Below are 57,321 nucleotides of genomic sequence, written 5' to 3' on the forward strand. Positions count from 1 at the left end.
GCAGTTCCACCCGCCCTGGAGGATCAAGATGGTTGGTCGGCTCATCCAGCAGCACCAGTTTTGGCGTCTGGGCAAGCACCCGCGCCAGCGCCGCGCGCTGGCGTTCACCGCCCGAAAGCGCAAACAGCGATCGTTCACGCAGCCGCTGCAGCCCGGTTTCGCGGATGGCATCGTCGATGATGGCGTCGTGGATATGTCGCGGGGCATCGCCCGCATGCGGTATACGTCCAAGGGCGACGTAATCCTCAACCGAGAGCCTCAAATCCGGCGCGTCGTGCTGGGAGAGCACGGCAACCTGTTTTGCCCGCTGCTGGCGAGTCAACGCAGTCACGGTGCGCCCCATCAGGCGGATGTCACCTTTCAGGTGCGTCAGCTCGCTTCCAATCGCCCGTAGCAGCGAGGTTTTTCCGCTGCCGTTAGGGCCGATGACGGCCAGGCACTCTCCGGCTCTGGCTTCAAAACAGACGTCTGACAGCAGCGTCGTGCCGCCAGGGCTGGATAACGCCTGGATAGTGACGTCGAGCACGTTATCAACACTGCCTGATGACAGGCGATGCACGGAAACGGACATGGGGTGATCCTTTTACTTCAACGAAAAGCCAGTTTAAAACGCGTCGAGAAATATATGTTATAACATAACAATTAACAACCCTCATGTGCTTGCCTCGCTTCTCGTTAAATGATGTTTTTTTGTTGTCATTAGGTTAATAAACGAGGTGTAGAATTGAATGACATACCGCACCGCAGGAGTCCTGATGAACAACAAATACCGCCCGGTTCCCGGCATTCGCCACTACAACGGTCCTGCCGGCGGCTGGGGCGCGCTGAAAGCGACGGCGATTGCCGTGCGCACGCAAATGGACACCCTGGAGGCGCCTGCCACCCTGCTTCGCACTAACCAGCCCGACGGCTTTGACTGCCCCGGCTGCGCGTGGCCGGATAAAGAGCACAAGTCCACCTTCCAGTTCTGTGAAAACGGCGCTAAAGCCGTCACCTGGGAAGCGACAAACAAACGCGTGACGCCCGAATTCTTTGCCGCCAATACCGTCAGCTCGCTGCTGGCGAAAAGCGATTACGAACTGGAAGGCTACGGTCGTCTGACGCATCCGCTGGTTTACGACCGGGGGAGTGATACGTTCCGCCCCGTAGAGTGGCAGCAGGCCTTTGCGCAGATTGGTGAGAAACTGCGCGCGCTCGATCCAGACGCCGTGGAGTTTTATACCTCCGGGCGCGCGTCGAATGAGGCTGCTTATTTACTTCAGCTTTTTGCCCGTGAACTGGGAACCAATAATTTCCCGGATTGTTCCAACATGTGCCACGAAGCCACCAGCACCGGTCTGCCGCGTTCCATTGGGATTGGCAAAGGCACCGTTTCGCTCGACGATTTTGATAACACCGAACTGGTTATCTCGATGGGCCATAATCCGGGCACCAACCACCCGCGGATGATGGGCACTCTGCACGAACTCTCCCGCCGCGGCGTGCCGATTATTGTGTTTAACCCGCTTCGCGAGCGGGCGCTGGAGCGCTTTGCCGATCCGCAAAGCGTAATCGAGATGGCGACGTACGGTTCAACGGACATTGCATCAACCTACTTCCAGGTGAAAGCCGGAGGCGATGCAGCGGCGCTTAAGGGCATAGCAAAACATCTCCTGCACATTGAAGCAGAGCAAGGCGGCGTGCTCGACCAGGAATTTATCGACGCGCATACCCAGGGTTTTGAGGCATTCGCCGCCGATATTCAGGCGACAAGCTGGGAGGCCATTGAGCTGGAATCAGGCTTAGATCGTCAGGATCTGCTGGGCGTGGCGCAGGCCTACGCCAAATCCAACGCCACCATCATTACCTACGGCATGGGCATTACCCAGCACAACAAAGGCACCGCCAACGTGCGCCTCATTGCCGACCTGCTGCTGATGCGCGGCAATATCGGTAAGCCCGGCGCCGGTATTTGTCCCCTGCGCGGGCACTCCAACGTGCAGGGAAACCGTACCGTGGGCATTACCGAGAAGCCGACGGCCGCGTTTCTTTCACGTCTGGAGGCGGAATTTGGTTTTACGCCCCCCGCGAAACATGGGCACGACGCGGTAATGGCGACGCAGGCGATGATCGCCGGGGAAGCCAAAGCGCTGATCTGCCTTGGCGGCAATTTTGCCGTGGCCATGCCCGACCATCAGCAGGCCTTTCCCGCCATGCAGAAGCTGGAACTTAGCGTTCACGTTGGCACCAAGCTCAACCGCACGCACCTGCTGGTCGCGAAAGAGACCTGGATCCTGCCGTGCCTCGGGCGCACGGAGCTGGACATGCAGCGCACCGGGCGACAGTCGATCACCGTGGAAGATTCAATGTCGATGGTGCATGCGTCGTCCGGCAAGCTGAAACCCGCCTCGCCGCATCTGCTCTCCGAACCGGCAATTGTGGCAGGCATGGCCAGCGCCACGCTGCCTGACAGTCAGGTCGGGTGGGCGGAGCTGGTGGCTGACTACGACAGAATTCGGGATCTGATCGAACGGACCATCCCCGGCTTTGAACAGTACAACGCCCGTATCCGCATTCCGGGCGGTTTTCGTATGCCGCTGCCGCCCACCGAGCGCGTCTGGCCGACCGCAACCGGCAAGGCGATGTTCTCGGTGTTTGACGGCGTCGACGAGAATGCCAAAGGCGAAGGGGATAACATCCTGCGCCTGATTACGCTTCGCAGCCACGACCAGTACAACACCACCATCTATGCCCTCGACGACCGCTACCGGGGCGTGTTCGGACGCCGCGACGTGTTATTTATGAACGAAGAGGATATGGAAAAGCGGGGCCTTGAGCACGGCGACCGCGTGGATATCACCACCGCACTTCCCGGCAATCAGCAGCGCCTGGAGGATATCACCGTGGTGGCTTATAGCATCGCCAGCGGTTCCGTCGGGGCCTACTACCCGGAGGCCAACGTGCTGGTCCCGCTGGACTATCTCGATAAGGACAGCGGCACGCCGTCCTATAAGTCGGTGCCCATTCGCGTCACGCTGCGCTCAAAGGAGATTCGGCCTTTAACGCAAAATAACGCCTGATGCTGCCGCGTCCTCACGCCAGCCGAGTAGCGCGTGATACGGCTGGCGCGTAACGGCGCTAAAACCCTGGATGAGCGCCCCCGCGCAGAGCGCCCGATAGTGTTCGGCGCTCACCAGCGTATGCAGCGCATCGCGGATAGCGAGTAGCCTGTCGGCTGGGGTGTCGCGCCCCGTGATAAGGGGTAAACCCGGTGTCAACGGGGTGTAGTCGATAATGGACAGCCCCGCCAGCAGCTGCGGTTCATGACGTAGCAACAGCGCCCAGGTTACGCAGTCGATGGCGGCAATATCCCCTGCCCCTTGCTTTAGCCTGATAAGCGACTGGCGGTGGCTACCGCTGGCGGTCGCGTCTGAAAAAAAATGGCCGTTAACCGCAAGAGGGGCCACCCTTTTCATCAGCGCGTTGTAGCCAGACTGCGAGTCCGCAGAGTTATATACCGCCCGGCGATGGCGATAATCCGCAAGCTGGCAGTGTTTATCTTCGTCGCGTACCACCAGAAAGCTACGGTAGTGCAGGCCCTCGCAGCCCGGTGCCGCATAGTGAAAACAGCCGACGACCTGCACCTGCGGCAGCGCCGTCATCAGGGGATATCCGCAGGTCTGGCTCAGGAGCAGACCTGGCTGTTGCCAGTGGGCCAGCAGGTCATCAGGCGGCGGTTCTGGCGTGACATCGCCTGCCGCGACGCCGCGTTCCTGTAAAAGCGCAATAACCGCCCGCGTCAGGGCTTCGGTATTGTCCCGATCGATGTCATACATCGGAAACGCGACAGAACTACTCATAACGATCCTCTTTTTGGTTTCCCGGATGGACGGTGACATCCACCGGCGTGTTCCAGAACTGGCGCAACCACTGACCATAGCCCTTGACCACAAACCCCTGATTGCGCTGCTGGTACTCGTCACGACTGTGCGCGTAGATCGCCCTGAGGCCATACCAGGGCACGCCCGGCAAATCGTGATGTACTGAATGGTAGTTGAGATTGAGAAACAGCACCCGCCAGAACCCGCCGGCCTCGTTGATCACCGAACGTGCCAGAGGATCGTGCGCCGCGCGATGTTCAAAGAAAGAACGAACCTTCGTCAGGGCCAGCGCCGGATAGCTGACCGCCAGTACGAACCAGACGGGGGAGAAATCGCGCTGCGCCATCCAGGTAAAGAGCACAGCCAGCAGTACGCCGTGCACCAGCCACATCATGATGGAGCGCCAGTGGCGTTGACCAAACGCCCTCGCCGCACCGTTCAGCGTCAGGGTAATATCCAGCAGCGGCCCCAGCAGCAATCTGCCCGTGAAGGTATTGCGTACATGAATGATTTTTTTCTGCCACGGCAAAAGGCGCGCCCAGCTCCGGTCGGTGAAGTAGTATGACTCCGGATCGTCGACAGGCACGGTCAGGTAATCGTTACGATGGTGAGCAAGGTGGGAATCGCGATACAGGCCGTAGGGAAACCACACCGCCAGCGGCAGCGTGCCGAAAAGCTGGTTGAGCCGGGCAAAGCGCGTGGGATGTCCGTGGATCAGCTCATGCTGGAGCGACATATACCAGGCGGTAAAGCCAATCAGCAGCAGCGTGGCCGGTATTAAACCCAGCGTGCGCCAGAACGTCAGCGTCGCAAACCAGCCGCCGTAGATAATGATAATCAGTATCCAGGTCGGCAGCTCGCTTCGCCACAGCCAGCGACTGGCAAGATGGTCAATATGCTTTCGTTGCTGCGCGTGTAAGTAGTTTCCCATGGCTTCAGACGCTATCCCGACAGTGGCACACTGCGCTGACAATCCGGGATAGCGCCTGAAATAACAACGAACTTAAATCGCTTTGCTTTGCCAGAATCGCGCGGTGTTTATCGCGCCCCGGCGTCAGGCACGCTTATCTGCCACGTTGACGGCCATCAGCACAATCACCATCGCGCTCACCAGCAGCAGGCCGCTTCCGGCGAAGACGCCGCTGGCCCCGTTGAGATCGAAGATCGCCCCACCGCCCGCGGCACCTGCGCCAATGGCAAACTGAATGGATGCTACCAGCAGCCCCCCGGCGCTTTCGGCTTCGTCAGGCACCGTTGTGGCAAGCCAGGTTGACCAGCCAACCGGCACCAGACCGAAGGCAAAGCCCCACAGCGCAACCAGCAGCCCGTCCAGCATCGCCAGATGTCCAAATGCCACCATCGTGAGCGCCAGCACGCCCATGACGAACGGCACCAGCGCCAGTGTGAGCCGCAGGTTCCGCGCCAGCAGATGCCCGGCAATCGATGTCCCGACAAAATTGGCAAGCCCAAAGCCCAGCAGGATCAGGGAAACGCTCTCAACGCTCGCCTGGCCGACCGTTTCAAGGAACGGGCGCAGGTAGGTGAAGAAGGCAAAATGGCCGCTGAAAATAAGAATGGTCGCCAGCATCCCACCGACCATCCCCGGGCGGCGCAGCACGCGAAACAACGTCGCCAGACTGCCGCTGCTCTCCGGCTTCATTGATGGCAGAACCCAAAGCTGCCACAGCAGCGCCAGCATGCTCGGCAGAATGCAGAGGATAAACACGTTGCGCCAGCCAATCAGGCTGCCGAGATAGCTGCCGAGCGGCGCGGCAACCACCGTCGCCACCGAGACGCTGGAGAAAATCACCGCCAGCGCCTTCGGCACGTGCTCAGCAGGCACCAGCCGCATCGCCGTGGCGGTGGACATTGCCCAGAATCCGCCGATAGCAATGCCCAACAGCAGACGCCCCATCAGCATGACGTTCAGCGTGGGCGCAAAGGCCACCAGCAGGCTGGAGATAATTTGCAGCACCGAGAAGAACATCAGCACCCAACGCCGGTCGATATTTTTGGTGGCCGGGGTAATCAGCAGCCCTGTGACCAGCGCGACAATCGCCGTTGCGGTCACCGCTTGTCCGGCCATCCCCTCCGTTACACTCAGGCTCGCGGCCATGGGTGTCAGCAGGCTGGCCGGCAGGAACTCTGCCGTAATCAAGCCAAACACCCCTAACCCCAGTGACCAGACGGCTCGCCAGGCCGGTTTTGCGGGGGCCTGCGCCTCTCTCGCCGCGACACATGCACTCATCTGTTGTACTCCCGTTATAAAAATGTGACTAATGTCGCAAAAGCATAGAGCGTTCCCCTTGGACGATCTATGACATATAATCCCCACTTATTGATTATGCGTCCGGAGTTGTGCCGATGACCGTTCAGTCACCCGATTTGATCAGCGAGTTGTTGCGCGGTATGCGCCTGTCCGGGGTGAAGTACCGCCGCATTGAGGCCAGCGCGCCGTTTGGCGTGGCGTTTCATCAGGCATCTGGTAAAGCCCAGTTCCATTTCGTCAGCCACGGCAAAGCCCTGTTACGGATGGAAAGCGGCGCGAGCTTTGCGCTGAGCGGCGGCGATGCGCTGTTTATCCCCAACGGCAACGCACATGCCCTTCTCTCGGACGAGCAGGCAACCATTACGCCGGTGAGCGCTTTCCCAAGCGAGCCTATCTGCAATTCGGTGTGCGCCATCACCTGCCAACCCTGTCCGGAAAGTGAGCACACCATCATCTTCAGCGGATGCATGGATTTTGAGCTGGGCGGGATGCAGCCGCTGATCAAAGCGATGCCAGAGGTGATGATGGTGAGCCGGTTGATGTCCACCTGGCCGGAGATCCACCCGCTGCTGGCGGCCATGGAGCGTGAATCCATGACCCGGCAGGTCGGTTTCGCCGGGATCCTCGCGCGCCTTGCCGACGTGGTAGCGGCGCTGATCGTGCGCGGCTGGGTTGAAGCCGGATGCGGAAAGGCCACCGGCTGGGTGCAGGTCTTACGGGATCCGCGTCTGAGCCGGGCGATTTACGCCATGCATCAGCAGCCCGGCGTGAACTGGAGCGTGGCGGAGCTGGCAAAAGAGGCCGGAACGTCCCGCTCGGTATTTGCGGAACGTTTCCTGGCCGCCACGGGAACGACCCCGACGAAATACCTGAGCGAGCTGAGAATGCGGCTGGCGATTCAGTACATCCGCCACGAACATCAGCCCATTGAAACGGTGGCGCTGCGTCTTGGTTACGGCTCGCTGGCGGCATTTAGCCGGGCATTTAAGCGGATTGTCGGCCATGCGCCGGGCACGCTGCGGGAGAGCAATCAGGCCCCGGAAGAGGCCTGACCGCAGGCATTATCAGAAGTAGTATTTGAAGCGAACGCGACCGCCGTAGCGCTCATCATTATTGGCGTCGCCCTCTTTCGGACTGGCGTTCACCCATGACGCATAGGCCCCGAGGTAGATATTGAAGTTCTTCATCTTCATCACGTTAGGGATTAGATATGACGCATGGATGGTATGAATGTCATATTCTCCCGGATCGGTGATCCAGCAGTCGTTCTCGCACTCGGCGTCGAAGGTTGAGGTGTTGAATTCGTCGATCTCATTGTGCGCATAGATGTAGCCCAGCTCAACGTTACGCCACAGCCCGTTGATGGCACTGGTGAAATCTGTTTCGTCCGCAGCATCAAGGTAGGCTGTGTTGAGGTTGACCACAACGCCGTTTTCCGCATCCGTTTTGAGCCCATCCCAGGTCATTGTAAAACCGTAACCGGTACGATCGGATTGATCGACCCATTGACCGCTGCTGTCGCGATAGCCATAAGCGTTATTCACCAGATTAGATTCCATGGCTATCGCAGTTGAGAATGGACCGTTCTGCCAGGCGATAACCGGGCGGATGTAGGCCACGTTTTTATCGTTTTCAAGCTCGGCCCCGTGATAACGCTGGTCGACAAACAGATCGCTGCCGTCTTTCAGCAGCGTGTTGAGCTCGAAATACCAGTTATCCTGGGTCTTGCTCAGCATGAAATTACCGCCGCTGTCGGCACGCCCGCGCCCCTCTTTCAGCATGTAGATATAACCGTATCCGTCACTGTAGAGATCGTCTGCGGTGTTGCCTGAATATTCAACGAAGGTATCCTGATTGAGCGGGAACATATCGTAGGCTTCAAAACGCCCGACTTTTATCTCCCAGTCATTTTGATGACCAAAGTAAAACGCGGCGTCATCGAGGTACATTTGCCCCACTAAATCCCCGAGAGGCTGAACGGAAAAGCCCGCGTAATTTCCGTTATCCATTTTCCGGTAGCCGTCAAAGCCGAGTAAAATACGGCCATTAATATCCCAGCGTTCATTATCCCCGGGTGCCCAGTCACTATTCGCGCTACGTCTAATAGAGGTCAGACTGCCGGTTTTACTGGCGGCATCCATATTAAGTTCGACGTCACCGTAAAATTTAATATCGCCGTAGCCAGATAACGTCAGTTTTGGCGGTTCCGCCTTGTTTACGGGTTCTTCGGATTGCACGACAACGCGGTTGGCCTGGGATGCCGCCGCCTGCTGCTGTTGCTTAAGCTCCTGAATTTGCGCTTCCAGCTGCGCCAGTTTGTCTTCAATACTTGCTGTCGGCTGCGCCGCGAACAATGAGCCTGAATAAAGCGCGCCCATGAGGATAACCCGTTTTTTTAATCTCATAGAATCCATCCTGATAATAAAAGTGAATACCCAAAAGGTTGAGCCTTCACATTTCGGACAAATAACCCTGACCACGCTATTATGTTTTTTGGTTTTGTAATTATGATTTTTACTTTATGTGATCGTCACTGAACGTTTTTGATCTTATTAACGGTAAAAAAGCCCGTCAACTCACATTATTATCTGCATTAATGACTATAAGTCTTAATTATATTTCGTACTCTTTTGTATATGAGTAAATAAACCTATATATAATAATTATCTATTCACCAATTAAATATTTGAACGCCCGGGCCGGACTGAACGGTGCGGTAAATTGTCTGGTTGTGCGAAAAATGGGATATCCAACACGCGAAGCGGGCAATATTCGTCTAAGGTTTTCAAGTGATTGACGGCAGTGGACACGCTGCACAGCGAATACAGGAGATGCACCGATGATAAGACCTCGTACTTTACACCCTGCGCTTTTGCCCCTGACATTGGGCGCCGCGCTACTCGGTTTTACCGTGAGCGGCTATGCAGAGGAGCAAACCACAAATGAGAAAAGCTCCCCCGATGTCATGCTTGGCCCCCTTTTTAACGATGTGCAAAGCGCAAAATTGTTCCCCGATCAAAAGACCTTTGCCGATGCGGTGCCAAAAAGCGACCCGCTGATGATCCTGGCGGACTACCGGATGCAACACACCCAGTCCGGGTTCGATCTGCGACACTTTGTGGAGATGAACTTTACCCTGCCGACGGAAGGTGAAAAGTATGTTCCGCCTGCTGGTCAAAATTTACGTGAGCACATTGATGGCCTGTGGTCGGTGCTGACCCGCACCACCGATAAGGCCAGTCAATGGGATTCTCTTCTTCCGCTGCCAAAGCCCTACGTCGTGCCAGGCGGACGTTTCCGTGAGGTTTACTACTGGGACAGCTATTTCACCATGCTTGGCCTGGCGGAGAGCGGCCACTGGGACAAAATCAGCGACATGGTGGACAATTTCGCTTACGAAATCGACACATGGGGGCATATTCCGAACGGCAACCGCAGCTACTATCTGAGCCGCTCCCAGCCGCCGTTCTTCTCATTGATGGTTGAACTGCTGGCGACCCATGACAGCGACGCGCTGAAGAAGTATCGCCCACAGATGGAAAAAGAGTATGCCTACTGGATGGAGGGTGTTGATGCCCTGCAGCCGGGCAGCGCCAACAAGCGGGTGGTAAAACTGGATGACGGGGCGATCCTCAACCGTTACTGGGACGATAACGATACGCCACGCCCGGAATCCTGGCTGGATGACGTGACCACCGCCAAAAACAATCCTGACCGCCCGGCCACCGAGATTTACCGCGATCTGCGTTCTGCCGCCGCCTCAGGCTGGGATTTCAGCTCACGCTGGATGGACGATCCGAAAAAGCTTGGCACCATCCGCACCACCAGCATTGTGCCGGTTGACCTGAACGCACTGATGTACAAAATGGAAAAACTGCTGGCCCGGGCAAGCCAGGAGGACGGCGATACCGCCAGCGCCAGCAAATATGACGCCCTGGCTAACGCCCGGCAAAAAGCGATGGAAAGCCACCTCTGGAATGAAAAAGAGGGGTGGTACGCGGATTACGATCTGAAAACCAAAAAGGTCCGTAATCAGCTGACGGCGGCAGCGCTCTTCCCACTGTATGTTAAAGCCGCAGCACAGGATCGCGCCGACAAGGTTGCAGCAGCGGCCTCATCGCGCCTGCTGAAACCGGGCGGTATCTCCACCACCACCATCAACAGCGGCCAGCAGTGGGACGCGCCGAACGGCTGGGCTCCGCTCCAGTGGGTTGCCGTTGAAGGTTTACAGAACTACGGTCAGGATAAGGTGGCGATGGACGTGACCTGGCGCTTCCTGAAAAACGTGCAGCACACCTACGATCGTGAGCAGAAGCTGGTCGAGAAATATGATGTCTCCTCTACCGGCACGGGCGGCGGCGGCGGGGAATATCCGCTGCAGGATGGCTTTGGCTGGAGCAACGGCGTGACGCTGAAGATGCTGGATCTGGTGTGCCCGAAAGAGAAGCCTTGCGATAGCGTGCCGGAGAATCGCCCTGCGGCAAATGATGATGTGACGCCGGTGAAGGCGTCGGCACAATAAGTGAGCATTGCCGGGTGGCGGCTACGCCTGACCCGGCTTACGTTGAATCTGTTGGCCCGGGAAGCGCCCTCGCGCCACCGGGCTTTTTTCAGAAGCTGTAGCTAGCCCCTACCTGCCAGGTACGGTCACGACCAATCCAGCAGTTGGTCGCGTCGTAGCAGGTTAAGGTCTCTTTATTGGTAATGTTTTGCGCGCTGGCTTTCAGGGTTAACCCCGCCAGCGACGGGAACGCCTCACCCATGCGATACGACGCGGCAAGATCGTACTGCGTGGTGCCCCCCAGTTTGCCCGCATCGTTACTCTGGGAGATTTCCATCGGCCCGGTATAGCGTGCCCCGGCCCCCAGCGTCAGCCCTCTCAGCGGCGAACTGTCGAGGGTATAATCCCCCCACAGATTGAACGCATTCTCCGGAACCTGAGTCGGGCGTTTGCCCTGGAATTTATCATCTTTGGTATTGATGGCATGGGTGTAGGCATAGTTGGCAATCAGCGTCAGGTTATCCGTCGGACGGCTGATGGCGGACACCTCCGCCCCCTTCGATTCCACTTCACCGGTCTGGCGATAATTCAGGAAGCCCGGATCGCTGGTGACGACATTTTTCTGACGAATGTTAAACACCGAGGCAGTAAAGGTGGTGGCATACTCTGCCAGAAGGTATTTCACCCCGCCTTCCACCTGCTTACTGGTGGTCGGCTTAACGTCTTTGGCCAGGAGCGTGCCCTGCGGCGACACCGGCGCAAAGCCTTCCGAATAGCTGATGAACGGCGAGAGACCGTTTTCAAAGGCATAAAGCGCACCCAGACGTTTGGTGACGCGGTCCTGCGATACCCAGGCCTTGTCGCCGTTTTGCATGTAGTTGGTATTGACCGACCGGTAGTCGTCATAGCGCAGGCTGCCGAGCAGATTTAACCCGCCAAATTCCACCTGATCCTGCAGGTAATAGCCGTTCTGCTGATAACTCAGGCGGTTTTTCTGCGCGGTATACAGCCCCAGCGCATTCTGATCGATCTGCGCGTAGTCAGGGTTGCGCATGTCGATGCCCGGCGTTGCCGAGGCGTAACGATAGTGGAAATGTGAGTTCAGCTTCTGGTAGTCAAAGCCCGCCAGCAGGTGATGTTTCCACTCGCCAAGAGCAACGGTTTTGGTTACCTGGTTGTCGATGTTAAAACTTTGCAGATCTTCGTCCGTGGTATAGGCGAAGCGGTTGAGTTGATAAACTTCGCTGCCGGTGCCCGTGGCGTAAACGCTGCGCTGATGGGTGTCGACATCAAAGTAGCGGGCTTTCTGGTTGAACCCCCAGCCGCTGTCAAACTCATGTTCGAAACTGTAGCCCAGCATCCACTGGCGCTGTTTGAATCCCGCCCATTCATCACCCGCATATGCCCGGCGATCGGCGTATTTCGAGCGCAGGAACGACAGCGGCAGCGGGTTAGAAGGTGACAGGCTCGGGGTATTTTGCGCGATCGCATCCAGCGTAAGGCGCGTTTTGCTGTCGGGCTGCCAGGTGACGGAAGGGGCGACCAGATAGTTTTCATAGCGCGTGGTGTGCGGCTGGTCATCGTTTTCCGTGGCTTTGCCCAGCAGACGGTAGTTCCAGTCGCTGTCGGCGATTTGCCCGGTCGAGTCAAGGTAGCCCTCTTTCAGGTTGCGGTTTCCGGTGTTGAAACCCAGCTCGGTTTTCGCCGCTTTCTGCGGTTTTTTGCTCTGGATATTCACCAGCCCGCCCGGCGATCCGCCGCCGTAAAGCACGGATGAGGGGCCTTTGAGAATGTCGACGCTCTCAATCAACAGGGGGTCGATGCGTGCCTTGGTATTCCCGGTCACGTTGTACGGCAGCTGCAGGCCATTATAAAACTCCTGCTCAACCGTAAAGCCGCGGATCTTGTATTCGCTCATGTACGAGGTGTTACCGCGCACTTCAGTCGACACGCCCGGGGCATAGCGCAGGATTTCGTTCACCGAGTTGGCATGACGCTGCGCGATCTCCTCAGCGGAAAGGGTGTTAATCACCTGCGGCGTTTTGCTTTCAGCGACCGCAGATTTGGTCGCACTGTTGGTCCAGGCCGGAAGGGAACTTCCCTCTTCTGTCCCGGTCACGACTATCGTTGACTCTTCGGCGAATGCCGGTCCCTGCAATGCCAGCGCTACGGCTCCTGCCAACGCACAAAACGCGAAACGTGAGGTGTTCATATTGTGTTCATTATTATAAATGATATTAGGAACGACAATTATTATCATTTCAATTTGCAAATCAAGATAGCCGCAAAAAAAACGGCCCTCAGAAGAGAGCCGTCTTTAGCAGTATTATGCCCGTCTGAGCAATCTGAAGACCACGAGCACGACAATCGCGCCCACGACGGCCACCAGGAAACTGTGCAGGTTAAAACCGCTGATGCTGCCACCCAGGCCAAACATCGTCGCCAGCCAGCCACCCACCACTGCGCCGATGACCCCGAGCACGCAGGTCAAAATAAAGCCGCCACCATCGTTACCCGGCATGAGCAGCTTAGCGATTGCACCGGCAATAAGACCAAAAATAATCCAGGCGATGATACCCATAGCGATACCCTCTTTCAGGTTTAACGCACGCGCAGAAAACCCTCCGCGCAGCTATCCTGATTATAGGTCACCGTCATAAAACCGTTTTCATCTCACCGACTTAAATTGCCCTTGCAGTGAAAAAATCTCATCGGTTTGTATTAAGTTTCACCCCAGGCTGCCGATAACCCACAGACAGTCTGTCACACATCGAGGAGCCATCTGGCGTGAGTAATTACAGTGAGCAGTTCCTGAAACAAAATCCGCTGGCTGTGTTAGGGATATTACGCGACCTGCAAAAAGGAAAGGTACCGCTGCGCATCAGCTGGCCTTCCGGTCAGTTCATCAGCAATATTCTGGACGCGTCGGCAGAACGCCTGGTGGTCGATCTGGGCAGCCAGGAGTACGAGAACCGTGCCGCACTGCGCGCGGAAAAGGTCTCGGTGCTGGCTGAAACCCAGGGCGCGAAGGTGGAGTTTGTTTTACCGCGTCTTGAGCTGAGCGAGTATCAGGGCCTGCCCGCGTTTGTCTCTTCGATTCCGGATAACCTCTGGTTTGTGCAGCGCCGGGAATACTTTCGTATCCACGCCCCGCTCCATCCCGCCTATTTTTGCAAAGCCAAAATGCCGGACAAAAAAGAGTTCCGCTTTCGTTTGTTCGATCTGTCGCTGGGCGGCATGGGCGCGTTGATGGATACCCCTGCGCCTGACGGGCTGGTCGAAGGTATGCGTTTCTCGCAGATTGAGCTGGATATGGGCGGATGGGGCCGTTTCTGGTTTGATGCGCAGTTAATTGCGATCGGCGAGCGGACGGTGGTGGACAGTAAAAACGAAACCGTGAGCACGCCGCGTCTGAGCTTTCGCTTTCTCAACGTTGGCCCGGGGGCGGAACGTGAATTACAGCGCATTATCTTCTCCCTGGAGCGCGAAGCGCGGGAGCGGGCAAATAAAGTGTTGTAACACGCGTCGGGCAGCAGCGCCGCCCGACACTCGTCTTACATGGCATCCATCGCTTTCTGAACTTTCCAGATATAACGCGGCGCCTGTGGGGCCGGATGGTTTTTCACCACATGTTCAAAGAACTCGTCTTTGTCCATGTCGTTGATCTCTTCAATGGCTTCTTTGCGATCGGAGGAGAAGGTTCTGAGCAGCGCGCCCGCGCCGTTAACGTACGACACCACCAGCGCATACTGCATCACTTCCGGATCCTCAATACCTTTCAGTATGCCGTGTTCCAGAATGCTCAGATAAGCTGTCCCCATGGAGATATTACGCTCCGGGTTTTTCAGCTCGCTGGTCGATGGCTGACCGCTCCAGCCCATATAGCGATACACTTCTCGCCCGGCCGTAGACGCCTTCAGCTGCATCAGCCCAACCGCGTTCGATTTACTGACCAGCGTCGGATTCCCGCCGGATTCCACTGCAATAATCGCCGTGACCAGACGCGGGCTGACCCCCCATGCCTTACCGGCTTGTTCGCTGATCGGCATCCACTGCATCGCCCGTTTCACGGGCACTTCAGGGTTCCAGGGTGGATTTTGATAGTCATGTTTTGAACTACAGCCAGCAAGCAACACAATCAAAAAAGCAAACCATCTCAATTTCACGTCTTCTATCCTTATAGCCGGTCTTCGCGGTTACGCTGCCCCTTGAAGCGGGCAGCGGATAAGCGGCATCATATAGACAATTAGCGTCTCATTCAGCAAGGAATTGCCATGCCACAGTTTCATCTCATTGCCCCTTCCGGCTACTGCATCAACCAGGACGCGGCACAGCGCGGGGTTCAGCGCTTACTGGAATCCGGCTATCGGGTAGAAAATCAGACAATTATCCCCCGTCGGTCGCAGCGTTTCGCCGGCACCGAGGCGCAAAGGCTGAACGATATCAACGGCCTGGTGAACCTGCGTGGCAGCAATAACATCGTGCTGGCGGTGCGCGGCGGTTACGGTGCGAGCCGGTTGCTGGAGAGCATCGACTGGGCGGGGCTGGCCAAACGCCAGCAGCAGGATCCGCTGCTGATTTGCGGGCACAGCGATTTCACGGCGATCCAGCTTGGCCTGCTTGCCCTGCATAACGTCGTCACCTTTAGCGGCCCGATGCTGGCCGGTAATTTTGGCGCGCCGGAACTTGATGCTTACACCCAGGAGCACTTCTGGCGGGCGCTGGAAAACCCCACCTTCAGCGTGGAGTGGCAGGGTAACGGGCCGCACTGGTCGTGCGAGGGTCAGCTGTGGGGTGGCAACCTGGCCATGCTGGTGTCGCTGATTGGCACCCCATGGCTGCCGCAGATCGAAGATGGCATTCTGGTGCTGGAGGATATTAACGAGCATCCGTTCCGCGTCGAGCGCATGTTATTGCAGCTTTATCATGCCGGAATTCTTGCCCGCCAGTCCGCTATCGTGTTGGGCAGTTTTAGCGGCGCACAGCCCAATGATTACGATGCGGGCTATACGCTTGAAACCATGGTCGACTTTATCCGTTCGCGGCTGGATATTCCGGTGATCACCGGTCTTCCGTTTGGCCACGAACAGCAGACGGTCACCCTGCCGCTGGGGGCGCACGCGCAGTTGATTCATGAAGATTCGGGCAGTCAGTTAACAATGGGTGGCCATCCGGTTATAAAAGCATAAAAAAGCGGTGATACCGCCTTAATTAAACGTTGTCTCTGCCGTTAATATGTTAGGGTTTTAACAGAGACAACAACATTGAGGTGGGAGTAAGAGAACATTGGATGCCACAGCGATAATCAGCCTTTTCATTCTGGGTTCGGTCCTTGTAACCTGCAGTATTTTATTGAGTTCATTTTCATCGCGTCTTGGCATACCTATTCTTGTTATTTTTCTTGCCATCGGCATGCTGGCTGGCATCGATGGCATCGGCGGTATTCCATTCGATAACTACCCTTTCGCCTACATGGTGAGCAACCTGGCCCTGGCGGTGATCCTGCTTGACGGCGGGATGCGTACCCAGGCCAGTTCGTTTCGCGTTGCATTAGGCCCGGCGCTGTCGCTGGCGACCGTTGGCGTGCTGATCACCTCCGGCTTAACCGGGATGATGGCGGCATGGCTGTTTCACCTGAACATGATGGAAGGGCTGCTGATCGGCGCTATTGTCGGTTCCACCGATGCGGCAGCCGTATTTTCGCTGCTCGGCGGTAAGGGGCTTAACGAACGCGTCGGCTCCACGCTCGAGATTGAATCCGGCAGCAACGACCCGATGGCGGTGTTTCTCACCATCACGCTGATTGAGATGATCCAGCAGCATGAGAGCAGCCTGAGCTGGATGTTTGCCTGGCATATCATTCAGCAGTTCGGTCTTGGGATCATCCTCGGCCTGGCCGGGGGTTATCTCCTGCAGCAGATGATTAATCGCATTTCGCTCCCGGCGGGCCTTTACCCGCTGCTGGCGCTGAGCGGCGGCATTCTGATTTTTGCCGTGACGACGGCGCTGGACGGAAGCGGGATCCTCGCCGTGTACCTGTGCGGCTTTTTACTCGGCAACCGCCCCATCCGCAACCGCTATGCCATTTTGCAGAACTTTGATGGTCTGGCGTGGCTGGCGCAAATCGGCATGTTCCTGGTGCTTGGTCTGCTGGTGACGCCGTCGGACCTGCTGCCGATTGCCGTTCCGGCCCTGCTCCTGTCGGCCTGGATGATCTTCTTCGCGCGCCCGCTGTCGGTATTTGCCGGTCTGCTGCCGTTTCGCGGGTTTAACCTGCGCGAGCGGATCTTTATCAGTTGGGTCGGTCTGCGCGGCGCGGTGCCGATTATCCTCGCCGTGTTCCCGATGATGGCAGGCCTGGATAACGCGCGGCTGTTCTTCAACGTCGCCTTCTTCGTCGTGCTGGTGTCGCTGCTGTTCCAGGGTACCTCGCTGGGATGGGCGGCGAAAAGGGCCAAAGTGGTGGTGCCGCCGGTCGGCTGGCCGGTGTCCCGCGTCGGGCTGGATCTTCACCCGGAAAATCCGTGGGAGCAGTTTGTCTATCAGCTCAGCGCCGACAAATGGTGCGTCGGGGCATCGCTGCGCGATCTGCATATGCCCTCCGAAACGCGCATTGCCGCCATGTTCCGCGACAATGTCCTGCTCCACCCCACGGGCAGCACGCGCCTGCGTGAAGGCGATATTCTCTGCGTGATTGGTCGCGAGCGCGATCTCCCCGCTCTCGGCAAGCTGTTTAGCCAGTCGCCGCCCGTTGCGCTCGACCAGCGCTTCTTCGGCGATTTTATTCTTGAAGCCAGCGCCCGGTTTGCCGATGTTGCGCTGATTTACGGCCTGGAAGACGGGCTGGAAAATCGCGACAACCAGCAGACGCTCGGGGACATTATCCAGAAACTGCTGGGCGCAGCGCCGGTGGTCGGTGACCAGGTGGAGTTCGCTGGCATGATCTGGACGGTGGCAGAGAAAGAGGATAACGCGGTACGCAAGGTCGGCGTCAGGCCGATGGAAGAGGAGTCGGAGTAAGGATTTGCCGGGTGATGCCTTCGCCTCACCCGGCCTGTTACAGCGTGGAAGGTTACAGCGTCACAACCGGTACGCGCGGCGCTAACGCACACATCAGCTCATAACCCACGGTGCCTGCCGCAGAGGCGACATCGTCAATTTTCACCTCGTTACCCCACAGCTCAACCGGGGTCCCAATGCCTGCCTGCGGGCAAGGCGTTAAGTCAATCGCCATCATATCCATCGAGACCGTGCCAACGGTTCCGGTGCGCACACCATCTACCCACACGGGCGTACCGCTGGGGGCAATGCGCGGGTAACCGTCGGCATAGCCGCACGCGACAATCCCGATACGTTGCTCTCCCGCCGCACGGTAACGGCTGCCGTAACCCACGGTATCGCCCGCTTTCAGCGTCTGGACACCGATGATTTCACTGCGCAGCGTCATGACCGGCTTAAGCCCACTGTTGGCAATATCCTGCCACTGGCCGGACGGTGAAGCACCGTAGAGGATAATGCCCGGGCGAACCCAGTCGAAATGCGCTTCAGGATGCCAGAGCGTCGCCGCCGAGTTTGACAGGGAGCGCGGGCAATCCAGCCCTTCCGCCGCCTGCTCAACGCGCACCATCGCATCAGTAATGCCGTCCGGTTTTTCGGCGTCGGCAAAGTGCGCCATCAGCGTCATTTCGCCAACGTTTTTCAGATTACGCAGCTGCTGCCAGACCGTGTGTACGCGCTCAGGCTGGAAGCCCAGGCGGTTCATGCCGCTGTTTACCTTAAGATAGATATCCAGCGGAGCATGCAGCTTCGCATCCTGCAGGGCTTTGATCTGCCAGTTGCTGTGGAGGCTGGTCGTCAGGCGGTATTTATCCAGCAGGGGCAGATCGTCGGCGTGGAAAAAACCTTCCAGCAGTAAAATTGGCCCCTTCCAGCCGCGTTCGCGAAGAAGAATGGCCTCGTCAAGGTTCAGTAAGGCAAAGCCGTCGGTCGCGCCAAGCGCGCCCCAGATACGGTCGATACCGTGCCCGTAGGCGTTCGCTTTAACAACCGACCAGACGCGTGAACCCGGCGCAGCACGACGGACAATTTGCAGGTTATCCTTCAGGGCCTGCAAATCGAGCTGCGCCAGAACAGGACGTGACATGGCAACTCCTTATTGATGCGCGCCGTGAAGATGCTGTGGACGCGATGGGGTAAACCCTGATTGATAGCGTGCCACACTCAGGTCGTCAAACGGAATCGCCGGGGTGCGGCCAGAAAGCAGGTCGCTCAACAGCTGGCCCGATCCGCAGGCCATCGTCCAGCCCAGCGTTCCGTGCCCGGTGTTGGTCCACAGGTTTTTATAAGGCGTACGACCCACAATCGGCGTGCCGTCCGGCGTCATAGGGCGCAGACCGGTCCAGAAGGTCGCCTGTTCAATAAACCCACCGCGCGGGAAGAGATCGCCGACCACCATCTCCAGCGTTTCACGACGCGGTTTAAGCAGCTCGGTATTAAAGCCCACAATTTCCGCCATGCCGCCGACGCGGATCCGGTTATCAAAGCGGGTGATGGCGATTTTGTAGGTTTCATCAAGAATGGTAGAGACCGGCGCGCCGCTGTCCTCTTTCACCGGAATGGTCAGGGAGTAGCCTTTAAGCGGGTAAACAGGAATGTCGAGAATGCCCTTGAGCATCGCGGTGGAGTAGGAACCAAACGCCATGACGTAAGCATCCGCTTTAATCACCTCTTCGCCGCACTTCACGCCGTAAATTTTTTCGCCTTCTGACAACAGCTTATCGACCGGCGTATTAAAACGGAATGTCACCCCCGCCTGCTCGCACATCTGCGCCAGACGCTGGGTAAAGAGTTGGCAGTCGCCGGTTTCGTCGTTTGGCAGACGTAACCCGCCGGTAAGCTTGTGCGCCACTTCCGCCAGGGCAGGCTCGACCTGCCCCAGCTGGCTGGCCTCCAGCAGCTGATAAGGTACGCCCGCGTCTTCCAGCACGGCGATATCGCGGGTGGCGTTTTCATACTGCTGCGCGGTGCGGAACAGCTGCAGCGTGCCGCCTTGCCGCCCTTCGTACTCAATGCCGGTCGAGGCGCGTAAGGCTTTCAAGCAGTCGCGGCTGTATTCTGCCAGGCGCACCATGCGCCCTTTGTTTTCCATGTAGTGACGCGTGTCGCAGTTGCGCAGCATCTGCCACATCCACTTGAGCTGGAACGGCGTGCCGTCAAGGCCGATCGCCAGCGGCGCGTGGCGCTGGAACATCCATTTAATCGCCTTCAGCGGGACGCCGGGTGCTGCCCACGGTGCCGCATAGCCCGGGGAGATTTGGCCGGCGTTCGCCGCGCTGGTCTCCAGGGCCGGGCCGGATTCACGATCGATAACCGTAACCTCATGCCCTGCCTGATTTAAATACCAGGCGCTGGTTACGCCAACCACACCACTTCCCAGTATGACAACACGCATAGCCACTCCATTATGTGTAAAAGAACAATCATCTGATTACAGATTGATAACCTAGTTGAAAATATTATTCAACATACGACTTTTTTATGGTGACTTGCCTCACATCTTCCCCTGCCCGTGGGGATGGCGCTTATTTGGGATCTCCTGCTGCGCGCTATTTTTAACCAGCATAAAATGCTGCAAGAGTCGCTTTTTTTACCTTATTGAAAAGAAGAAATCGCAAAGAAAAAATATCTCCATCAGCACGCTTTTTAACACGGTGATCTATGCTTGAAAGGAGGCTCTCCAGCCAGAGAGAGCACCAACAATGAGGGCGCGCTAATGGCTACTATTGATTCCATGTCCAGGAACAGCACACGTCTCAGCGATGGTCCCGACTGGACCTTCGAGCTGCTGGATGTCTACCTCGCCGAGATAGACCGGGTAGCGAAACTCTATCGTCTGGACACCTATCCGCATCAGATTGAAGTCATTACGTCCGAACAGATGATGGATGCTTACTCCAGCGTCGGGATGCCAATCAATTATCCTCACTGGTCGTTCGGTAAAAAGTTCATTGAAACCGAGCGGCTCTATAAACACGGTCAGCAGGGGCTGGCGTATGAGATCGTCATTAACTCCAACCCGTGTATCGCCTATTTGATGGAAGAGAACACCATTACCATGCAGGCGCTGGTGATGGCGCATGCCTGCTACGGGCATAACTCCTTCTTCAAGAATAACTACCTGTTCCGCAGCTGGACGGATGCCAGTTCGATCGTCGATTACCTGATCTTTGCCCGCAAATACATTACCGACTGCGAGGAGCGTTACGGCGTGGATGAGGTAGAGAAGCTCCTCGATTCCTGCCATGCGCTGATGAACTACGGCGTCGACCGCTACAAGCGTCCTCAAAAAATCTCGTTGCAGGAGGAGAAAGCCCGGCAGAAAAGCCGCGAGGAGTATCTGCAAAGCCAGGTGAATATGCTGTGGCGCACGCTGCCGAAGCGTGAGGAGGAGAAAACCGTGGCCGAGGCGCGGCGCTACCCTTCTGAGCCGCAGGAAAACCTGCTGTACTTCATGGAGAAAAACGCCCCGCTGCTGGAGCCGTGGCAGCGTGAGATCCTGCGCATTGTGCGCAAGGTGAGCCAGTATTTCTATCCGCAAAAGCAGACGCAGGTGATGAACGAAGGCTGGGCGACGTTCTGGCACTACACCATCCTTAACCATCTGTATGACGAAGGCAAAGTCACCGAGCGGTTTATGATGGAGTTCCTGCACAGCCACACCAACGTGGTGTTCCAGCCTGCCTACAACAGCCCGTGGTACAGCGGGATCAACCCGTATGCGCTCGGTTTTGCGATGTTCCAGGATATTAAACGCATCTGCCAGTCGCCAACGGAAGAAGATAAATACTGGTTCCCGGATATCGCCGGGTCTGACTGGCTGGAGACGCTGCATTTTGCGATGCGCGACTTTAAGGACGAGAGCTTCATCAGCCAGTTCATGTCACCGAAGATTATGCGCGACTTCCGCTTCTTTACCGTGCTGGATGACGACAGAAATAACTACCTCGAGATTTCGGCGATCCACAACGAAGAGGGCTACCGCGAGATCCGCTCGCGCCTCTCCTCTCAGTACAACCTGAGCAACCTGGAGCCGAACATTCAGGTCTGGAACGTGGATCTTCGCGGTGATCGCTCCCTGACGCTGCGCTACATCCCGCATAACCGCGCGCCACTGGATAAAGGGCGTAAAGAGGTGCTGAAGCATGTGCATCGCCTGTGGGGATTCGACGTCATAATGGAGCAGCAGAATGAAGATGGCAGCGTGGAACTGCTGGAACGCTGCCCGACGCGGTTGAATACGCTCTGATGCAGCCTTTTTGCCGGTGGCGCTGCGCTTACCGGGCCTGCAAACCCCACAGGTCGGGTCAGGCGAAGCCGCCACCCGACGAAAAAAAACCTCTCATCTGAGAGGTTTTTCTTTTAGCGCGACTGAATCGCTAAATCACCCGGCAGGGTTTTCTGCATACGGTGCCAGATCTCCCCGGAATCCCGGCCATAACGACGCACCGTCTCATAGACCTGGTCGTGCTGCGCGGTAGAACACAACTCGCTCAGCTTGTGATAAAAACCGAGCGCCAGGCTGCGCGCTTCTGGGTTCGCAAAGTAGTGACGACCAATGCGGGTATACAGCCCTTTCATGCCGTTGAGGATCAACCCATAGATTGGGTTACCGGAGGCAAACGCCAGGCCGCGGAAGATGTTGTAGTCGAGCGTCGCAAAGGCATCGGCGTGGTCTTCCACCGCGTTAGCGCTGGCGAGTACCGCAAGCGCGTCTTCAGGATGCTGACGGAACGCGGTCCGAATAAAGATGGTGGCGATGTTGGTACGCACGGAAAGCAAATTATCAATCAGCTGCGGAACGCTTTCGTGGTCGAGACGCGCCAGCGTTTCAAGGATATTCAGCCCGGACGTTTCCCAGAAGTTATTCACTTTGGTGGGTTTACCGTGCTGAATTGTCAACCAGCCATCGCGCGCCAGGCGCTGAAGCACTTCTCGCAGCGTGGTGCGGGTGACGCCAATCAGTTCAGAGAGTTCGCGTTCAGCAGGTAGAATGGACCCCGCAGGGAAACGATTATTCCAGATGCTTTCAATGATGTACTCTTCCGCGAAACCCGCCGGGCTCTGCGCCTTAATGACCATAGTAAGATTTCCATTACACAGCTTTAGCAAATTGCACTCATCATACCAGAGGCGTACAGAGGCAGATAGCGCGTCAAAGTGAGAAAAGAGGGATCGCCGTTTCATTTTAATGAAATTTACATTCCCCTCTTTACGCCGCCTTTCAGACTAATTATGCGTATACTGGTCACTTATCTTAATTGACGGGGAAGGACGTCTGTCGTGGAAATCTCTTATGGCCGCGCGTTGTGGCGCAATTTTTTAGGCCAGTCGCCTGACTGGTACAAACTCACGCTGCTGGTATTTCTGATTGTTAATCCTGTCGTTTTTCTGGTAGACCCGTTCGCAGCCGGGTGGTTGCTGGTGGCCGAGTTCATTTTCACTCTGGCGATGGCGCTGAAATGCTATCCGCTTCTGCCGGGTGGCCTGCTGGCGTTTGAAGCCGTCATCATCGGCATGACCAGCGCTGAACACGTTAAAGAAGAGCTCGCATCAAACCTGGAGGTGCTCCTCCTGCTGATGTTTATGGTGGCCGGGATCTACTTTATGAAACAGCTTCTGCTGTTTATTTTCACCCGACTGCTGTTAAGCATCTCCTCCAAAACAATCCTTTCGCTGGCCTTTTGCTTCGCGGCGGCCTTCCTGTCCGCCTTCCTGGATGCACTGACGGTCGTCGCGGTGGTGATTAGCGTCGCCGTTGGCTTCTACGGTATTTATCACCGCGTGGCGTCTTCACAACCGGAAGGCGACCTGCACGATGACAGCGACGTCGATGCCCAGAAGCGCGAAGTGCTGGAGCAGTTCCGCGCGTTTCTGCGCAGCCTGATGATGCACGCGGGCGTCGGGACAGCATTAGGCGGCGTGATGACCATGGTGGGCGAACCGCAAAACCTGATTATCGCCAAGGCGGCGGGCTGGAATTTCAGCGAATTCTTCCTGCGAATGGCCCCGGTAAGCGTCCCGGTGCTGGTCTGCGGTTTTGTCACCTGCATACTGCTGGAGAAATTCCGCGTCTTTGGCTATGGCGCCCAGCTTCCTGAACCGGTACGCCGCGAGCTGCAAAAATTTGACCAGCAAAGCCGCAGCCAGCGCACGCGTCAGGATAAATTGCGCCTGGTAGCACAAGGGATTATCGGCCTTTGGCTTATCGCCGCGCTGGCGTTCCATCTCGCGGAAGTCGGCTTAATTGGTTTATCGGTGATTATTCTGGCGACCACCTTCACCGGCGTCACTGACGAGCATGCTATCGGCAAAGCCTTTACCGAGGCACTGCCGTTCACCGCCCTGCTGACCGTATTTTTTGCGGTCGTGGCGGTGATTATCGATCAGGAATTGTTCTCCCCGATTATCGCCTACGTTCTGAGGGCAGAAGCGGATGCGCAATTGACCTTGTTCTACCTGTTCAACGGGCTACTCTCGTCCATCTCCGATAACGTGTTTGTCGGGACGGTGTATATCAACGAGGCAAAAGCGGCGCTGCAACACGGGGCCATCAACGCTGAGCAGTTCGAGCTGCTGGCCGTAGCCATCAATACCGGCACCAACCTGCCGTCGGTAGCAACCCCTAACGGGCAGGCCGCTTTCCTGTTCCTGCTGACCTCCGCCCTCGCGCCACTCATACGACTTTCGTATGGCCGAATGGTGTGGATGGCGCTGCCTTACACGCTGGTGCTGACGCTTGTCGGGTTGCTGTGCGTCAAAATTACCCTCATTCCCTATACGCAGTGGTTAATACAAGCGGGTATACTGGCCGCGCACTAAGCAGGTTTTAACGGGCAGCGCGCTGCCCGTTTACCTTTTCGCATGATAAACATCCAATTACGTTTTATTTCGTCAGGTACAGGTGGCGCATGAAACGAATTCGTTTACACTGCGCTTTCTAAGCATGTCCCAGGGAAATGATTATGTTGAGATTTTTAAACCAGTGCTCTCGCGGTCGCGGAGCGTGGTTACTGATGGCCCTGACCGCCTTTGCGCTGGAAATGGTCGCGCTGTGGTTCCAGCACGTCATGGGGCTTAAACCCTGCGTGCTGTGCATCTACGAACGCTGCGCACTGTTCGGCATTATGGGCGCAGGCCTGGTGGGTGCGATTGCCCCGAAAACGCCGCTGCGCTATGTCGGGATCGCCATCTGGCTGTACAGTGCCTGGAAAGGGATTGAGCTTTCCTGGCAGCACACCGTGATGCAGCTGCACCCATCACCGTTTATGACCTGTGATTTTGCCGCCCGCTTCCCGAGCTGGCTGCCGCTGGATAAATGGCTGCCGCAGGTGTTTGTGGCATCCGGTGACTGCTCCGTTCGTCAGTGGGAGTTCCTGACGCTGGAGATGCCGCAGTGGCTGGTGGGTATTTTTGTCGCCTACTTCGTTGTTGCGCTGCTGGTGCTGATTGCACAGCCGTTCAAGCCTAAAAAACGTGATCTCTTTGGGCGCTAATTTGCCCGGCGGCGTTTCGCTTGCGCGGTCCTGCAGTTTTGTCGGTCGTGTAAGCGCAGCGCCACCCGACACACCCGCGCACATTAAAAAACCCGCCTCGGCGGGTTTTTTAATATCAACGGTTAGGGTGATTCATAATGTGGTCTTCCCAGTCGCGCACCTCAGACTCTTTCACCGCGATGTGCCGCACGGAGATACGCTCGCCGTGCATCGCCGCTTTCGACCCGGTCAGTAAAGGATGCCATTTGGGCAGGTCATGGCCTTCCGCCAGCAGGCGATACGCGCAGGTGTGCGGCAGCCACTCAAAGGTGGGCAGGTTTTCACGGGTTAACTTGATGCAGTCCGGCTCATACTCGAAGCGGCGCTCGTAGTTGCGGCACTGGCAGGTTTTGATGTTCAGCTGCTTACAGGCGACGTTGGTGAAGTAAATTTCGTCGGAATCCTCATCCATCAGCTTGTGCAGGCAGCACTGCCCGCAGCCGTCACACAGCGACTCCCACTCTGCGTCGGTCATGTCGTCGAGCGTTTTAGTTTGCCAGAAAGGGATGTCGTTCATCAGGATGTCCACACGTCAAAAGAAAGCGCACCTTATAACGAGTCTGGCACGTTGATGCAAGTTTTGCCGCCCTTTTGAGGCGGCAAGAGGCTTTTACAGTACGCGGGTTTTCAGTGACAGGCCGTTAAAACTGACCTCGAGTTCATCCCCACCGTTCAGCGGGCCAACGCCTTCCGGCGTGCCGGTGAGGATCACATCGCCCGGCTTCAGGGTGAAAAAGCGGCTCATGTAGGCGATCAGCGGAACGATCTTGTGGATCATATCTGCGGTGGTACCCTGCTGGCGGATTTCGCCGTTTACCTTCAGGCTAAGCGGCGTGTTCTGCGGATCGTCGGTGAATTCGCTTACCGGGACAAAACCGGATATCGGGCAGGCATTATCAAAGCCCTTGGCTTTTTCCCACGGCTGCCCCGCTTTCTTCATCTTGCCCTGCACGTCGCGCAAGGTCAGATCGAGCGCCACGCCGTAACCGGCAATCGCCTGCTCAACATGCGCTTCGGAAGCCTGACGCAGCGTTGCGCCAATCAGCACGGCCAGCTCCACTTCGTGATGCACCGACCCCAGCCCCTGCGGCAGCGCCAGCGGCTGACGAATGTCGCACAGCGCGGTTTCAGGCTTAATAAACAGCACCGGTTCTTCTGGCGTGGCGCTGCCCATCTCCTGAATGTGTTTTGCATAGTTGCTGCCCACGCAGACCACTTTGCTCACGGGATAATCCAGTAATGCACCTTGCCAGTTATGATGTTGATACATGGTCGCTCCCTAAACGGTTGATGTGTTGTTCCCGAATGCCTTCGGGATTATTTCTTTCCGTTCACCTCAAGATGCTGTTTTAATAAATTCTCGGGTGGGGGTGGAAGTTGTAAATAATAGCCCTGCTCGGTTAATGCCGTTTTCACTTTTTCCAGATCCGCATTAACCAGCGTCTTACGTCCATCCAGCGGCAGCAGCATAGCCAGCTGCGGGCGGCCAAAACTTTTCATTAATTCTTCCGGTACGCGGGAAAAATCGTCTTTCTTTTCGACATAAAGGTAAGTCTGGTCACGACTTGAACTTCTGTAGATCACACAAAACATGTTTTTACTCTGAATTAATGGGTGGTTGCTTGCCTCAATATACTCCTGACTATAACATGCCTGATACTCTTCGGAATATCGCAACGGCGGTGTTGCGGTTAATAGCAAATTGAGTAAGGCCAGGATGTCAAACACGCCCATCGAGCTTAAAGGCAGTAGCTTCACCTTATCAGTGGTTCATTTGCATGATGCAAAACCCGAGGTTATTCGTCAGGCGTTAGAAGACAAAATTGCGCAGGCTCCTGCGTTTCTGAAACATGCCCCCGTCGTCGTCAATGTGAGCGACCTTGCTGCTCCGGTGAACTGGAAATTGCTCCAGCAGGCCGTTGCATCAACCGGGCTGCGTATCGTGGGTATCAGCGGGTGTAAAGACGCGACGCTGAAAGCCGAAATTGATCGGGCCGGATTGCCGCTACTGAACGAAGGCAAAGAAAAAGCCCCTCGTCCAGCCCCGGAAGCCGTGCCAACGCCCCCGCCACCCGCACAGAACGATACGCCTGTCACAAAAACGCGATTGATTGATGTGCCGGTTCGTTCCGGTCAGCGCATTTATGCGCCAAACTGTGATCTGATTGTTACAAGTCACGTCAGCGCGGGCGCTGAACTGATTGCCGATGGCAACATTCACGTTTACGGTATGATGCGTGGACGCGCGCTCGCGGGCGCAAGTGGCGACAGGAACGCACAAATCTTTTGTACTCACCTGACGGCGGAACTGGTTTCCATCGCAGGAGAATATTGGCTGAGCGACAAGATCCCAGCCGAATTTTATGGCAAAGCGGCCCGCCTGCTCCTGGCAGAAGACGCTTTGACTGTTCAACCGTTGAATTGATCCCTTTTAACAAGGAATTTCTATGGCACGCATTATTGTTGTGACTTCGGGTAAAGGAGGCGTTGGCAAGACCACCTCCAGCGCGGCCATCGCTACAGGTTTGGCCCAGAAGGGAAAGAAAACCGTCGTTATCGACTTCGATATCGGCCTGCGTAACCTGGACCTGATCATGGGTTGTGAGCGTCGCGTCGTGTATGACTTCGTTAACGTCATTCAGGGCGATGCCACGCTTAACCAGGCGCTGATTAAAGACAAGCGCACCGAGAACCTTTACATTTTACCGGCGTCTCAGACCCGTGATAAAGATGCCCTGACCCGTGAAGGCGTTGAAAAGGTCCTCGACGAACTGAAAAAAATGGAGTTCGACTTTGTGGTCTGTGACTCCCCTGCCGGTATCGAAACCGGTGCCCTGATGGCGCTCTACTTTGCGGATGAAGCGATCATCACCACCAACCCTGAAGTCTCTTCCGTGCGAGATTCTGATCGCATTCTTGGCATTCTTGCTTCCAAATCCCGCCGCGCGGAAAATGGTCAGGAGCCGATTAAAGAACACCTGTTGCTGACCCGATACAATCCGGGCCGTGTGAACAAAGGTGATATGCTGAGCATGGAAGACGTACTGGAAATTCTGCGCATCAAGCTGGTTGGCGTTATTCCGGAAGATCAGTCCGTATTACGCGCGTCTAACCAGGGTGAGCCAGTCATTCTGGATGCAACGGCAGATGCAGGTAAAGCTTACGCCGATACCGTTGACCGTCTGCTGGGAGAAGAACGTCCTTTCCGCTTCATTGAAGAAGAGAAGAAAGGTTTCCTCAAACGCCTGTTCGGAGGATAAGTTATGGCATTACTGGACTTTTTTCTCTCGCGGAAAAAAAGCACCGCCAACATCGCTAAAGAGCGTCTGCAAATTATCGTTGCGGAGCGTCGTCGTAGCGACGCCGAGCCACACTACCTGCCGCAGCTGCGCAAGGACATTCTGGAAGTGATCTGTAAGTACGTGCAGATTGACCCGGAAATGGTCACGGTACAGCTGGAGCAGAAAGACGGGGATATTTCGATTCTGGAGCTGAACGTGACGCTACCGGAAGCGGAAGAGTCACGTTAATTCCTTTGTGGTTTTGTAGGCCGGGCACGCATCGCGCCGCCCGGCACGTTCCCCGGTGGCGCTGCGCTTACCGGGGCTACATTTCTTAGCGCGGATAACCTTCCAGCAGCGTCTTCAGACGTTCGGCCATCAGTTCCCCACGCCAGCCCGACACCATTTCGGGTAAACCATTCTGCTGTTTCAGCTTCCAGTGCCAGTTCAGCAACTGGTTAATCTGACGACGGGACGCCAGCAGTTCTGCACTCAGCTTGCTTTCGCTCGCCACCGTCTGCACCAGGGCTTTGATATCTTTGAACGCCTTACGATAGCCCGGCATGTCCATCAAATTGAGCAACGGCTCCGGCAGTGCGTCGTCCGGCATGTGCTGCGCTTTTTCCACCAGCGCCAGCAGCGTCTTGCCGTGGAAGCGAATTTCACTGCCCGAAAGCCCAATGCTGTCCAGCTCGCCCAGGCTACCCGGCATGTAGCGTGCTACCGCCCAGAGATGCTCTTCGCGCACCACAAAGTTAACGGCCAGATCGCGCTCACGCGCTTTACGCAGACGCCAGTCGGCGAGCAGCTGCAAACAGGCCAGCTGACGGGTGCGAAGCTGCCAGGCGTTGCTGATATCGCGCCAGGCTTCTTTCGGGTCGACCACTTCCTGACGACGCTGCTGTGCCATGCGGCACTCATCCAGCGCGGCTGAGAGCCAGCCTGAAGCTTCCGCCTCTTTCATCAGCTGTCCGGCAATCGGCAGCAGATAAAACACGTCGGCTGCCGCATACTCAAGCTGGCGAGCGGTCAATGGACGGGCCAGCCAGTCCGTGCGCGACTCGCTCTTGTCCAGTGCCAGGCCAGTGTACTCTTCGACCATCGCCGCAAATCCCCACGAAAGCGGGCGGTTGCTGAACGCGGCAAGGATCTGCGTGTCAATCAGCGGCTGCGGCATGATGCCAAAGGTGTTGAGAAACACTTCCAGATCTTCACTGCCCGCATGCAGGTATTTCGTGACGGCGGTATCAAGCAGCAGGTCGCGCATTGGCGTCCAGTCGGTAATGCCGAGCGGGTCAATCAGCGAGACGCGCTTGCCGTCGTACATCTGAATCAGCCCCAGCTGCGGGTAGTAGGTCCGCGTGCGGACAAACTCGGTATCCAGGGCGATAGCAGGGAAATCGCGCGTCACTTCGCACAGCGAAGCCAGCTCGTCGTTGGTCGTGATCATCTGGTAATTCAAAGCAGTTTCTCTTTTGTTTGCGCCCATAAAAAACGCCGGCTTAACCGGCGTCTGGGCGATTAGCGTGAAGCTCAGGCCTTATTGTCCACTTTGGCACGGGCTTCGTCACGTAATTCTCGTCGTAATATCTTCCCGACATTGGATTTTGGCAGTTCATCGCGGAATTCAACCAGCTTAGGCACTTTATAACCGGTGAGCTGGCGACGGCAGAAGGTAATAAGCTCTTCGTCAGTCAGCGACGCGTCTTTCTTAACCACAAATATCTTCACCGCTTCACCGCTGCTGCCGGAAGGCACGCCCACGGCCGCCACCTCCAGCACGCCGCTGTGCTGCATCACGACGTCTTCGATTTCATTCGGATAGACGTTAAAGCCGGAGACGAGGATCATGTCTTTTTTGCGATCAACAATCCGCAGGAAGCCTTCGTCATCCATCACCGCGATATCGCCGGTATGCAGCCAGCCGTCTTTGATGATTTCATCGGTGGCGTCCGGACGCTGCCAGTAGCCCAGCATCACCTGCGGCCCTTTCACACACAGCTCGCCCGGTTCGCCATGAGCCACTTCCTTATCCTCATCATCGACCAGTTTGGCTTCCGTCGACGGCACCGGCAGACCGATGCTTCCGCTGTGGTAGTCAATGTCGTGCGGGTTAACGCTCACCAGCGGCGCGCACTCCGTCAGGCCGTAGCCTTCCAGTAAATACTGGCCCGTCAGTTTTACCCAGCGCTCGGCGACCGCCTGCTGGACGGGCATGCCGCCGCCGGCCGAGAGGTGCAGCGTGGAAAAATCAAGCTGCTGAAACTCTTTGTTATTTAACAACGCATTAAACAGGGTGTTCACGCCCGTCATGGCGGTGAAGGGGTATTTCGCCAGCTCTTTCACCAGGCCCGGAATATCTCGCGGGTTGGTGATCAGCAGGTTTTGCCCGCCCAGCTCAATAAACAGCAGGCAGTTCATGGTCAGGGCAAAAATGTGGTACAGCGGCAGCGCCGTGACCACCAGCTCTTTACCCGGATGCAGCAGCGGCCCGTAGGTCGCGTTAACCTGCTCAAGGTTAGCCAGCATGTTGCGGTGCGTCAGCATCGCCCCTTTGGCCACGCCAGTGGTACCGCCGGTGTATTGCAGGAAAGCGAGATCGTCTGCCACCACTTCGGATTTGACATATTGCATGCGGTACCCCGCCTGCAGCGCACGACGGAAGGAGATAGCATCCGGCAGGTGATACTTCGGCACCAGGCGCTTTACGTACTTCACAACGAAGTTCACCAGCGTGCCTTTGGCTGTCGAAAGCTGATCGCCCATTCGCGTGAGAATGACGTGCTTGACCTGCGTACGCTCGACCACTTTTTCGAGCGTGTGGGCGAAGTTCGATACGATGACGATTGCCGCTGCACCGCTGTCGTTCAGCTGGTGCTCCAGCTCGCGCGGGGTATACAGCGGGTTGACATTCACCACGATCATCCCGGCGCGCAGAATACCGAACAGCGCCACAGGATATTGCAGCAGGTTCGGCATCATCAGCGCGACGCGGTCCCCTTTTTGCAGCCCTAACCCTTCCTGCAGATAAGCAGCAAACGCCCGGCTACGCTCTTCCAGCTTGCGGAAGGTCATGACTTCGCCCATGTTCACAAAAGCGGGCTGGTCGGCGTAGCGCCGTACCGAGTGTTCAAATAATTCAACCAGGGAATGATAACGGTCAGGATTGATCTCCGCAGGGACATCCGCGGGATAACGGTTTAGCCAAACCTTTTTCAATGCATCACCTCTGAAATGAGCGTTCGTCGTCATCACAACCCCGATAATAAACAGTTCGTTAACATTATATTAACTCAGCGTACCAGTTTATTAATTACCCAGATTTAAGGTTGCGAAGCGCGTCACTCTTTTTTTTCGTTTTATCCGTAAAAAAACAGAGACAGCGGCTGAGCCGCTGTCTCTTTCATAATTAAAACAGTAAGTTACTCAGTTACGATCGTTTGTACCTGTGCCGGACCTGGGTTGTACCAGCCCCAGCCGCCGTAGCCATAGCGGTATGGATGTGGACCCCACATCCACGGATCGATCGGCTGCGGAGGCATGACAACCTGTTGGACAATGCGCCAGCGTTTATAGCCGGTTACCTGCATGGTCATAAATTTGTACGGCGTGCTGCCGATTTTACCCTCAACCGTGCCGGTAATCGGCCCCACCACCGTCACCAGCTGCCCGCGGAAGTCGACCGGGTCGAGGAAGCCGCTGACGTCAGCGTAGATGCGCCCACGAGAAGGCTCACCTAAACTCGGACGCGCACCGCTGTCCAGTGGCACGGTGGCAATTTCCAGACGGGTTTTACCCTGCTGGTTCACCACCTCAACCACTTTGCCGCCAAAGCGCGCTTCCTGGCCCACGTACAGCTCAGGGGCATTCATTACGCGCACCAGATCCTGCTGAGGCACCGGGCTGCTGCCCTTGATCGCATCAGGAACGGTTACGCAACCGCTCAGTGCTATGGCAACCGCGCCTGCCAGTAAAAGGCGTACTACGTTACTCTGAACCGCCATGATGCGACTCCTTTTTCTCAGTTCCTGTTACTGAGATTCACTCGCGGCCAGGAAGTTTCTTCCACGCGACGGTGTTTCGTAAATAAACAGGTTCTGCATGCTCAACGGCCACGGTTTTTCCCGCCGCGAGAAGCTGACAGGCGATGGGCAGCATGTCTTCTGCAGCAGGCAGCAGCATGTTGCCCTCGACCAGCGTGATGCCCGTATTGCTTGCCATCTCCGGCCAGGCGGCCCAGCCCGTGCCGACCGTTGCCCACTCGCCGGAGAGCTGCGTCAGGCGCTCGGTCACGGCCTCGGGCTTAAGCACCGCCTCCGTCTCTTCGCCGTGCCACACGCCCTGCTCGTCGCGGGTGTATTCAGCCCAGTAGACTTCGCCCATGCGGGCATCAATGGCTGCCAGCACGCGCGTTGCGCCGGTCATACGGTATGCGCCCTGCGCCATGGTCATCAGCGTGGAAACGCCAATCATCGGCAGTTCTGCACCCAGCGCCAGGCCCTGAGCAATACCAATCCCGATACGCACGCCGGTAAAACTGCCCGGCCCACGGCCATAGGCCAGCGCATCAAGATCGGTTAAGGCGGTGTGTCCCTGGTTCAGGATCGTCTTAACCAGAGGAAGAATACGTTGGGTGTGCTCTCGCGGGCACTCTTCGAAATGGGCACCGATCGCGCCATCGTTCCACAGGGCAACAGAACAGGCTTCTGTTGCCGTATCAATAGCCAGAATTCGCATTAGTCGTCGCGCTCTCGCAAGGGTCAGTCACAAAATGGCGCGCATTTTACCATACTTCGGGGCGAATTACTCCGCCGTCGGGTTCGCCAGGAAGCGAACCGCGCGTTTAATATCCCGCGTTCGGGGTGCGGGCGGCAGGCTGGCGAGGAAGGTCGCGCCGTAAGGGCGCATAACAAGGCGATTGTCGCAAATCACGAGCACGCCGCGATCGGAGACGTCGCGGATCAAACGCCCTACCCCCTGCTTCAGCGTGATGACCGCATCCGGGAGCTGAACGTCATCGAACGGATCGCCCCCGCGAAGGCGGCAATCTTCCATTCGCGCCTTGAGCAGCGGATCGTCCGGCGAGGTAAACGGCAGCTTGTCGATAATGACCAGCGAAAGCGTATCACCGCGCACGTCCACCCCTTCCCAGAAGCTGCTGGTCGCCACCAGGAGAGCGTTACCCGCGCTGACAAACTGCTGCAAAAGCTGCCCTTTGCTGGTCTCGCCCTGCAACAGTACCGGCAATGTCATGGTGGCGCGGAACTGCTCCGCCAGATCGCGCATCATCGCGTGGGATGTGCAGAGCATAAAGCAGCGGCCATTATTGGCCTCGATCATCGGTTTTAACATCGCCGCCAGATGACGGGCCGCCCCCGGCTGGTTGGGGAGCGGCAGGTTACGCGGCACACAGAGCAGCGCCTGTTTTTGGTAATCAAACGGGCTGGGTAACAGCAGGGATTCAGCCTGCTCAATGCCTAAACGTTCGGTGAAGTGGTGCAGATCGTCATTCACCGACAAGGTTGCCGAGGTAAAAATCCAGCTGCCTGGCTTTTGCGCCATTACCTCCTTGAACTTGTCCGCCACGGTCAGCGGCGTCAGGGCCAGGGTGAAGTGACGCGAAGTGCATTCGTACCAGTAGCTGTATCCCGGCTGGTTGATCTCTTTGAGTCTTTTGAGCCTTGTACGATAGACCGTCGCGCGCTCAAAGGCGGCATCCAGCAGCGCAGAGCGGCCCAGCGACAGCTTCGCGACGTCGTAGCACAGCTCCAGCGCATCATCGAGCAGCAGCAGCGCACGCTGAATATTGCTGTCCGCCAGCAGTTCACGCAGGTTGCCGCGATAGCCCGGCTCACCCAGCTGCAGGCGGAAATCCTGGGCGCTTTGCGCCAGTCGATCGGCACACTTTTGCAGCTGCTGGGTATCTTTCAGTTCGGTGCGGTAGGCAATGGTGAAATCTTTCGCCAGATCCTGCAACTGGCGGCTGGAGAGCGACTGGCCGAAATACTGGCTGGCAATATCCGGCAACTGGTGGGCTTCATCGAAAATCATCACCTCGGCTTCAGGGATGAGCTCACCGAAGCCGCTGTCTTTCACCACCATATCGGCCAGAAACAGATGATGGTTGACCACCACCACGTCTGCGTCCATCGCGGTTTTACGCGCCTTGACCACAAAACACTCTTTATACAGCGGGCAATCGCTGCCAAGGCAGTTATCGTTGGTGCTGGTTACCAGCGGCCAGGCCGGGGAATCTTCCGGCACGCTCGCGCAGGTGCTGATATCCCCCTCCTTGGTCTGGTTCGCCCAGGCGCGGAGAATAATGACATCGCTCAGGGTCTGTACCGGCAGATCGCCCCCCGCCAGCGCCTGCTGCTCAAGCCGCTCGAGGCAGAGGTAGTTTGAGCGCCCTTTCAACAAGGCCAGCCGCCCTTTGTATTTCAGCGCTTTTGCCACCGTCGGCAAATCGCGGCTGTAGAGCTGGTCCTGCAGCGCTTTCGACCCGGTCGAGACGATCACCTTCTTCTTTGCACGCAGCGCAGGTGCGAGGTAAGCGTAGGTTTTCCCCGTGCCGGTACCGGCCTCAACCACCAGCGGCTGCGCCTGTTCAATTGCCTTTGCGACGGCGTGCGCCATCTGCCGCTGAGGTTCACGCGGGTTAAAGCCGGGAATGGCCTTTGCTAACTGGCCTTCTGGGGAAAAATCGTCTGCCACGGTGCTCTCTCACTGTATTTTTGCACAGGGATTATGTCAGCCCATCCCTTCCTGTGCCACCCCAAATAGTGACGAAGAGGGAACAATATGGCAGTCTTGCCGCCTGATATGAAAAATAACGAGGAAACGTTTATGTCAATTTTGCGCATTGATGCCGAAGCCCGCTGGTCTGACGTTGTGATCCATAACCAGACGCTCTACTACACCGGCGTGCCGGCCAACCTGGACGCAGATGCCTTTGAGCAGACGGCTAACACCCTGGCACAAATTGATGCCGTGCTGGAGAAACAGGGCAGCGACAAATCCCGCATTCTGGATGCCACTATTTTCCTGGCGAATAAAGAAGATTTTGCGGCGATGAACAAAGCCTGGGATGCGTGGGTTGTGGCGGGTCACGCGCCTGTACGTTGCACCGTACAGGCCACGCTGATGAAACCGGAATATAAGGTTGAGATTAAGATTATCGCGGCGGTTTAAGCCCGATTACTCTTCGTCTTCTTCATCCTCGAAACGCGCCACGATCCGCTCACCGGTATGGGTGGCGCGAAGTTCTTCTGCCACCTGAGAAATAGCCTGTCCGCTGCTCATCCCCTGGGACATCAGCTCCTGAATTCGCTCAACCGCTTTCTGCTGCTGGTCGTGGCTCAGAGAAGGTAAACCTGCAAACATCGTCAACTCCTGCTAAATTATTCGCGCTCATTATTTCACGCTGCCGGTAGTATGCCACACATGAACACGCGCTTGCCCACTGTTATTACCCTGCCCTGGCGTGCTGACGCCGCCGAATTCTGGTTTGCCCGCCTGAGTCACCGTCCGTACGCCATGCTGCTGCACTCCGGCCATGCTGACCATCCTTATAGCCGGTTTGATATCCTGGTCTCTGACCCGCTGGAAACCCTGGTCACGCGGGGAAACCTCACCACGGTGGGAGGGCTGGAATCCACCGACGATCCGCTCACTCTGCTCCAGCAGCGCCTTGATGCCCTTGGCTTATCTGCTTCGCCCCATCCTGACCTGCCCTTCCAGGGCGGCGCGCTCGGGCTGTTTGGCTACGATCTCGGGCGTCGGTATGAAACGTTGCCTGACATCGCGCAGCGGGATATTGCCATTCCGGATATGGCGGTAGGGTTGTACGACTGGGCGCTGATTGTCGATCACCACCGGCAGCGCGTCTCGCTCCTGAGCCATGCGGACGTCCACGCCCGGCTCGCCTGGCTTGAGGCGCAGACACCCGCGACACCACAGCCTTTCAGCCTGACCTCAGGCTGGCGGTCCAACATGACCGCCCCGGCGTATGCCGAGAAGTTCGCCCGCGTTCAGGCCTGGCTGCAAAGCGGCGATTGCTATCAGGTTAACCTTGCCCAGCGGTTCCAGGCGACCTATGAGGGCGACGAGTGGCAGGCGTTTTGCCATCTTAATGCCAGCAATAAAGCGCCCTTTAGCGCCTTTATCCGCCTGGACGAAGGGGCGATCCTGAGCCTTTCGCCGGAGCGTTTTATTCATCTGGCCGATCGGACTATTCAGACCCGCCCCATCAAAGGCACGCTGCCGCGCGTTGCCGACCCGGTTGCCGACCGCCAGCAGGCGGAGAAACTGGCGTCATCCCCGAAGGACCGCGCCGAAAATTTGATGATTGTCGATTTGATGCGCAACGACATTGGTCGCGTGGCCGAGCCGGGCAGCGTACGCGTGCCTGAGCTGTTTGTGGTTGAAGCGTTTCCGGCCGTTCACCATCTGGTGAGCACCATCACTGCACGACTGCCCGCCTCACGCACCGCCTGCGACCTGCTGCGCGCCGCATTCCCCGGCGGGTCGATTACCGGCGCACCAAAAGTCCGGGCGATGGAAATCATCGACGAACTGGAGCCGCACCGCCGCAACGCCTGGTGTGGCAGCATTGGCTACATCAGCCTGTGCGGCACCATGGACACCAGCATCACCATCCGCACCGTGACCGCCTGGGACGGCAGCCTATACTGCTCTGCGGGCGGCGGCATTGTTGCAGACAGTGAGGTACAGTCGGAATATCAGGAAACCTTTGATAAAGTTAACCGTATCCTGAAGCAACTGGAGAAGTAACGGGTGAAGAATGAGAACCTGACGCTCGATGCGTTTATGTCACGCTTTCAGCTTTTGCGCCCGCAGGTGAGCCGCGAAACCCTGAATCAACGTCAGGCCGCGGTGCTGATCCCGGTGGTACGTCGCGAACAACCCGGTCTTCTGCTGACCCAGCGCTCGCCGCATATGCGTAAGCATGCCGGTCAGGTCGCGTTCCCCGGCGGGGCCGTCGACAGTACCGACGCCTCGCTGATTGCCGCTGCGCTGCGCGAAGCGCACGAAGAGGTCGCCATCCCGCCTGAGGCCGTGGAAATCATCGGCGTGCTGCCGCCCGTTGACAGCGTCACCGGATTTCAGGTCACCCCCGTCGTCGGTATTATCCCGCCCGACCTTCAGTATCACGCCAGCGTCGACGAGGTAGCCGCGGTGTTCGAAATGCCGCTGGAAGAAGCGCTGCGTCTTAGCCGCTATCACCCTCTGGATATTCAGCGCCGTGGGCACGAACATCGGGTGTGGTTATCCTGGTACCAGCATTATTTTGTCTGGGGCATGACCGCAGGCATCATTCGTGAGCTGGCTCTGCAAATCGGCCTGAAGCCTTGACTATACTTTACATTCCTGGAAACGGTGACGGTTTGCGAGGCGCGTCTCAGCATTAGTAATTCAGAGGTTAAGCATTAGTTTAATTCATGTGAATAGTTAAGCCGACACCGACGTTCCCTCATACACTATGCGCAGTTATAACATCGTTACTGGAGACCCGGTAACCCTGTCAGGAGTGTAAACGTGATTAGTATATTCGACATGTTCAAAGTGGGAATTGGTCCTTCTTCTTCCCACACTGTAGGGCCGATGAAGGCCGGTAAACAGTTCGTCGATGATCTGGTCGAAAAAGGATTACTGGAAAGCGTTACCCGTGTCGCCGTGGATGTTTACGGTTCACTGTCATTAACGGGTAAAGGCCACCACACCGATATCGCCATTATTATGGGTCTGGCAGGTAACATGCCGGACACCGTAGATATTGATGCCATTCCGGCATTTATCCGCGACGTGGAAACGCGCGGTCGCCTGCTGCTGGCCAACGGTCAGCAGGAAGTGGATTTCCCGCAAAACGACGGCATGCGTTTTCGCAGCGACAACCTGCCGCTGCATGAAAATGGCATGACCATTCACGCCTGGAGCGGTGAAAAAGAGATTTACAGCAAAACCTATTACTCCATCGGCGGTGGTTTCATCGTGGATGAAGAGCATTTCGGTAAAGATACCGCAGGCGACGTGAACGTGCCGTATCCGTTCAAGTCAGCCACGGAGATGCTGGGCTTTTGCAAAGAGACCGGCCTGTCGCTCTCCGGCATGGTGATGCAGAACGAACTGGCGCTGCACAGCAAGAAAGAGATTGAAGACTATTTTGCTAACGTCTGGCAAACCATGCGCGCCTGTATCGATCGCGGGATGAATACCGAAGGGGTGCTTCCTGGCCCGCTGCGCGTTCCGCGTCGCGCCTCTGCCCTGCGCCGTATGCTGGTTACCACCGACAAGTTCTCCAATGACCCGATGAACGTCGTGGACTGGGTGAACATGTTTGCCCTCGCGGTAAACGAAGAGAACGCCGCCGGTGGTCGCGTGGTGACGGCGCCTACCAACGGTGCGTGCGGTATCGTGCCTGCCGTTCTGGCCTACTACGATCACTTCATCGAGCCGGTCACGCCGGATATTTACATCCGTTACTTCCTCGCCTCGGGTGCGATTGGCGCGCTGTATAAGATGAACGCCTCGATTTCCGGTGCTGAAGTGGGTTGTCAGGGTGAAGTGGGCGTGGCCTGCTCGATGGCCGCTGCCGGTCTTGCAGAGCTGCTGGGCGCAAGCCCTGAGCAGGTGTGCGTGGCGGCAGAAATCGGCATGGAGCACAACCTCGGTCTGACCTGCGATCCGGTTGCAGGCCAGGTTCAGGTACCGTGTATTGAGCGTAACGCGATTGCCTCGGTGAAAGCGATCAACGCCTCGCGCATGGCGATGCGCCGTACCAGTGAACCGCGCGTATCGCTGGATAAGGTTATCGAAACCATGTACGAGACCGGCAAAGATATGAACGCGAAGTACCGCGAGACCTCCCGCGGCGGCCTGGCCATCAAGGTTCAGTGCGACTAATACTCCCTATCGCCCATCTGCAACAGATGGGCGAATTTTTGTCTCCCGTCTCGTCTCCTCCCGCAATCCCCACTACACTTTCTCTGTTGCTTCCGGCTTTTGGGGCTGGCAGCGTATCGGGCGACCGTTCATGCAAACTGCACAGACGATCATTAAAGACTATCGCCGAAAACGCGTTATCGTCTGTGTAACGGTTGCGCTCCTTACGCTCATCCTGACGCTGGGCATCCGGTTTATTTCCCAGCGGAACGTCAATCAGGAACGCATCCTGGACTTTACCCGCCATACCGTCGTCTCTCTCGATAACATCCTGATAGCCCTGGACAATCACCGTGAGGTGCTGCATTCCCTGGTGGGTGAACCCTGTCCGCAGGCCCATCTGGTGCTGCGCAAGCAGGCTGCGATGCTTCAGACCGTTCGCTCCATCGCCCTTGTTCAGGACGGGGTGGTCTATTGCTCCAGTATTTTTGGCAGCCGAAACCTCCCCGTGCGCGAGGTTCAGCCGATGCTGCCGGCCAGCGAACCCAGGCTGATTTTGTCCACCGACCGCTGGCTGCTGCTCGGCAGCCCGATTCTGATCCAGTGGTACCCGGTTTCTGAAAACGGCGAAAACGGGCTGATGGAAGTCGTCAATATTGAACTGCTCACCCGAATGCTTCTGGAGCCCCAGCGCCCACTGATCACTGACGTGGTGCTGACCGTAGGCGACCAGTCATTGCGTTACGGCCAACAGGTGACCGATTCGCTGACATTTGATGATAGCGACGTGCTGCTGACACAAAATTCAGCTCGCTACCCTTTCAGCATCACCGTGAGCGGCCCCGGCCCCGGTGTCATGGCGTTGAAAAACCTCCCCACCCAGCTTCCGCTGGCGTTGATGTTGAGCCTGCTGGTGGGGTACATCGCCTGGCTTGCCACCGCCCGCCGGATGAGCTTTACCTGGGAGATCAATATGGGGCTGGCGGCGCGTGAATTTGAGCTGTTCTGCCAGCCGCTGGTCAATGCCAGAACGCAGGAGTGCGTGGGCGTTGAGATCCTGCTGCGCTGGAATAACCCGCGTCAGGGCTGGATTTCGCCCGACGTGTTTATTCCCCTGGCCGAGGAGCACAACCTGATTGCCCCCCTCACCCGCTACGTCATTTTTGAAACCGTGCGCCAGCTGGGTTATTTCCCGGCGACGCCCGGTTTTCACATCGGCATTAACGTGGCTGCCAGCCATTTCCGCCGGGGCATCCTGCTACAGGATCTCAACCGCTTGTGGTTCCATTCGCACCCCATTCAGCAGCTGGTGATCGAGCTAACGGAGCGCGACGCTCTGCTGGATGTTGATTACCGCATCGTGCGCGAGCTCCACCGCAAGGGCATTAAGCTGGCCATTGATGATTTTGGTACCGGCAGTAGCTCGCTGTCATGGCTGGAAAAACTTCACCCGGACGTGCTGAAAATTGATAAGTCGTTCACCACCGCCATCGGCACTGACGCCGTAAATTCGACGGTGACGGATATTATTATCGCGCTGGGCCAGCGGCTGAACATTGAACTGGTTGCGGAAGGGGTTGAGACAGAAGAACAGTCGCGATATTTGCGCCGTCACGGGGTGCATATTTTGCAGGGGTATTTATATGCGCGGCCAATGCCGCTGAGGGAGTTTCCGACGTGGCTGGCGGGGAGTAGCCCCCCGCCAGCGCAGCATAACGGGCACATTGTGCCCCTGATGCCGATGCGTTAAACAGCCTTACTCTTCTTCGTCATGCGCGGACTGCTCTTTAACAATACGCACCATATCCACACGATAGTCATTGGCTTCGACAATGGTGATATGCAGCGGCGGCAGCTCGATAACGTCACCGACGCGCGGGATTTGCCCGTTAACGGCAATCACCAGCCCGGCAACCGTCGCGGAATCTTCCTCGTCGTTGACCACGTTTTCAACGCCCAGCATGTGCGAGAGCGTATGCAGATCGGTGGTCCCTTTGACCAGCCAGCCTTCGCCATCGTTCACGATCTCCGGCGTTTCATCCGCATCCGGGAATTCACCGGCAATCGCTTCCAGCACGTCCAGCGGCGTGACCAGCCCCTGCACCACACCAAACTCGTTGGTGACGATGACAAAGCTGCCGCGTGCGCGACGCAGTACGCCCAGCAGGTTGATCGGATCCAGCGTTTCCGGCACCACGATCGCCGGGGAAGCGGCAGCTACCGCTTCAACGTTAACGCCATCTTCCAGCGCCACCAGCATCTCTTTTGCTCGCACAACGCCGATAATTTCATCCAGTTCACCACGGCACACCGGGAACAGACTGTGTGGCGAAGAGAGCAGCTGCTGGCGAATTTCGTCGACGCTCAGGTTGGCATCCACCCAGCTGATTTCACCGCGCGGCGTCATAATACCGCGCAGAGAGCGGGAGGCCAGCGAGAGCACGCCGTTGATCATGTAGCGCTCTTCTTCAACAAACGCCCCTTCCGGGACCGGCACCGGGTTACGGTTTTCGCTGTCAGACTGCACGTTCACCTGGCGACGACCGCCCATCAGACGCAGAATGGCGTCGGCGGTGCGGGCGCGCAGCGGCAGGTTCGACTGCTGCTTGATAAAGTTCCGGCGCGCAATCTGGTTAAACAGCTCGATAATGATCGAGAAACCAATCGCGGCGTACAGGTAACCTTTCGGAATATGGAAGCCAAAACCTTCTGCCACCAGGCTGAGACCAATCATCAGCAGGAAGCTCAGACACAGGACCACCACCGTCGGATGCTGGTTGACGAAACGCGTCAGCGGTTTAGACGCCAGCAGCATGACCGCCATAGCAATAACAACCGCCGCCATCATCACCGGCAGGTGGTTCACCATGCCGACCGCCGTGATCACCGCATCCAGGGAGAAGACCGCATCCAGCACCACAATCTGCAACACCACGACCCAGAAGCTGGCATAGCCTTTACCGTGACCATCGTCGTGCTGGCGATTCTCCAGCCGCTCGTGAAGCTCGGTAGTCGCTTTGAAGAGCAGGAAGATACCCCCGATGAGCATAATCAAATCACGCCCGGAGAAGGTGTAGTCCATCACCGAGAACAGCGGTTTGGTCAGCGTGACCATCCACGAGATCACGGACAGCAGGCCCAAACGCATGATCAGCGCCAGCGAGAGGCCTATCAGACGTGCCTTATCGCGCTGCTTAGGCGGCAGCTTGTCGGCAAGGATGGCGATAAACACCAGGTTATCAATACCAAGAACGATTTCGAGCACGACAAGCGTGAGTAATCCTACCCAGATTGACGGGTCCATTAAGAATTCCATGACAAGCTCCTGCTAAAGGAATGACGAAACGGTGCCCCACTCAAGGTGGGCAAATCAAAGGCAGACAGAGTCGGTGCGTGGCAAGGATTGCCGGTGAAACAGGCGCAATGTGGCCTGGAGGATGACTGACGTCGGTGACGGTCCATATAGTGGGCTGCTGCCCTATACTCCTGATCGATTAAACGGAGGCTAAACATATCAGAGACAATAAGATTTTGGCAAAGATTTACTTTCTTTTGCAAAAAGGTGTTACGACTAAATTTTCGACGCGTAATTTCTCTTTTTCGAAAGCTAAATTACGGATCTTCATCACATAAATTATTTTTTCACTGTCTAAAATAAATCGCGGAAGTCTTAGTTAATTTAACTCTAACCCTTATCTGAATCGATTCGGTACACGTAAGACGATTCTCAGTACGCCTGCACCGTGGGCGTATCAATGATAATAAAAGGAGGTAGCAAGTGACCATTGCTATTGTCATAGGCACACATGGTTGGGCTGCAGAGCAGCTACTCAAAACGGCAGAAATGCTGTTGGGTGAGCAGGAAAACGTAGGCTGGATCGATTTCGTTCCCGGTGAAAACGCCGAAACGCTGATCGAGAAATATACTGCTCAGCTTGAGAAGCTGGATACCAGCAAAGGCGTGCTGTTTCTCGTTGATACATGGGGCGGCAGCCCGTTTAATGCTGCCAGCCGCATTGTCGTCGATAAAGAGCATTATGAAGTTGTCGCCGGGGTAAATATCCCGATGCTGGTGGAAACCTTCATGGCGCGCGACGACAACCCTGATTTTGACGAACTGGTCGCGCTGGCGGTTGAAACCGGCCGCGAAGGTGTGAAAGCACTGAAAGCGCAGCCGGTTGAAAAACCCGCACCTGTTGCCGCAGCCCCTAAAGCTGCCGCACCGGTGAAACCGATGGGGGCTAACGATTACATGGTCATCGGCCTTGCGCGTATCGATGACCGCTTAATCCACGGCCAGGTCGCGACGCGCTGGACCAAAGAGACCAACGTTAAGCGCATTATCGTTGTCAGCGACGAAGTGGCCGCGGACACCGTTCGTAAAACCCTTCTCACCCAGGTAGCTCCGCCGGGCGTCACCGCCCACGTGGTGGATGTTGCCAAAATGATCCGTGTTTATAACAACCCGAAATACGCGGGCGAACGCGTGATGCTTCTGTTTACTAACCCGACAGACGTCGAGCGCATTGTTGAAGGCGGCGTGAAAATTACCTCCGTTAACATCGGTGGCATGGCTTTCCGCCAGGGCAAAACGCAGGTCAACAACGCGATTTCAGTCGATGAGAAAGATATCGAGGCGTTCAACAAACTGAATGCGCGCGGTATTGAGCTGGAAGCCCGTAAGGTTTCCACTGACCAGAAACTGAAGATGATGGATTTGATCGGCAAAGTCGGGAAATAACCCGCGCCGGTTTTTCACATAAAGCTTATGTAATAGGAGAAGTACAATGGAGATTACCACTCTTCAGATTGTGCTGGTGTTCGTCGTCGCATGTATTGCGGGTATGGAATCCGTACTTGATGAATTTCAGTTCCACCGCCCACTGGTGGCCTGTACGCTGATTGGTGCCGTTCTCGGTGATATGAAAACCGGTATCATCATCGGGGGTACCCTGGAGATGATCGCCCTCGGCTGGATGAACATCGGTGCCGCCGTTGCGCCTGATGCCGCGCTGGCCTCTATCATCTCAACCGTTCTGGTTATTGCCGGTCATCAGAGCATCGGTGCGGGTATTGCCCTGGCGATCCCACTGGCAGCAGCAGGCCAGGTGCTGACCATCATCGTTCGTACTATCACCGTGGCCTTCCAGCACGCGGCGGATAAGGCGGCGGATAATGGCAACCTGACGGCGCTCTCCTGGATCCACGTTTCGTCCCTGTTCCTGCAGGCGATGCGTATCGCGATCCCGGCGGTTATCGTTGCTATCTCCGTCGGTACCAGCGAAGTGCAGAGCATGCTGAACGCCATTCCAGAAGTGGTCACCGGTGGTCTGAACATCGCAGGCGGCATGATCGTTGTGGTCGGTTACGCGATGGTTATCAACATGATGCGTGCAGGCTACCTGATGCCATTCTTCTACCTCGGCTTCGTGACTGCGGCCTTCACCAACTTCAACCTGGTTGCACTGGGTGTGATTGGTGCCGTCATGGCGATTCTCTATATCCAGCTGAGCCCGAAATATAACCGCGTTGCGGGTGCGCCGGTGCAGGCCGCTGGTAATAACGATCTCGATAACGAACTGGACTAGCAGGTGAGCGACATGGTTGATATGACAAAAACTACCCCTGAGAAGAAACTGACTCCGGGTGATATTCGTGGCGTGTTCATCCGTTCTAACCTGTTTCAGGGTTCATGGAACTTCGAACGTATGCAGGCGCTGGGCTTCTGCTTCTCCATGGTACCGGCGATCAAACGCCTCTACCCTGAAAACAACGAAGCGCGCCGTCAGGCGATAAAGCGTCACCTGGAATTCTTCAACACCCATCCTTACGTCGCCGCCCCAGTGCTGGGCGTGACGCTGGCGATGGAAGAGCAGCGTGCAAACGGCGCAGAGATTGACGATGGTGCCATCAACGGTATCAAAGTTGGTCTGATGGGGCCGCTGGCAGGCGTGGGTGACCCCATCTTCTGGGGAACCGTGCGTCCGGTCTTTGCGGCGCTGGGTGCCGGGATCGCGATGAGCGGTAGCCTGCTTGGTCCTCTGCTGTTCTTCATCCTGTTCAATGCCGTCCGTCTGCTGACCCGTTACTACGGTGTGGCTTACGGCTACCGTAAGGGTGTGGACATCGTGAAGGACATGGGCGGCGGCTTCCTGCAGAAACTGACCGAGGGGGCGTCTATTCTCGGCCTGTTTGTCATGGGGGCATTGGTTAACAAGTGGACGCATGTGAACATCCCGCTGGTGGTCTCCACCATCACCGGCCAGGATGGACAGACTCGCGTGACCACCGTGCAGACTATCCTGGACCAGCTGATGCCGGGCCTGGTACCGCTGCTGTTGACCTTCGCCTGCATGTGGCTGCTGCGCAAAAAAGTTAACCCGCTGTGGATCATTGTTGGCTTCTTTGTCATCGGTATCGCGGGCTACGCGGTCGGCCTGCTGGGTCTGTAAGAACGTGTTATAAGCCGGGGGCTTGCCCCCGGTTTTTTTATCTGGAGGATGAATGACTGTCACGGACATCGTACTGGTTTTGTTTATTGTTGCCCTTCTGGCTTACGCGATCTATGACGAATTCATCATGCCTCGCCGTCACGACGAGACGCTGCTTGCCCTGCCCCTTCTGCGCCGTGGACGCGTTGATGCGTTTATCTTCGCCGGCCTTATCGTCATTCTTATTTACAACAACGTCATGAGCCACGGTGCATTATTAACCACATGGTTATTATGTGCGCTGGCATTGATGGCCATTTATCTTTTCTGGATCCGTACGCCAAAAATCATCTTCAAACGCAGTGGTTTTTTCTTCGCCAATGTATGGATAGAATATAACCGTATTAAAGAGATGAATTTATCCGAAGACGGCGTGCTGGTGATGCAATTAGAACAGCGCCGCCTGCTCATTCGCGTGAAGAATATTGACGACCTGGAAAGAATATATAAATTATTCCTTAAAATTCAGTAAGTTATCTATATAGTCGTGGCTATATTCTGCCTTTATTTCAGGACGTAAATATAGCCAAAGCTATATTCATCGCGTTATTTCCCTTATATTTATTAACGATAAATTCACTAATAAACCTAAATGAAAATCGTTATCAACAAGTTAATAAATTTATAGCGCGCCGTTGTTGTTTTATATTCTCAAATTATGTTAAGGTTGCGCCCGTCGTTGGGGAGTAGCTAATTTTCTGTTTTCAGAAAATGTACGTGTCAACATACTCGTTGAAAAACGTGGCGCGTACGGATCGTTTGTAGCACGGTTTACGTGCGTCACGGTCAGGCGAGACCATAGATACATCAACTGCTGTTTACTGGGGGCAGTGATGTGTCATATGGATATCCCCGGTCTGGATGCTGTCATGAATATCTCCGCCACAATCCTTCTCGCTTTCGGCATGTCTATGGACGCATTTGCGGTTTCCATCAGCAAAGGTGCCACGCTCCACAAACCTAAATTCTCTGAAGCACTGCGCACGGGTCTGATTTTTGGTGCTATCGAAGCGCTAACGCCGCTAATAGGCTGGGGGCTGGGTATGCTTGCCAGCCAGTTCGTGCTGGAGTGGAGCCACTGGATTGCCTTTGTCCTGCTGGTCTTTCTGGGTGGACGTATGGTGATCGAAGGCGTGCGCGGAAACAGCGACGACGACGCAGAGCCTCAGCACCGCCACGGTTTTTGGCTGTTAGTCACCACCGCGATTGCCACCAGCCTTGATGCAATGGCGGTCGGGGTAGGTCTGGCCTTCCTGCAGGTGAATATCATTGCCACCGCGCTGGCTATCGGCTGTGCGACGCTCATTATGTCTACCCTGGGCATGATGGTTGGTCGGTTTATTGGCCCGCTGTTGGGCAAGCGAGCCGAAATTTTGGGCGGGATCGTGTTGATCGGCATTGGTGCCCAAATCCTCTGGGCACACTTCGCGGGTTAATCTTCGCGCTGCCAGCAGTGGATACTGAAATCCGTCTGGCAGCAAAAGGTTGTCTGTTGCGCTAATTTTGCCCACACATCCGGCTTTGCCCGCCAGGCAAACGGCGTCATCTGCAGTAACGCCACGGCCTCTTCCCCGTTCAGGTTCATCTCATACGCTACCGCATGCTCGTCTTTGAGCGTAAAGCCACCCAGCTGCTCCGAGTGCGGCGCATGCAGGCGCACGTCGTCATAGATGAGTCCCTTTAATTCCATGAGATGACGCGGGCCAGGCGTGACGGTTATCACCCATCCACCCGGTTTCACCACGCGCGCCAGCTCCTCCGCCTTACAGGGCGCGTAGATACGCACCACGGCATCCATACTCGCATTTTCAAATGGCAGGCGATGGCTTGATGCCACGCAAAACGTCACGGCCGTATAGCGCTTCGCCGCGGCCCGAATCGCCACCTTTGAGACATCCAGCCCCCAGGTTTCTGCCCCTTTTGCCTTAGCAACGTCCGCAAACGCCGTCGTGTAATACCCTTCCCCGCAGCCAATATCCAGCACGGCCGTTGCGCCCTGCATCAGGTTTGCTGCCAGCAGCTGTGAAACGGTATCGCGCAGTGGCTGATAGTGTCCGGCATCAAGGAATGCACGGCGGGCCTGCATCATCTCCGCGCTGTCACCCGGATCGCGGGAGCGTTTGTGCTGCACCGGAAGAAGATTCACATACCCTTCTTTTGCCATATCAAATTGGTGTCCCTGCGGACAGGCAAAACTTTTCGCTGAGCGTGTCAGCGGTGCGTGGCAAAGGGGACAGCTGAAAGACATGGTGACTCCGGGGGGCATTCATTAAAGGGCGAAAGTGTACCGCTATTCGCCCTTGTAGAAAACGGCTGGGTTAACGCATGACGATCAGATGGTCAGAATCTGCCGCCAGGCCATCCGGTTTGACGTTTTCGAGGCGCAGGACATTGCCCATGATTTCGCTGAACACCGGGGCTGAAACCGCCCCGCCGTAATAAGCCCCATTTTGAGGATCGTTAATCACAACGACCAGCGCAAAACGTGGATTGCTGGCGGGGGCGACGCCTGCGGTGTAGGCAACGTATTTATCGACATATTTACCGCTTTCATCAATTTTCTTCGCCGTGCCGGTTTTCACCGCCACGCGGTAGTCGCGTACCGCCGCCTTCACGCCGCCTCCGCCCGGAAGCGCAACGCTCTCCATCATATGCTCGACTTCATGGGCAATCTCTTCCGGCATCACACGTTTGCCAATAACGGGCGGATCGATGCGGGTGATCGACAGTGGGCGTTCAAGTCCGTAACTTCCGATAGTGGCATAAACATGGGCCAGCTGCAGCGGCGTGACCATCAATCCATAGCCAAAGGCAAACGTCGCGCGATCGAGCTGGCTCCAGTACTTGCGATTTGGCAGGAGGCCGGAACTCTCGCCGGTTAAGCCAAGGCCGGTGCTGGTGCCAAAGCCAAAGTTTTTGTAAGTATCAAGCAACCGCTGAATGGGCATCGCCAGCGACAGGCGGGATACGCCGGTATCGCTGGACTTTTGCAGGATCCCGGTCATGGTCAGCTCCGGGTAATAACCCACATCGCGGATACGGTGGCCGTCCAGCGTGTAGGGATGGGTGTCGATCACGCTGTCCGGCTGAACCAGCCCCTGCTGGAGGGCGGTCATGAGCACCAGCGGCTTGACGGTCGAGCCGGGTTCAAAGGTGTCGCTGATGGCGCGATTGCGGAAATCATTCAGCGTCGCCCCCTCGCGATTGTTGGGGTTGAAGTCCGGGAAATTCGCCATCGCCAGAATTTCGCCGGTCTGGACATTAATCAGCACCGAAGCGCCCGACTCAGCTTTGTTCCAGGCGACGGCGTTGTCCAGCGCGTCTTCAGTGATGGTTTGCAGACGCTCATCAATACTCAGCTGGATGTTATGCGCGGGCACCGGAGCGACTTCCGTGAGGTTTTCGATAACATGGCCGTAGCGGTCTTCCCGCACCTGCCGGACACCGGGCTTGCCCGTCAGTTGCGCATTAAAGCTTTTTTCTACGCCTTCAATACCCTGACCATCAATATTGGTAAAACCGATAAGATTCGCCGCGACGTGCCCGGCGGGATAAAAACGCCGCGACTCATCACGCAGGTTAATACCCGGTAAATTGAGCTTATCGATCCACTGCGCCTGAGACGGGTCCACCTGGCGGGCGAGATAGATAAACCGCCCATGAGGATTACTGTTAATTCGGGAGGCAAGCGTCCCGAGAGAGAGATGCAGCGCTTTCGCCAGTGCCTGCCAGCGCTCATCGAACCCCACACCACCTTTTGCCAGCACCGTTTTCGGATCGGCCCACACGGCTCTGACAGGCACGCTAACGGCAAGCGGCCGTCCTTCGCGATCGACAATCATGCCACGCGGCGCGTCGATCGCGAGCTGTCGCAGGGAGCGCATATCTTCCTGCTTAACCAGATTATCGGGTTTGATAATTTGCAGCCAGGCCACGCGGCCCAGCAGAAAAACGAGACTACCCAGAATGGCGAGACACAGCAGAGCAAAACGCACCGGCGTGAAGTTTCCGGTGGTCATTATGGTTTTCTTTTTCACCTGAACCCCAGGGCAATGAATCAACGCCCTGATTTAACGGGAAAACTTTGTCGTGAGGGGGAAAAACAATGCTAATAATGTCGAAGCTTTGCAACAAGTTGCTAACAAGGTCGCCGTCAGTCATATCCTGAAAGAAACGGTATAAAAAAGCCCCGCACGGTGCGAGGCTTTATGTCTGATGGTGAAGCGCGATAGCACTTCTGTCAGCAGTGGTTCGATCAGATAGCAGTTACGTTAACTGCAGCTGGGCCTTTCTGGCCGTCCTGAATTTCGAACTCAACGTTCTGGCCTTCAGCCAGAGTTTTGAAGCCATTACCCTGGATTGCAGAGAAGTGTACGAACACGTCTTTGCTGCCGTCAGCAGGAGTAATGAAACCAAAACCTTTAGACTCGTTGAACCACTTAACTTGACCTTTAATCTTTGCCATTTGCAAAATTCCTTAGAGTGTTTTCTTTGCCCGCGGGCATTACCTAGATAAAACTGAGACATTACTGCATGAGGCACTAATATAAGGTTCGGCAGAGAAGCGGTATTCAACGACAACGTGTTTACTCAGGACTTCTATACTGAAAATGCCACACATAAACAGAACTGTACCTCGTTTGACCCAAACCGTGTTATCACATACAACGTTTAATATGGCAAGCCATTTTTAAACGCGTCTCGATCCGCCGCACAAATTCTGGCTCCGTCCCTGGCCATTCTGCAAAAATATGCTTCTGGCTATGGACAATATTGCCAGCCTATACTACCGCGCCGTTGTGTTCACAACCGCTGTAATCTAAGACTTTTTTAACATAGTTCACGCGTTTCGATACGTCCAGACTTCAGCCTGTTTTTCTTGATTACAATGATTGAGTTAGAACTTATTGTGAAAAGTTATGCCGAAATGATTGCAAGGTGCCTGAAAAGTAACATTTCAAAAACAGTTTTAATTGCCTTTGGCAAACTGTATTAAAAACCACCGCTTAATAAAAATACGTTGCACTAAAATAATGAAATATTTATGACGCTGCATCATAAGAAGGCAAGCAAAACGTTTCGATAAAATTAAAACCTTTCCGGGCGGCGGCCCATGACGAAAATAGATAACGAACCGGCACACGCTTTATACGGATAAATATTCGCCAATTTTCAGTATCCTGAATGAAGTATTAACGGGTGCTACATTATCAAGCGCCCTTCTTAACGCCTGTACGGGTTCATCAAGGGATTCATCGGCCAGTTCGAACACGCCCCAATGAATGGGAAAAGCAGTCGGACACCCGAGGCCCTGCCAAAGCGCCACAGCAGAATGGGGGTCCATATGGTGCACCGCCATGAACCATTCCGGTGCATATGCGCCAATCGGCAGTGCGGCAAAATCAATTGCACCAAGCCGCTCAGGGATTAACAGCAGTTCCGGCGAATATCCGGAATCCCCGCTAAACCAAAACCGGTGCTGCCGCCCCTCGACAACCCAGCCGCACCATAATGAACGATTGCGATTCCACGGCGTGCGCATGCTCCAGTGCTGCGCCGGTACGGCGGTCAGGTTTATACCCTGCCAGTTGGCGTTCTGCCACCAGTCGAGTTCAACCACATTTTTTGCCCCCCGCCTGCGGAACCAGTTCCCCAGGCCCAGAGGGACAAATACGGTCAGGCCCGGAAAGCGCCGCAAAAGCTTTCGCACCGTTGCGGCATCAAGGTGATCATAATGATTATGGGAAATCAGCAACGCATCCAGTGGAGGAAGGCTTTCGACGGTGATAGCGGGCGGAGTTTTTCGCTGTGGTCCAAGAAAGGGCACGGGAGATGCGCGATGTGAAAAAACCGGGTCGGTCAGGAGATACTTGCCGTCCATGCGTAATAATACGCTGGCATGCCCAAGCCACCATGCCCCATTCTCCGGGCGCGCGTTGAGTTCAACAGGCTGCCACCAGGTCTGGATAAAGGCGTCGTATCCTGAAGACGGGGGTTTCGGCAGGCCAGCGGCTTTACGCTCTTTCTGCCAGCGATCGACATCGCCGGGCTGGTGTCCTGCGGCATGGGTATTGCGAAAACCATTCGGCGTGTGGTGTTTCAGGGAGGGGTCATACCAGGGATTTTTCCAGATCACGGCCACCTCCCGTCATTAACAACCTAGCGTTCGGCCACCAGACGAATGAAATCGTCTTCATCGTCTTTAACGTCTGCCGCACTCTCTTTCGCTACCGCTTTCTCTTCAGGCTCGTTGGCTTCACACAAACGACGCAGCAGCGCATTCTGACGCTTCTGCAGATCGAGCATCGCTTCCAGCAGCTCAATCTGCTCGTTAGTCCGGGAGCTGGCACGATTGACGAAAAACCATATGACAAGCCCTACCACCATAACAATCAACGAGACTGCCAGGGACGCCAGGCTTAACAGCCCTGAATTCAGTAACTCACCCATTTCACCACCTCAATAAAAACGGCTATTTTACCATTGGCGCGAAGGAAGGGCATCACATTGAGAAAAAATGCGGTCTACCACGGGATAAACTTATTGATTGCGCAAACGCCGCTAAAAAACTGTACATCCTGATCGCACATCACATTGATAGTCTGCGTCCACAACACGACGCATGCTATCAGCACAATAATCAGAATCACCCAGCGTATTTTTTTCACTCCACACTCCGTCTTATGACCGTATGTTACCAGGTTAGCACGCTAATCTTAAACAGCGGCTAACTGTAACCGCATCAAATCCTTTTCGGAATAGTTCACTTGTTTCACACCGTAAACCGTTTAGGCTTAGTGCATGACAACAAAGATAAAGAGGTAATGATGCATTTTATCATTCGAACAACTATTGCACTGGCCGTTGTGTGGATTGGCCTTTTATTAACCGGATATGGAGTGCTTGTGGGGAGCACCGAAAATGCAGCGGGATTAGGCATTCAGTGTAAGTACGTCACGGCACAGGGTATGAGTACAGCCCAGTATTTGCACTCCGACAGCGGTATCATTGGATTAACCAACTGCCCGGTACTGCGTAAAACATCCGTGGTCATTGATAACGGCTAACCGTTTAACAGTATAAAAAAACGCCGCAGACGATGCGGCGTTTTTTATGCCTGACCGCACTCAGAACGGGTAGTCGTTGTAACCCATCTGCTCAGAGATTTTACGCGCCGCAGTGTGCAGGATAGCAACATACTCATGCAGGCGTTCTTCCGAGAAGCGCAGCGTCGGGAATGAGATACTCAGGCCCGCAATCACGACGCCAAAGCGATCGAAAACAGGTACGCCAATGCAGCGCAGCCCCTCTTCCTGCTCTTCGTTATCTTCCCCGTAGCCCTGCTCGCGAACGGTATCGAGTACCTTAAGCAGCTCATCGGTACTGGTGATGGTGCGGTCGGTGCTGCGTTTATACTCCACGCCGTCCAGAATTTGCTTCACCTCTTCGCGATCGCGCCAGGCCAGCAGCACTTTACCGATTGCCGTACTGTACAGCGGGTTACGACGTCCGATACGCGAGTACATACGCAGGTTATACATCGAGTCGATTTTGTGGATGTAAACGATACTGTCTTCATCCAGCGCGCCCAGGTGGACCGTCTCTTTCGTCAGGCGTGACAGTTCACGCATCTGAATATCTGCGCTGCGAATAAGATCGACGTTTTGTAACGCGCGGGCACCCAGTTCGAACAGCTTCAGCGTGAGAGAGTATTTCTCAGACTCGCCTTCCTGAGCGACATAGCCCAAAGACTTCATGGTCTGCAAAAAGCGATAAACGGTGCTTTTCGACATCATCACGCGCTGCGACAATTCTGTAATACCAATTTCACGCTCTTCTCCGAGCGCCTGCAAGATGCCAAACACCTTCAGCACGGAAGAAACAGAATCTGGCTGCTTATCCAAATCTGCGATTGCCATTTATCACCTCATACAGAGTGTTTTATAAAAATCAGAACCGGTTTTTATTATAAATTCGAGTCATGCTGCCTGCAATCAATCTGCGTTTACTTCGTTACAAATCTGCGACATAAAACCGAAATAACGATGCTAAAATAGTTACCCTGAGAATAATTTCATCCTGAGCCTTTCATTTCCCATGGAAAAACACGCTTCCGATGGCCTGCCGTTGCCCCAGCGGTATGGTGCTATCGCCACCATTATTATTGGTATTTCGATGGCCGTCCTCGACGGCGCGATTGCCAACGTCGCATTGCCCACAATCGCCAGCGACCTCAACGCCTCCCCCGCCAGCTCCATCTGGATTGTGAATGCGTATCAAATCGCGATTGTGATCTCCTTACTTTCGCTCTCTTTTCTGGGGGATATGTTTGGTTACCGGCGGGTCTATCAGTGCGGCCTGGTGGTCTTCACGCTGACCTCGCTTTTTTGCGCCCTCTCGGACTCACTGCATGCCCTGACGCTGGCCCGTATTGCTCAGGGCTTCGGCGGCGCGGCCCTGATGAGCGTGAATACGGCATTGATACGGCTTATCTATCCCCAGCGCCAGCTAGGCCGGGGGATGGGCATCAACTCGTTTATTGTGGCGGTTTCCTCGGCGGCAGGCCCCACGATTGCTGCCGCGATCCTGTCTGTTGCCTCATGGCAGTGGCTGTTTGCGATAAATGTGCCGCTCGGGATTGTGGCTATTTTCTTCGCCCTGCGTTATCTCCCGGCTAATGGCCCCAAAAGCAGCAAGCCGCGCTTCGACTTACCCAGCGCGGTGATGAATGCGCTAACTTTCGGCCTGCTCATCACGGCCCTGAGTGGCTTCGCGCAAGGGCAATCTCTGACGCTTATCACGGCAGAAGTCGCCGCCATGCTGATCGTGGGTTTCTTCTTTGTCCGTCGCCAGCTGGCGCTGCCGGTGCCGTTGCTGCCGGTTGACCTGCTGCGTATTCCGCTGTTTTCGCTTTCTATTTGCACCTCAATCTGTTCGTTTTGCGCCCAGATGCTGGCGCTGGTCGCGTTGCCATTCTTTTTGCAGAGCATCGTGGGTCGTTCCGAGGTAGAGACAGGGCTGCTGCTGACGCCATGGCCGCTGGCAACCATGGTGATGGCCCCGCTGGCAGGCTATTTAATTGAACGGGTCCATGCCGGGCTGCTGGGTGCGTTAGGGCTGGTAGTGATGGCGAGCGGCCTGTTTGCGCTGGCGCTGCTCCCCTCCGCGCCTTCCGACATGGATATCATCTGGAGAATGGTCCTGTGCGGAGCCGGCTTTGGCCTGTTCCAGTCGCCCAATAACCATACCATTATGACCGCTGCCCCACGCGATCGCAGCGGCGGAGCCAGCGGCATGCTGGGAACGGCACGTCTGTTAGGGCAAAGTACCGGCGCCGCGCTGGTTGCGCTGATGTTCAACCTTGCCGGACAGAACGGCACCCACGTTGCGCTGCTCACGGCCGGAACACTGGCGACGATTGCGGCCATTGTCAGCGGATTGCGGATCACGCAACCCCGCGCGCAGGCATAAAAAAACCGGGCGGAGGTTTACCCCGCCCGGTTTATCTTTAAACGCTCTGCGTTACTTCAGGTATTCCCCGCTGCGCAGTGCTTCGATACGCTTATCCAGCGGTGGGTGAGACATAAACAGCTCGCTCAGCGATTTTGATTTACCGTTAATGCAGAAGGCCATCATGCTGTTCGCTTCCTGCGGCTCATAGCTGGTTTTCAGACGCTGCAGGGCGGCAATCATCTTCTCGCGCCCCACCAGTTTCGCCGAGCCGGCATCCGCGTGGAATTCACGGTGACGGGAGAACCACATGGTAATGATGCTCGCCAGAATACCGAATACCAGTTCCAGTACCATCGACACCGCAAAATAGATCAGCGGGTTACCGTTGCTCTCTTCACCTTCGTCACGGTTGCCGCCCATAAATCCTGCCGCAATTTGCGCCAGAATACGGGAAATGAAGATCACGAAGGTGTTCACCACCCCCTGAATCAGCGTCATCGTCACCATGTCGCCGTTAGCGATGTGGCTGATCTCATGGGCGATAACCGCTTCGGCTTCATCGCGGCTCATGTTCTGCAACAGACCGGTACTGACGGCAACCAGGGAAGCGTCACGACGCGCGCCCGTTGCAAACGCGTTGATATCAGGCGCGTGGTAGATAGCCACCTGAGGCATAGCGATGCCCGCCTGCTGTGACTGTTGGGCCACAGTGTTCATCAACCAGCGTTCCATGTCGTTACGCGGTTGTTCGATGACCTCGCCACCCACGGATTTGAGCGCCATCCACTTCGACATCAGCAGAGATATAAAGGAGCCACCAAAGCCAAACAGCAGCGCCATGATCAACAAGCCTTGAACGCTGCTCGACTGAATTCCTGTCAGGCTTAGCACAAGCCCGAACACCACCATCACCGCCAGGTTGGTGAGCAGGAAGAGCGCGATTCGCATCATAATTTTCTTTTAACCTCAGTTTAACAAAGCGCACTATGCGATTACCCACATCGTATGGGTATTGTGGCTATTTTCAAGGATTCGGGGGGCGTAAGTCACCAGAAAGACACAACTTTACACAATTGAAGGTCAGTTTGACGGGAGGTTGCAGAACTAAAAAAAACAGGCACAATTTCTTGTGCCTGTTGGGTATTTATTTTGCCGGTGTCGGCTGCAGTGCTGGCTTGCCTTTTTCCTGATTCGCCAGGTCGAGCGCGATATGCACCGTCTCGTCCAGATACGGATCCGGCTCCTGGTAATCTTTCGGCAGATCGTCCAGTTTCTTAAGCAGCGGTTTGCCTTCACGCTTGAAGCGATCGTTAACCCGCGCCAGACGCGTCGCGTCATCCTCGTTGTTCTCTTTCTCACGCTGAGCGTAGTTCAGAGAGACAATATTCCGTTTTTCTTTCAGGGCATTGAAGCGCGCAATGTCCTTCATGATGTACTGGAATTCCGGATCTTTGGCGATGCGTTCCTGATGGTCCTTAAGCAAGGCCGGGCCAAACTGCGTCATGTCGCCAGACTTGACGAAGGTGGCAGCGTTGATGCTATCCCACGGCAGCGCGTTATCCTCAAACTTCTCACCCGTTTCCGTCTCTTCCGTACCTGTTGGCATCAGAATGTCCGGCGTAACGCCTTTACGCTGCGTACTGCCGCCATTCACACGGTAGAACTTCTGGATGGTGTATTGAACCGACCCCAGTGCAGGCCATTCCGGGCGCAGCATTTGGTCGTAAATACGGTTGAGAGAACGGTACTGCTGTACGGTGCCTTTCCCGAAGGTCGGTTCACCCACAATCAGCGCACGGCCATAATCCTGCATCGCAGCGGCAAAGATTTCGGATGCAGAGGCACTGAAGCGATCCACTAAGACCACCAGCGGGCCTTTGTAGTACACCACGCCATCGGTATCGGCGTCTTCACGTACTTTACCGTTGTTATCGCGCACCTGAACCACCGGACCAGACGGAATGAACAGGCCA

55 protein-coding genes and 1 riboswitch (2 of these 56 running past the window's edge) are annotated in these 57,321 nt (G+C 56.0%); of the genes, 24 read left to right on the forward strand and 31 right to left on the reverse strand.

What is annotated here, in order from left to right:
• A protein-coding gene (locus QLG21_RS20090; RefSeq protein WP_137848795.1) for an ABC transporter ATP-binding protein crosses the window boundary here: on the reverse strand, positions 1-571 show its 5' portion. 242 nt of this gene lie to the left of the window's left edge; only the first 571 of its 813 coding nucleotides appear in the window; it begins with the start codon at positions 569-571; its stop codon lies beyond the left edge, outside the window.
• A 184-nt stretch (positions 572-755) separates the two neighbouring features.
• On the opposite strand from QLG21_RS20090, the gene QLG21_RS20095 reads away from it, so the two are divergent.
• The gene (locus QLG21_RS20095) at positions 756-3,059 is read left to right on the forward strand and encodes an FdhF/YdeP family oxidoreductase (RefSeq protein ID WP_282485085.1); all 2,304 of its coding nucleotides are present in this window, start codon (positions 756-758) and stop codon (positions 3,057-3,059) included.
• Here the strand turns inward: QLG21_RS20095 and QLG21_RS20100 are convergent.
• From QLG21_RS20100 to QLG21_RS20110, 3 genes are all read right to left on the reverse strand, one after another.
• The gene (locus tag QLG21_RS20100) at positions 3,039-3,839 is read right to left on the reverse strand and encodes a PhnD/SsuA/transferrin family substrate-binding protein (protein ID WP_282485086.1); all 801 of its coding nucleotides are present in this window, start codon (positions 3,837-3,839) and stop codon (positions 3,039-3,041) included. The two genes, QLG21_RS20095 and QLG21_RS20100, sit on opposite strands and share 21 nt — an antisense overlap.
• The gene (locus tag QLG21_RS20105; protein WP_282485087.1) at positions 3,832-4,791 is read right to left on the reverse strand and encodes a fatty acid desaturase; all 960 of its coding nucleotides are present in this window, start codon (positions 4,789-4,791) and stop codon (positions 3,832-3,834) included. The genes QLG21_RS20100 and QLG21_RS20105 overlap by 8 nt, the downstream gene beginning before the upstream one ends.
• 123 nt (positions 4,792-4,914) lie before the next feature.
• The gene (locus QLG21_RS20110) at positions 4,915-6,108 is read right to left on the reverse strand and encodes an MFS transporter (RefSeq protein ID WP_088208295.1); all 1,194 of its coding nucleotides are present in this window, start codon (positions 6,106-6,108) and stop codon (positions 4,915-4,917) included.
• A gap of 116 nt (positions 6,109-6,224) precedes the next feature.
• Here QLG21_RS20110 and QLG21_RS20115 point away from each other — a divergent pair, with 116 nt between their 5' ends.
• Positions 6,225-7,181, forward strand: a complete 957-nt coding sequence (locus QLG21_RS20115) for an AraC family transcriptional regulator (RefSeq protein WP_282485088.1) — start codon at positions 6,225-6,227, stop codon at positions 7,179-7,181.
• 12 nt (positions 7,182-7,193) lie between these two features.
• Here the strand turns inward: QLG21_RS20115 and QLG21_RS20120 are convergent, their stop codons facing one another.
• Positions 7,194-8,534 carry a carbohydrate porin gene (locus tag QLG21_RS20120; RefSeq protein WP_137848799.1) on the reverse strand — a complete coding sequence of 447 codons (1,341 nt, stop codon included), beginning with the start codon at positions 8,532-8,534 and terminating at the stop codon, positions 7,194-7,196.
• 434 nt (positions 8,535-8,968) lie between these two features.
• Between QLG21_RS20120 and QLG21_RS20125 the strand changes: the two genes are divergently transcribed.
• Positions 8,969-10,651, forward strand: a complete 1,683-nt coding sequence (locus QLG21_RS20125; protein ID WP_282485089.1) for an alpha,alpha-trehalase — start codon at positions 8,969-8,971, stop codon at positions 10,649-10,651.
• Between the two features lie 88 nt (positions 10,652-10,739).
• On the opposite strand, the gene QLG21_RS20130 is transcribed toward QLG21_RS20125, so the two are convergent.
• Both QLG21_RS20130 and QLG21_RS20135 read right to left on the reverse strand, forming a co-directional pair.
• Positions 10,740-12,842, reverse strand: coding sequence for a TonB-dependent siderophore receptor (locus QLG21_RS20130; protein WP_282485090.1), 2,103 nt, complete (start codon positions 12,840-12,842; stop codon positions 10,740-10,742).
• 114 nt (positions 12,843-12,956) lie between these two features.
• The gene (locus QLG21_RS20135) at positions 12,957-13,211 is read right to left on the reverse strand and encodes a GlsB/YeaQ/YmgE family stress response membrane protein (RefSeq protein ID WP_006175932.1); all 255 of its coding nucleotides are present in this window, start codon (positions 13,209-13,211) and stop codon (positions 12,957-12,959) included.
• A gap of 206 nt (positions 13,212-13,417) precedes the next feature.
• On the opposite strand from QLG21_RS20135, the gene QLG21_RS20140 reads away from it, so the two are divergent.
• Positions 13,418-14,149 (forward strand): flagellar brake protein, encoded by a 732-nt coding sequence (locus QLG21_RS20140; protein WP_058610225.1) that lies wholly within the window; start codon positions 13,418-13,420, stop codon positions 14,147-14,149.
• 35 nt (positions 14,150-14,184) lie between these two features.
• Here the strand turns inward: QLG21_RS20140 and emtA are convergent, their stop codons facing one another.
• The gene (gene emtA / locus QLG21_RS20145) at positions 14,185-14,796 is read right to left on the reverse strand and encodes a membrane-bound lytic murein transglycosylase EmtA (protein ID WP_042320010.1); all 612 of its coding nucleotides are present in this window, start codon (positions 14,794-14,796) and stop codon (positions 14,185-14,187) included.
• A 108-nt stretch (positions 14,797-14,904) separates the two neighbouring features.
• Here emtA and ldcA point away from each other — a divergent pair, with 108 nt between their 5' ends.
• Complete coding sequence (gene ldcA, locus QLG21_RS20150) at positions 14,905-15,819, forward strand: muramoyltetrapeptide carboxypeptidase (RefSeq protein ID WP_137848802.1); 915 nt, start codon at positions 14,905-14,907, stop codon at positions 15,817-15,819.
• 97 nt (positions 15,820-15,916) lie between these two features.
• Complete coding sequence (locus QLG21_RS20155; protein ID WP_101737491.1) at positions 15,917-17,650, forward strand: potassium/proton antiporter; 1,734 nt, start codon at positions 15,917-15,919, stop codon at positions 17,648-17,650.
• A 52-nt stretch (positions 17,651-17,702) separates the two neighbouring features.
• Here the strand turns inward: QLG21_RS20155 and dadX are convergent, their stop codons facing one another.
• Positions 17,703-18,773 carry a catabolic alanine racemase DadX gene (gene dadX, locus QLG21_RS20160; protein ID WP_282485091.1) on the reverse strand — a complete coding sequence of 357 codons (1,071 nt, stop codon included), beginning with the start codon at positions 18,771-18,773 and terminating at the stop codon, positions 17,703-17,705.
• Positions 18,774-18,782: 9 nt separating this feature from the next.
• A complete protein-coding gene (locus QLG21_RS20165) occupies positions 18,783-20,081 on the reverse strand; it encodes a D-amino acid dehydrogenase (protein ID WP_282485092.1) in 1,299 nt (432 codons plus the stop codon).
• A gap of 321 nt (positions 20,082-20,402) precedes the next feature.
• Between QLG21_RS20165 and QLG21_RS20170 the strand changes: the two genes are divergently transcribed.
• Positions 20,403-21,935 carry a SpoVR family protein gene (locus tag QLG21_RS20170; protein WP_006175940.1) on the forward strand — a complete coding sequence of 511 codons (1,533 nt, stop codon included), beginning with the start codon at positions 20,403-20,405 and terminating at the stop codon, positions 21,933-21,935.
• Between the two features lie 113 nt (positions 21,936-22,048).
• Here QLG21_RS20170 and fadR read toward each other — a convergent pair whose 3' ends face one another.
• The gene (fadR, locus tag QLG21_RS20175; protein WP_006175945.1) at positions 22,049-22,768 is read right to left on the reverse strand and encodes a fatty acid metabolism transcriptional regulator FadR; all 720 of its coding nucleotides are present in this window, start codon (positions 22,766-22,768) and stop codon (positions 22,049-22,051) included.
• A gap of 201 nt (positions 22,769-22,969) precedes the next feature.
• Between fadR and nhaB the strand changes: the two genes are divergently transcribed.
• Together nhaB and dsbB are read left to right on the forward strand one after the other, a co-directional pair.
• Positions 22,970-24,508, forward strand: a complete 1,539-nt coding sequence (gene nhaB / locus QLG21_RS20180; RefSeq protein WP_137848804.1) for a Na(+)/H(+) antiporter NhaB — start codon at positions 22,970-22,972, stop codon at positions 24,506-24,508.
• Between the two features lie 143 nt (positions 24,509-24,651).
• The gene (gene dsbB, locus QLG21_RS20185; RefSeq protein ID WP_088208285.1) at positions 24,652-25,182 is read left to right on the forward strand and encodes a disulfide bond formation protein DsbB; all 531 of its coding nucleotides are present in this window, start codon (positions 24,652-24,654) and stop codon (positions 25,180-25,182) included.
• A 115-nt stretch (positions 25,183-25,297) separates the two neighbouring features.
• Here the strand turns inward: dsbB and QLG21_RS20190 are convergent, their stop codons facing one another.
• The 3 genes from QLG21_RS20190 to QLG21_RS20200 form a co-directional block, all read right to left on the reverse strand.
• Positions 25,298-25,738, reverse strand: a complete 441-nt coding sequence (locus QLG21_RS20190) for a YcgN family cysteine cluster protein (protein ID WP_042320017.1) — start codon at positions 25,736-25,738, stop codon at positions 25,298-25,300.
• A gap of 93 nt (positions 25,739-25,831) precedes the next feature.
• The gene (locus QLG21_RS20195; protein ID WP_058610221.1) at positions 25,832-26,491 is read right to left on the reverse strand and encodes a fumarylacetoacetate hydrolase family protein; all 660 of its coding nucleotides are present in this window, start codon (positions 26,489-26,491) and stop codon (positions 25,832-25,834) included.
• A gap of 47 nt (positions 26,492-26,538) precedes the next feature.
• A complete protein-coding gene (locus tag QLG21_RS20200) occupies positions 26,539-26,814 on the reverse strand; it encodes a YcgL domain-containing protein (RefSeq protein ID WP_058610254.1) in 276 nt (91 codons plus the stop codon).
• Positions 26,815-26,938: 124 nt separating this feature from the next.
• On the opposite strand from QLG21_RS20200, the gene minC reads away from it, so the two are divergent.
• From minC to minE, 3 genes are read left to right on the forward strand one after another with little or no spacing between them, the layout of a single operon-like run.
• A complete protein-coding gene (minC, locus tag QLG21_RS20205) occupies positions 26,939-27,646 on the forward strand; it encodes a septum site-determining protein MinC (protein WP_137848806.1) in 708 nt (235 codons plus the stop codon).
• Between the two features lie 22 nt (positions 27,647-27,668).
• Positions 27,669-28,481 (forward strand): septum site-determining protein MinD, encoded by an 813-nt coding sequence (gene minD, locus QLG21_RS20210; RefSeq protein ID WP_137848807.1) that lies wholly within the window; start codon positions 27,669-27,671, stop codon positions 28,479-28,481.
• 3 nt (positions 28,482-28,484) lie between these two features.
• Entirely contained in the window at positions 28,485-28,751 is a 267-nt protein-coding gene (gene minE / locus QLG21_RS20215) for a cell division topological specificity factor MinE (protein WP_003859937.1), read from the forward strand.
• An 85-nt stretch (positions 28,752-28,836) separates the two neighbouring features.
• Here minE and rnd read toward each other — a convergent pair whose 3' ends face one another.
• The 5 genes from rnd to QLG21_RS20240 form a co-directional block, all read right to left on the reverse strand.
• Positions 28,837-29,964, reverse strand: a complete 1,128-nt coding sequence (gene rnd / locus QLG21_RS20220; RefSeq protein ID WP_102892052.1) for a ribonuclease D — start codon at positions 29,962-29,964, stop codon at positions 28,837-28,839.
• A 71-nt stretch (positions 29,965-30,035) separates the two neighbouring features.
• Complete coding sequence (gene fadD, locus QLG21_RS20225) at positions 30,036-31,721, reverse strand: long-chain-fatty-acid--CoA ligase FadD (protein ID WP_282485093.1); 1,686 nt, start codon at positions 31,719-31,721, stop codon at positions 30,036-30,038.
• A 203-nt stretch (positions 31,722-31,924) separates the two neighbouring features.
• On the reverse strand, positions 31,925-32,506 hold the full coding sequence (locus QLG21_RS20230) for a Slp family lipoprotein (RefSeq protein WP_137848809.1): 582 nt from the start codon (positions 32,504-32,506) through the stop codon (positions 31,925-31,927).
• 37 nt (positions 32,507-32,543) lie between these two features.
• Positions 32,544-33,239, reverse strand: a complete 696-nt coding sequence (tsaB, locus tag QLG21_RS20235; protein WP_101737485.1) for a tRNA (adenosine(37)-N6)-threonylcarbamoyltransferase complex dimerization subunit type 1 TsaB — start codon at positions 33,237-33,239, stop codon at positions 32,544-32,546.
• A gap of 66 nt (positions 33,240-33,305) precedes the next feature.
• Positions 33,306-35,216, reverse strand: a complete 1,911-nt coding sequence (locus QLG21_RS20240; protein WP_282485094.1) for an ATP-dependent DNA helicase — start codon at positions 35,214-35,216, stop codon at positions 33,306-33,308.
• 132 nt (positions 35,217-35,348) lie between these two features.
• Here QLG21_RS20240 and QLG21_RS20245 point away from each other — a divergent pair, with 132 nt between their 5' ends.
• Entirely contained in the window at positions 35,349-35,693 is a 345-nt protein-coding gene (locus tag QLG21_RS20245; RefSeq protein ID WP_042320579.1) for a RidA family protein, read from the forward strand.
• Between the two features lie 6 nt (positions 35,694-35,699).
• On the opposite strand, the gene QLG21_RS20250 is transcribed toward QLG21_RS20245, so the two are convergent.
• On the reverse strand, positions 35,700-35,885 hold the full coding sequence (locus tag QLG21_RS20250; protein WP_088208282.1) for a YoaH family protein: 186 nt from the start codon (positions 35,883-35,885) through the stop codon (positions 35,700-35,702).
• A gap of 60 nt (positions 35,886-35,945) precedes the next feature.
• Here QLG21_RS20250 and pabB point away from each other — a divergent pair, with 60 nt between their 5' ends.
• The 4 genes from pabB to QLG21_RS20270 all read left to right on the forward strand — a co-directional run bounded on the left by pabB (position 35,946) and on the right by QLG21_RS20270 (position 41,154).
• A complete protein-coding gene (gene pabB / locus QLG21_RS20255; protein WP_282485095.1) occupies positions 35,946-37,295 on the forward strand; it encodes an aminodeoxychorismate synthase component 1 in 1,350 nt (449 codons plus the stop codon).
• 3 nt (positions 37,296-37,298) lie between these two features.
• Positions 37,299-37,877 carry a CoA pyrophosphatase gene (locus tag QLG21_RS20260; RefSeq protein ID WP_058610213.1) on the forward strand — a complete coding sequence of 193 codons (579 nt, stop codon included), beginning with the start codon at positions 37,299-37,301 and terminating at the stop codon, positions 37,875-37,877.
• Between the two features lie 183 nt (positions 37,878-38,060).
• Positions 38,061-39,425, forward strand: a complete 1,365-nt coding sequence (gene sdaA / locus QLG21_RS20265; protein WP_042320025.1) for an L-serine ammonia-lyase — start codon at positions 38,061-38,063, stop codon at positions 39,423-39,425.
• Between the two features lie 130 nt (positions 39,426-39,555).
• A complete protein-coding gene (locus QLG21_RS20270; RefSeq protein WP_282485096.1) occupies positions 39,556-41,154 on the forward strand; it encodes a cyclic diguanylate phosphodiesterase in 1,599 nt (532 codons plus the stop codon).
• 6 nt (positions 41,155-41,160) lie between these two features.
• On the opposite strand, the gene yoaE is transcribed toward QLG21_RS20270, so the two are convergent.
• A complete protein-coding gene (gene yoaE, locus QLG21_RS20275) occupies positions 41,161-42,720 on the reverse strand; it encodes a CNNM family cation transport protein YoaE (RefSeq protein WP_006175974.1) in 1,560 nt (519 codons plus the stop codon).
• A 462-nt stretch (positions 42,721-43,182) separates the two neighbouring features.
• Between yoaE and manX the strand changes: the two genes are divergently transcribed.
• The 5 genes from manX to mntP all read left to right on the forward strand — a co-directional run bounded on the left by manX (position 43,183) and on the right by mntP (position 47,331).
• Positions 43,183-44,145: a PTS mannose transporter subunit IIAB gene (manX, locus tag QLG21_RS20280; protein ID WP_006175975.1), complete on the forward strand. Its 963-nt coding sequence runs from the start codon at positions 43,183-43,185 to the stop codon at positions 44,143-44,145.
• A 46-nt stretch (positions 44,146-44,191) separates the two neighbouring features.
• On the forward strand, positions 44,192-44,992 hold the full coding sequence (manY, locus tag QLG21_RS20285; protein WP_006175977.1) for a PTS mannose transporter subunit IIC: 801 nt from the start codon (positions 44,192-44,194) through the stop codon (positions 44,990-44,992).
• A 12-nt stretch (positions 44,993-45,004) separates the two neighbouring features.
• Complete coding sequence (locus QLG21_RS20290) at positions 45,005-45,856, forward strand: PTS mannose transporter subunit IID (RefSeq protein WP_006175979.1); 852 nt, start codon at positions 45,005-45,007, stop codon at positions 45,854-45,856.
• Between the two features lie 52 nt (positions 45,857-45,908).
• On the forward strand, positions 45,909-46,367 hold the full coding sequence (locus QLG21_RS20295) for a DUF986 family protein (protein ID WP_282485097.1): 459 nt from the start codon (positions 45,909-45,911) through the stop codon (positions 46,365-46,367).
• A gap of 197 nt (positions 46,368-46,564) precedes the next feature.
• Positions 46,565-46,754, forward strand: a riboswitch (yybP-ykoY riboswitch).
• A gap of 10 nt (positions 46,755-46,764) precedes the next feature.
• Positions 46,765-47,331, forward strand: a complete 567-nt coding sequence (mntP, locus tag QLG21_RS20300; RefSeq protein WP_137848812.1) for a manganese efflux pump MntP — start codon at positions 46,765-46,767, stop codon at positions 47,329-47,331.
• Here mntP and rlmA read toward each other — a convergent pair.
• From rlmA to mgrB, 7 genes are all read right to left on the reverse strand, one after another.
• Complete coding sequence (rlmA, locus tag QLG21_RS20305; protein WP_282485098.1) at positions 47,328-48,143, reverse strand: 23S rRNA (guanine(745)-N(1))-methyltransferase; 816 nt, start codon at positions 48,141-48,143, stop codon at positions 47,328-47,330. The genes mntP and rlmA overlap by 4 nt on opposite strands.
• A gap of 70 nt (positions 48,144-48,213) precedes the next feature.
• Positions 48,214-49,932 (reverse strand): peptidoglycan glycosyltransferase FtsI, encoded by a 1,719-nt coding sequence (gene ftsI / locus QLG21_RS20310; protein ID WP_282485099.1) that lies wholly within the window; start codon positions 49,930-49,932, stop codon positions 48,214-48,216.
• 218 nt (positions 49,933-50,150) lie between these two features.
• A complete protein-coding gene (cspE, locus tag QLG21_RS20315) occupies positions 50,151-50,360 on the reverse strand; it encodes a transcription antiterminator/RNA stability regulator CspE (RefSeq protein WP_001062678.1) in 210 nt (69 codons plus the stop codon).
• Positions 50,361-50,399: 39 nt separating this feature from the next.
• The gene (locus tag QLG21_RS20320) at positions 50,400-50,516 is read right to left on the reverse strand and encodes a DUF2627 domain-containing protein (RefSeq protein ID WP_042320041.1); all 117 of its coding nucleotides are present in this window, start codon (positions 50,514-50,516) and stop codon (positions 50,400-50,402) included.
• A 525-nt stretch (positions 50,517-51,041) separates the two neighbouring features.
• A complete protein-coding gene (locus tag QLG21_RS20325) occupies positions 51,042-52,031 on the reverse strand; it encodes an MBL fold metallo-hydrolase (RefSeq protein ID WP_282485100.1) in 990 nt (329 codons plus the stop codon).
• Positions 52,032-52,054: 23 nt separating this feature from the next.
• Positions 52,055-52,345, reverse strand: coding sequence for a YebO family protein (locus QLG21_RS20330; RefSeq protein WP_282485101.1), 291 nt, complete (start codon positions 52,343-52,345; stop codon positions 52,055-52,057).
• Positions 52,346-52,419: 74 nt separating this feature from the next.
• The gene (gene mgrB / locus QLG21_RS20335) at positions 52,420-52,563 is read right to left on the reverse strand and encodes a PhoP/PhoQ regulator MgrB (RefSeq protein ID WP_006175995.1); all 144 of its coding nucleotides are present in this window, start codon (positions 52,561-52,563) and stop codon (positions 52,420-52,422) included.
• Positions 52,564-52,722: 159 nt separating this feature from the next.
• Between mgrB and QLG21_RS20340 the strand changes: the two genes are divergently transcribed.
• Positions 52,723-52,962: a YobH family protein gene (locus QLG21_RS20340; protein ID WP_042320581.1), complete on the forward strand. Its 240-nt coding sequence runs from the start codon at positions 52,723-52,725 to the stop codon at positions 52,960-52,962.
• 60 nt (positions 52,963-53,022) lie between these two features.
• Here the strand turns inward: QLG21_RS20340 and kdgR are convergent, their stop codons facing one another.
• Positions 53,023-53,814: a DNA-binding transcriptional regulator KdgR gene (gene kdgR, locus QLG21_RS20345; protein WP_006175999.1), complete on the reverse strand. Its 792-nt coding sequence runs from the start codon at positions 53,812-53,814 to the stop codon at positions 53,023-53,025.
• Positions 53,815-53,992: 178 nt separating this feature from the next.
• On the opposite strand from kdgR, the gene QLG21_RS20350 reads away from it, so the two are divergent.
• Positions 53,993-55,366 carry an MFS transporter gene (locus QLG21_RS20350; RefSeq protein WP_137848817.1) on the forward strand — a complete coding sequence of 458 codons (1,374 nt, stop codon included), beginning with the start codon at positions 53,993-53,995 and terminating at the stop codon, positions 55,364-55,366.
• Positions 55,367-55,417: 51 nt separating this feature from the next.
• Here QLG21_RS20350 and htpX read toward each other — a convergent pair whose 3' ends face one another.
• On the reverse strand, positions 55,418-56,299 hold the full coding sequence (gene htpX, locus QLG21_RS20355) for a protease HtpX (RefSeq protein ID WP_006176001.1): 882 nt from the start codon (positions 56,297-56,299) through the stop codon (positions 55,418-55,420).
• Positions 56,300-56,492: 193 nt separating this feature from the next.
• Positions 56,493-57,321 carry the final stretch of a carboxy terminal-processing peptidase gene (gene prc / locus QLG21_RS20360; protein ID WP_282485102.1) on the reverse strand. 1,220 nt of this gene lie beyond the right edge of the window, so the window shows 829 of its 2,049 coding nt (coding positions 1,221-2,049); the start codon falls outside the window, past its right edge; it ends in the stop codon at positions 56,493-56,495.

It is taken from the genome of Enterobacter sp. V87_3 (assembly GCF_029967835.1).
Taxonomy (GTDB): Bacteria; Pseudomonadota; Gammaproteobacteria; order Enterobacterales; family Enterobacteriaceae; genus Enterobacter; species Enterobacter cancerogenus.

Coding starts and splice junctions, on each gene's coding strand:
- cspE (WP_001062678.1), bottom strand. CDS start 50,360: ATGGCAAAGATTAAAGGTCAAGTTAAGTGGTTCAACGAGTCTAAAGGT.
- fadR (WP_006175945.1), bottom strand. CDS start 22,768: ATGGTCATTAAGGCGCAGAGCCCGGCGGGTTTCGCGGAAGAGTACATC.
- QLG21_RS20195 (WP_058610221.1), bottom strand. CDS start 26,491: ATGTATCAACATCATAACTGGCAAGGTGCATTACTGGATTATCCCGTG.
- QLG21_RS20330 (WP_282485101.1), bottom strand. CDS start 52,345: ATGGGTGAGTTACTGAATTCAGGGCTGTTAAGCCTGGCGTCCCTGGCA.
- QLG21_RS20245 (WP_042320579.1), top strand. CDS start 35,349: ATGTCAATTTTGCGCATTGATGCCGAAGCCCGCTGGTCTGACGTTGTG.
- rlmA (WP_282485098.1), bottom strand. CDS start 48,143: ATGTCTTTCAGCTGTCCCCTTTGCCACGCACCGCTGACACGCTCAGCG.
- QLG21_RS20230 (WP_137848809.1), bottom strand. CDS start 32,506: ATGGCGGTTCAGAGTAACGTAGTACGCCTTTTACTGGCAGGCGCGGTT.
- QLG21_RS20250 (WP_088208282.1), bottom strand. CDS start 35,885: ATGTTTGCAGGTTTACCTTCTCTGAGCCACGACCAGCAGCAGAAAGCG.
- tsaB (WP_101737485.1), bottom strand. CDS start 33,239: ATGCGAATTCTGGCTATTGATACGGCAACAGAAGCCTGTTCTGTTGCC.
- QLG21_RS20340 (WP_042320581.1), top strand. CDS start 52,723: ATGCATTTTATCATTCGAACAACTATTGCACTGGCCGTTGTGTGGATT.
- ldcA (WP_137848802.1), top strand. CDS start 14,905: ATGCCACAGTTTCATCTCATTGCCCCTTCCGGCTACTGCATCAACCAG.
- QLG21_RS20130 (WP_282485090.1), bottom strand. CDS start 12,842: ATGAACACCTCACGTTTCGCGTTTTGTGCGTTGGCAGGAGCCGTAGCG.
- QLG21_RS20135 (WP_006175932.1), bottom strand. CDS start 13,211: ATGGGTATCATCGCCTGGATTATTTTTGGTCTTATTGCCGGTGCAATC.
- QLG21_RS20200 (WP_058610254.1), bottom strand. CDS start 26,814: ATGTTTTGTGTGATCTACAGAAGTTCAAGTCGTGACCAGACTTACCTT.
- dadX (WP_282485091.1), bottom strand. CDS start 18,773: ATGTCACGTCCTGTTCTGGCGCAGCTCGATTTGCAGGCCCTGAAGGAT.
- minD (WP_137848807.1), top strand. CDS start 27,669: ATGGCACGCATTATTGTTGTGACTTCGGGTAAAGGAGGCGTTGGCAAG.
- QLG21_RS20350 (WP_137848817.1), top strand. CDS start 53,993: ATGGAAAAACACGCTTCCGATGGCCTGCCGTTGCCCCAGCGGTATGGT.
- minC (WP_137848806.1), top strand. CDS start 26,939: ATGTCAAACACGCCCATCGAGCTTAAAGGCAGTAGCTTCACCTTATCA.
- QLG21_RS20165 (WP_282485092.1), bottom strand. CDS start 20,081: ATGCGTGTTGTCATACTGGGAAGTGGTGTGGTTGGCGTAACCAGCGCC.
- dsbB (WP_088208285.1), top strand. CDS start 24,652: ATGTTGAGATTTTTAAACCAGTGCTCTCGCGGTCGCGGAGCGTGGTTA.
- QLG21_RS20125 (WP_282485089.1), top strand. CDS start 8,969: ATGATAAGACCTCGTACTTTACACCCTGCGCTTTTGCCCCTGACATTG.
- yoaE (WP_006175974.1), bottom strand. CDS start 42,720: ATGGAATTCTTAATGGACCCGTCAATCTGGGTAGGATTACTCACGCTT.
- QLG21_RS20100 (WP_282485086.1), bottom strand. CDS start 3,839: ATGAGTAGTTCTGTCGCGTTTCCGATGTATGACATCGATCGGGACAAT.
- QLG21_RS20320 (WP_042320041.1), bottom strand. CDS start 50,516: ATGTGTGGCATTTTCAGTATAGAAGTCCTGAGTAAACACGTTGTCGTT.
- htpX (WP_006176001.1), bottom strand. CDS start 56,299: ATGATGCGAATCGCGCTCTTCCTGCTCACCAACCTGGCGGTGATGGTG.
- QLG21_RS20290 (WP_006175979.1), top strand. CDS start 45,005: ATGGTTGATATGACAAAAACTACCCCTGAGAAGAAACTGACTCCGGGT.
- kdgR (WP_006175999.1), bottom strand. CDS start 53,814: ATGGCAATCGCAGATTTGGATAAGCAGCCAGATTCTGTTTCTTCCGTG.
- pabB (WP_282485095.1), top strand. CDS start 35,946: ATGAACACGCGCTTGCCCACTGTTATTACCCTGCCCTGGCGTGCTGAC.
- manY (WP_006175977.1), top strand. CDS start 44,192: ATGGAGATTACCACTCTTCAGATTGTGCTGGTGTTCGTCGTCGCATGT.
- QLG21_RS20170 (WP_006175940.1), top strand. CDS start 20,403: ATGGCTACTATTGATTCCATGTCCAGGAACAGCACACGTCTCAGCGAT.
- QLG21_RS20190 (WP_042320017.1), bottom strand. CDS start 25,738: ATGAACGACATCCCTTTCTGGCAAACTAAAACGCTCGACGACATGACC.
- mntP (WP_137848812.1), top strand. CDS start 46,765: ATGAATATCTCCGCCACAATCCTTCTCGCTTTCGGCATGTCTATGGAC.
- minE (WP_003859937.1), top strand. CDS start 28,485: ATGGCATTACTGGACTTTTTTCTCTCGCGGAAAAAAAGCACCGCCAAC.
- QLG21_RS20295 (WP_282485097.1), top strand. CDS start 45,909: ATGACTGTCACGGACATCGTACTGGTTTTGTTTATTGTTGCCCTTCTG.
- QLG21_RS20115 (WP_282485088.1), top strand. CDS start 6,225: ATGACCGTTCAGTCACCCGATTTGATCAGCGAGTTGTTGCGCGGTATG.
- QLG21_RS20095 (WP_282485085.1), top strand. CDS start 756: ATGAACAACAAATACCGCCCGGTTCCCGGCATTCGCCACTACAACGGT.
- QLG21_RS20110 (WP_088208295.1), bottom strand. CDS start 6,108: ATGAGTGCATGTGTCGCGGCGAGAGAGGCGCAGGCCCCCGCAAAACCG.
- QLG21_RS20120 (WP_137848799.1), bottom strand. CDS start 8,534: ATGAGATTAAAAAAACGGGTTATCCTCATGGGCGCGCTTTATTCAGGC.
- QLG21_RS20270 (WP_282485096.1), top strand. CDS start 39,556: ATGCAAACTGCACAGACGATCATTAAAGACTATCGCCGAAAACGCGTT.
- QLG21_RS20105 (WP_282485087.1), bottom strand. CDS start 4,791: ATGGGAAACTACTTACACGCGCAGCAACGAAAGCATATTGACCATCTT.